The sequence below is a fragment of the Lentzea cavernae genome (assembly GCF_014653695.1).
Taxonomy (GTDB): Bacteria; Actinomycetota; Actinomycetes; order Mycobacteriales; family Pseudonocardiaceae; genus Lentzea; species Lentzea cavernae.
Window position 1 is genome coordinate 1 of the sequence record NZ_BNAR01000001.1, and the last position, 56,634, is coordinate 56,634.

At 70.7% G+C, this 56,634-nt stretch carries 53 protein-coding genes (1 of these 53 only partly in view); 22 read left to right on the forward strand and 31 right to left on the reverse strand.

Annotated features, from left to right (window positions below; all coding sequences use genetic code 11):
- Positions 1 to 57 precede the first annotated feature (57 nt).
- The 5 genes from IE307_RS47395 to IE307_RS46505 form a co-directional block, all read right to left on the reverse strand.
- Positions 58 to 1,458: a fatty acid desaturase gene (locus tag IE307_RS47395; protein ID WP_191295358.1), complete on the reverse strand. Its 1,401-nt coding sequence runs from the start codon at positions 1,456 to 1,458 to the stop codon at positions 58 to 60.
- A 64-nt stretch (positions 1,459 to 1,522) separates the two neighbouring features.
- Positions 1,523 to 1,813, reverse strand: a complete 291-nt coding sequence (locus IE307_RS00010; RefSeq protein WP_191295359.1) for a hypothetical protein — start codon at positions 1,811 to 1,813, stop codon at positions 1,523 to 1,525.
- 59 nt (positions 1,814 to 1,872) lie between these two features.
- Positions 1,873 to 3,786: a GH36-type glycosyl hydrolase domain-containing protein gene (locus IE307_RS00015; RefSeq protein WP_191295360.1), complete on the reverse strand. Its 1,914-nt coding sequence runs from the start codon at positions 3,784 to 3,786 to the stop codon at positions 1,873 to 1,875.
- A 45-nt stretch (positions 3,787 to 3,831) separates the two neighbouring features.
- On the reverse strand, positions 3,832 to 6,162 hold the full coding sequence (locus tag IE307_RS00020) for a VIT domain-containing protein (RefSeq protein WP_191295361.1): 2,331 nt from the start codon (positions 6,160 to 6,162) through the stop codon (positions 3,832 to 3,834).
- Positions 6,159 to 7,103, reverse strand: coding sequence for a MerR family transcriptional regulator (locus IE307_RS46505; RefSeq protein ID WP_229904231.1), 945 nt, complete (start codon positions 7,101 to 7,103; stop codon positions 6,159 to 6,161). Before IE307_RS46505 ends, IE307_RS00020 begins: the two co-directional genes overlap by 4 nt.
- Positions 7,104 to 7,235: 132 nt before the next feature.
- On the opposite strand from IE307_RS46505, the gene IE307_RS00030 reads away from it, so the two are divergent.
- From IE307_RS00030 to IE307_RS00045, 4 genes are all read left to right on the forward strand, one after another.
- The gene (locus tag IE307_RS00030) at positions 7,236 to 8,225 is read left to right on the forward strand and encodes a hypothetical protein (protein WP_191295362.1); all 990 of its coding nucleotides are present in this window, start codon (positions 7,236 to 7,238) and stop codon (positions 8,223 to 8,225) included.
- Positions 8,222 to 8,746: a GNAT family N-acetyltransferase gene (locus tag IE307_RS00035; protein ID WP_229904232.1), complete on the forward strand. Its 525-nt coding sequence runs from the start codon at positions 8,222 to 8,224 to the stop codon at positions 8,744 to 8,746. Before IE307_RS00030 ends, IE307_RS00035 begins: the two co-directional genes overlap by 4 nt.
- Positions 8,747 to 8,827: 81 nt before the next feature.
- Positions 8,828 to 9,958 carry a BMP family lipoprotein gene (locus tag IE307_RS00040; protein WP_191296386.1) on the forward strand — a complete coding sequence of 377 codons (1,131 nt, stop codon included), beginning with the start codon at positions 8,828 to 8,830 and terminating at the stop codon, positions 9,956 to 9,958.
- A gap of 127 nt (positions 9,959 to 10,085) precedes the next feature.
- Positions 10,086 to 11,447, forward strand: a complete 1,362-nt coding sequence (locus IE307_RS00045; protein WP_191295364.1) for an NAD(P)/FAD-dependent oxidoreductase — start codon at positions 10,086 to 10,088, stop codon at positions 11,445 to 11,447.
- Here IE307_RS00045 and IE307_RS00050 read toward each other — a convergent pair.
- Positions 11,434 to 11,859, reverse strand: coding sequence for a hypothetical protein (locus IE307_RS00050; RefSeq protein ID WP_191295365.1), 426 nt, complete (start codon positions 11,857 to 11,859; stop codon positions 11,434 to 11,436). The genes IE307_RS00045 and IE307_RS00050 overlap by 14 nt on opposite strands.
- A 105-nt stretch (positions 11,860 to 11,964) precedes the next feature.
- Complete coding sequence (locus tag IE307_RS00055; RefSeq protein WP_191295366.1) at positions 11,965 to 12,459, reverse strand: carboxymuconolactone decarboxylase family protein; 495 nt, start codon at positions 12,457 to 12,459, stop codon at positions 11,965 to 11,967.
- Between the two features lie 46 nt (positions 12,460 to 12,505).
- Between IE307_RS00055 and pdxR the strand changes: the two genes are divergently transcribed.
- From pdxR to IE307_RS00070, 3 genes are all read left to right on the forward strand, one after another.
- Positions 12,506 to 13,924: a MocR-like pyridoxine biosynthesis transcription factor PdxR gene (gene pdxR / locus IE307_RS00060; protein WP_191295367.1), complete on the forward strand. Its 1,419-nt coding sequence runs from the start codon at positions 12,506 to 12,508 to the stop codon at positions 13,922 to 13,924.
- A gap of 65 nt (positions 13,925 to 13,989) precedes the next feature.
- Positions 13,990 to 14,787: an ion transporter gene (locus IE307_RS00065; RefSeq protein ID WP_229904234.1), complete on the forward strand. Its 798-nt coding sequence runs from the start codon at positions 13,990 to 13,992 to the stop codon at positions 14,785 to 14,787.
- Positions 14,788 to 14,926: 139 nt separating this feature from the next.
- The gene (locus IE307_RS00070; protein WP_191295368.1) at positions 14,927 to 16,234 is read left to right on the forward strand and encodes a putative glycoside hydrolase; all 1,308 of its coding nucleotides are present in this window, start codon (positions 14,927 to 14,929) and stop codon (positions 16,232 to 16,234) included.
- An 11-nt stretch (positions 16,235 to 16,245) separates the two neighbouring features.
- Here IE307_RS00070 and IE307_RS00075 read toward each other — a convergent pair whose 3' ends face one another.
- Genes IE307_RS00075 through IE307_RS00085 form a run of 3 tightly spaced genes read right to left on the reverse strand, consistent with a single transcriptional unit; the run spans position 16,246 to position 19,150 of the window.
- Positions 16,246 to 17,208, reverse strand: coding sequence for a TIGR03564 family F420-dependent LLM class oxidoreductase (locus tag IE307_RS00075; RefSeq protein WP_191295369.1), 963 nt, complete (start codon positions 17,206 to 17,208; stop codon positions 16,246 to 16,248).
- 47 nt (positions 17,209 to 17,255) lie between these two features.
- Entirely contained in the window at positions 17,256 to 18,188 is a 933-nt protein-coding gene (locus IE307_RS00080; RefSeq protein ID WP_191295370.1) for a LysR family transcriptional regulator, read from the reverse strand.
- Positions 18,189 to 18,238: 50 nt separating this feature from the next.
- Positions 18,239 to 19,150: a TauD/TfdA dioxygenase family protein gene (locus IE307_RS00085; RefSeq protein WP_191295371.1), complete on the reverse strand. Its 912-nt coding sequence runs from the start codon at positions 19,148 to 19,150 to the stop codon at positions 18,239 to 18,241.
- Positions 19,151 to 19,460: 310 nt separating this feature from the next.
- Between IE307_RS00085 and IE307_RS00090 the strand changes: the two genes are divergently transcribed.
- Genes IE307_RS00090 through IE307_RS00120 form a run of 7 tightly spaced genes read left to right on the forward strand, consistent with a single transcriptional unit; the run spans position 19,461 to position 26,532 of the window.
- Complete coding sequence (locus IE307_RS00090; protein WP_191295372.1) at positions 19,461 to 20,465, forward strand: ABC transporter substrate-binding protein; 1,005 nt, start codon at positions 19,461 to 19,463, stop codon at positions 20,463 to 20,465.
- Positions 20,462 to 21,283, forward strand: coding sequence for an ABC transporter ATP-binding protein (locus tag IE307_RS00095; RefSeq protein WP_191295373.1), 822 nt, complete (start codon positions 20,462 to 20,464; stop codon positions 21,281 to 21,283). The genes IE307_RS00090 and IE307_RS00095 overlap by 4 nt, the downstream gene beginning before the upstream one ends.
- Positions 21,280 to 22,131, forward strand: a complete 852-nt coding sequence (locus tag IE307_RS00100; protein WP_191295374.1) for an ABC transporter permease — start codon at positions 21,280 to 21,282, stop codon at positions 22,129 to 22,131. Before IE307_RS00095 ends, IE307_RS00100 begins: the two co-directional genes overlap by 4 nt.
- A gap of 9 nt (positions 22,132 to 22,140) precedes the next feature.
- Entirely contained in the window at positions 22,141 to 23,694 is a 1,554-nt protein-coding gene (locus tag IE307_RS00105; protein ID WP_191295375.1) for an FAD-dependent oxidoreductase, read from the forward strand.
- Positions 23,691 to 24,044, forward strand: coding sequence for a 4Fe-4S dicluster domain-containing protein (locus IE307_RS00110; RefSeq protein ID WP_191295376.1), 354 nt, complete (start codon positions 23,691 to 23,693; stop codon positions 24,042 to 24,044). The genes IE307_RS00105 and IE307_RS00110 overlap by 4 nt, the downstream gene beginning before the upstream one ends.
- Positions 24,041 to 25,201, forward strand: a complete 1,161-nt coding sequence (locus tag IE307_RS00115) for an ROK family transcriptional regulator (RefSeq protein ID WP_229904235.1) — start codon at positions 24,041 to 24,043, stop codon at positions 25,199 to 25,201. The genes IE307_RS00110 and IE307_RS00115 overlap by 4 nt, the downstream gene beginning before the upstream one ends.
- A gap of 2 nt (positions 25,202 to 25,203) precedes the next feature.
- The gene (locus IE307_RS00120) at positions 25,204 to 26,532 is read left to right on the forward strand and encodes an LLM class flavin-dependent oxidoreductase (RefSeq protein ID WP_268250324.1); all 1,329 of its coding nucleotides are present in this window, start codon (positions 25,204 to 25,206) and stop codon (positions 26,530 to 26,532) included.
- On the opposite strand, the gene IE307_RS00125 is transcribed toward IE307_RS00120, so the two are convergent.
- Both IE307_RS00125 and IE307_RS00130 read right to left on the reverse strand, forming a co-directional pair.
- Complete coding sequence (locus IE307_RS00125) at positions 26,511 to 27,104, reverse strand: GNAT family N-acetyltransferase (protein ID WP_191295377.1); 594 nt, start codon at positions 27,102 to 27,104, stop codon at positions 26,511 to 26,513. The genes IE307_RS00120 and IE307_RS00125 overlap by 22 nt on opposite strands.
- 7 nt (positions 27,105 to 27,111) lie before the next feature.
- Positions 27,112 to 27,666: a CGNR zinc finger domain-containing protein gene (locus IE307_RS00130; RefSeq protein ID WP_191295378.1), complete on the reverse strand. Its 555-nt coding sequence runs from the start codon at positions 27,664 to 27,666 to the stop codon at positions 27,112 to 27,114.
- An 87-nt stretch (positions 27,667 to 27,753) separates the two neighbouring features.
- Here IE307_RS00130 and IE307_RS00135 point away from each other — a divergent pair, with 87 nt between their 5' ends.
- A complete protein-coding gene (locus IE307_RS00135) occupies positions 27,754 to 28,686 on the forward strand; it encodes an EamA family transporter (protein WP_191295379.1) in 933 nt (310 codons plus the stop codon).
- On the opposite strand, the gene IE307_RS00140 is transcribed toward IE307_RS00135, so the two are convergent.
- The 6 genes from IE307_RS00140 to IE307_RS00165 all read right to left on the reverse strand — a co-directional run bounded on the left by IE307_RS00140 (position 28,683) and on the right by IE307_RS00165 (position 34,793).
- Entirely contained in the window at positions 28,683 to 29,441 is a 759-nt protein-coding gene (locus IE307_RS00140) for a DeoR/GlpR family DNA-binding transcription regulator (RefSeq protein ID WP_191295380.1), read from the reverse strand. The genes IE307_RS00135 and IE307_RS00140 overlap by 4 nt on opposite strands.
- 73 nt (positions 29,442 to 29,514) lie before the next feature.
- Positions 29,515 to 30,810 (reverse strand): alpha-glucosidase/alpha-galactosidase, encoded by a 1,296-nt coding sequence (locus IE307_RS00145; protein ID WP_191295381.1) that lies wholly within the window; start codon positions 30,808 to 30,810, stop codon positions 29,515 to 29,517.
- Positions 30,811 to 30,836: 26 nt separating this feature from the next.
- Positions 30,837 to 31,754 carry an SIS domain-containing protein gene (locus IE307_RS00150; RefSeq protein WP_191295382.1) on the reverse strand — a complete coding sequence of 306 codons (918 nt, stop codon included), beginning with the start codon at positions 31,752 to 31,754 and terminating at the stop codon, positions 30,837 to 30,839.
- A 23-nt stretch (positions 31,755 to 31,777) separates the two neighbouring features.
- Positions 31,778 to 32,584, reverse strand: a complete 807-nt coding sequence (locus tag IE307_RS00155) for a carbohydrate ABC transporter permease (RefSeq protein WP_191295383.1) — start codon at positions 32,582 to 32,584, stop codon at positions 31,778 to 31,780.
- Positions 32,581 to 33,528, reverse strand: coding sequence for a carbohydrate ABC transporter permease (locus IE307_RS00160; protein ID WP_229904236.1), 948 nt, complete (start codon positions 33,526 to 33,528; stop codon positions 32,581 to 32,583). The genes IE307_RS00155 and IE307_RS00160 overlap by 4 nt, the downstream gene beginning before the upstream one ends.
- Positions 33,525 to 34,793, reverse strand: a complete 1,269-nt coding sequence (locus tag IE307_RS00165) for an ABC transporter substrate-binding protein (protein ID WP_191295384.1) — start codon at positions 34,791 to 34,793, stop codon at positions 33,525 to 33,527. Before IE307_RS00165 ends, IE307_RS00160 begins: the two co-directional genes overlap by 4 nt.
- Positions 34,794 to 34,968: 175 nt before the next feature.
- Between IE307_RS00165 and IE307_RS00170 the strand changes: the two genes are divergently transcribed.
- Positions 34,969 to 35,817 (forward strand): endo alpha-1,4 polygalactosaminidase, encoded by an 849-nt coding sequence (locus tag IE307_RS00170; RefSeq protein ID WP_191295385.1) that lies wholly within the window; start codon positions 34,969 to 34,971, stop codon positions 35,815 to 35,817.
- Here IE307_RS00170 and IE307_RS00175 read toward each other — a convergent pair.
- Positions 35,796 to 36,530, reverse strand: coding sequence for a DUF2306 domain-containing protein (locus tag IE307_RS00175; RefSeq protein WP_229904237.1), 735 nt, complete (start codon positions 36,528 to 36,530; stop codon positions 35,796 to 35,798). The genes IE307_RS00170 and IE307_RS00175 overlap by 22 nt on opposite strands.
- A 108-nt stretch (positions 36,531 to 36,638) precedes the next feature.
- On the opposite strand from IE307_RS00175, the gene IE307_RS00180 reads away from it, so the two are divergent.
- Positions 36,639 to 37,382, forward strand: coding sequence for a TetR/AcrR family transcriptional regulator (locus tag IE307_RS00180; protein WP_191295386.1), 744 nt, complete (start codon positions 36,639 to 36,641; stop codon positions 37,380 to 37,382).
- Positions 37,383 to 37,387: 5 nt separating this feature from the next.
- Here the strand turns inward: IE307_RS00180 and IE307_RS00185 are convergent, their stop codons facing one another.
- On the reverse strand, positions 37,388 to 38,401 hold the full coding sequence (locus IE307_RS00185; protein WP_191295387.1) for an NAD(P)-dependent alcohol dehydrogenase: 1,014 nt from the start codon (positions 38,399 to 38,401) through the stop codon (positions 37,388 to 37,390).
- A gap of 101 nt (positions 38,402 to 38,502) precedes the next feature.
- Here IE307_RS00185 and IE307_RS00190 point away from each other — a divergent pair, with 101 nt between their 5' ends.
- Positions 38,503 to 39,072, forward strand: coding sequence for a TetR family transcriptional regulator (locus IE307_RS00190; protein ID WP_191295388.1), 570 nt, complete (start codon positions 38,503 to 38,505; stop codon positions 39,070 to 39,072).
- 1 nt (position 39,073) lies between these two features.
- On the opposite strand, the gene IE307_RS00195 is transcribed toward IE307_RS00190, so the two are convergent.
- Positions 39,074 to 39,520: a VOC family protein gene (locus IE307_RS00195; protein WP_191295389.1), complete on the reverse strand. Its 447-nt coding sequence runs from the start codon at positions 39,518 to 39,520 to the stop codon at positions 39,074 to 39,076.
- A gap of 62 nt (positions 39,521 to 39,582) precedes the next feature.
- Between IE307_RS00195 and IE307_RS00200 the strand changes: the two genes are divergently transcribed.
- Positions 39,583 to 40,560 (forward strand): helix-turn-helix transcriptional regulator, encoded by a 978-nt coding sequence (locus IE307_RS00200; RefSeq protein WP_191295390.1) that lies wholly within the window; start codon positions 39,583 to 39,585, stop codon positions 40,558 to 40,560.
- Between the two features lie 26 nt (positions 40,561 to 40,586).
- On the opposite strand, the gene IE307_RS00205 is transcribed toward IE307_RS00200, so the two are convergent.
- The 4 genes from IE307_RS00205 to IE307_RS00220 form a co-directional block, all read right to left on the reverse strand.
- On the reverse strand, positions 40,587 to 42,251 hold the full coding sequence (locus tag IE307_RS00205; protein WP_191295391.1) for a cellulose binding domain-containing protein: 1,665 nt from the start codon (positions 42,249 to 42,251) through the stop codon (positions 40,587 to 40,589).
- Positions 42,248 to 44,512, reverse strand: coding sequence for a cellulose binding domain-containing protein (locus IE307_RS00210; protein WP_191295392.1), 2,265 nt, complete (start codon positions 44,510 to 44,512; stop codon positions 42,248 to 42,250). Before IE307_RS00210 ends, IE307_RS00205 begins: the two co-directional genes overlap by 4 nt.
- A 214-nt stretch (positions 44,513 to 44,726) precedes the next feature.
- Positions 44,727 to 46,112 carry a flavin monoamine oxidase family protein gene (locus tag IE307_RS00215; protein WP_229904238.1) on the reverse strand — a complete coding sequence of 462 codons (1,386 nt, stop codon included), beginning with the start codon at positions 46,110 to 46,112 and terminating at the stop codon, positions 44,727 to 44,729.
- Positions 46,113 to 46,182: 70 nt separating this feature from the next.
- Complete coding sequence (locus IE307_RS00220) at positions 46,183 to 46,869, reverse strand: SDR family NAD(P)-dependent oxidoreductase (protein ID WP_191295394.1); 687 nt, start codon at positions 46,867 to 46,869, stop codon at positions 46,183 to 46,185.
- Between the two features lie 91 nt (positions 46,870 to 46,960).
- Here IE307_RS00220 and IE307_RS00225 point away from each other — a divergent pair, with 91 nt between their 5' ends.
- Positions 46,961 to 47,569 (forward strand): TetR/AcrR family transcriptional regulator, encoded by a 609-nt coding sequence (locus IE307_RS00225; protein ID WP_191295395.1) that lies wholly within the window; start codon positions 46,961 to 46,963, stop codon positions 47,567 to 47,569.
- A gap of 6 nt (positions 47,570 to 47,575) precedes the next feature.
- On the opposite strand, the gene IE307_RS00230 is transcribed toward IE307_RS00225, so the two are convergent.
- Both IE307_RS00230 and IE307_RS00235 read right to left on the reverse strand, forming a co-directional pair.
- Positions 47,576 to 48,976 carry a radical SAM protein gene (locus tag IE307_RS00230; RefSeq protein ID WP_191295396.1) on the reverse strand — a complete coding sequence of 467 codons (1,401 nt, stop codon included), beginning with the start codon at positions 48,974 to 48,976 and terminating at the stop codon, positions 47,576 to 47,578.
- Positions 48,976 to 51,492: a glycosyltransferase gene (locus IE307_RS00235; protein WP_229904239.1), complete on the reverse strand. Its 2,517-nt coding sequence runs from the start codon at positions 51,490 to 51,492 to the stop codon at positions 48,976 to 48,978. The genes IE307_RS00230 and IE307_RS00235 overlap by 1 nt, the downstream gene beginning before the upstream one ends.
- 186 nt (positions 51,493 to 51,678) lie before the next feature.
- Here IE307_RS00235 and IE307_RS00240 point away from each other — a divergent pair, with 186 nt between their 5' ends.
- The gene (locus tag IE307_RS00240) at positions 51,679 to 52,590 is read left to right on the forward strand and encodes a hypothetical protein (RefSeq protein WP_191295397.1); all 912 of its coding nucleotides are present in this window, start codon (positions 51,679 to 51,681) and stop codon (positions 52,588 to 52,590) included.
- A 40-nt stretch (positions 52,591 to 52,630) separates the two neighbouring features.
- Here IE307_RS00240 and IE307_RS00245 read toward each other — a convergent pair whose 3' ends face one another.
- Positions 52,631 to 53,491, reverse strand: a complete 861-nt coding sequence (locus IE307_RS00245; protein WP_191295398.1) for a hypothetical protein — start codon at positions 53,489 to 53,491, stop codon at positions 52,631 to 52,633.
- Positions 53,492 to 53,495: 4 nt separating this feature from the next.
- Positions 53,496 to 53,888, reverse strand: coding sequence for a hypothetical protein (locus IE307_RS00250; RefSeq protein WP_191296393.1), 393 nt, complete (start codon positions 53,886 to 53,888; stop codon positions 53,496 to 53,498).
- 132 nt (positions 53,889 to 54,020) lie between these two features.
- Here IE307_RS00250 and IE307_RS00255 point away from each other — a divergent pair, with 132 nt between their 5' ends.
- A complete protein-coding gene (locus tag IE307_RS00255; protein ID WP_229904240.1) occupies positions 54,021 to 54,794 on the forward strand; it encodes an NYN domain-containing protein in 774 nt (257 codons plus the stop codon).
- A gap of 321 nt (positions 54,795 to 55,115) precedes the next feature.
- Here the strand turns inward: IE307_RS00255 and IE307_RS00260 are convergent, their stop codons facing one another.
- Entirely contained in the window at positions 55,116 to 56,138 is a 1,023-nt protein-coding gene (locus IE307_RS00260; protein WP_191295399.1) for an LLM class flavin-dependent oxidoreductase, read from the reverse strand.
- Positions 56,139 to 56,185: 47 nt separating this feature from the next.
- Positions 56,186 to 56,634: the 3' portion of a three-helix bundle dimerization domain-containing protein gene (locus tag IE307_RS00265; RefSeq protein WP_229904241.1), read on the reverse strand. 325 nt of this gene lie beyond the right edge of the window; only the last 449 of its 774 coding nucleotides appear in the window; its start codon lies off the right edge, out of view; the stop codon is at positions 56,186 to 56,188.

A 56,634-nucleotide genomic window follows, 5' to 3' on the forward strand; every position in this document is an offset into this window, starting at 1 on the left:
GAGATCATCCTGGCCTGCATCGTCCTGCACCTCAGGTGAAGATCCACAGGACACGCCCTAGGCCGACGTCACACGGCCGGGCGCGACGAAGTCGATCTTCTCGCGCACGCCGCAGTCCGGGCAGCACCACGAGTCCGGGATGGCCGACCACGGCGTTCCGGCGGGGAAGCCCTCGCGCGGGTCGCCGGTCGTCTCGTCGTAGACGTAACCGCAGCCCGGGCACATGCCTCCCGCGGTCGCGTCGCCGCGGCTGTCGTCGGTCACGGCCTCGCTCGTGCCGGTGCCGCCGTAGCGGGCGAGCACCTTCTCGCGCTTGCCCGGCTGGATGTTCGCGCGGCCGATGTCGCCGCCGAAGTGGCCCCGCACCCTCGGGTCCATCACGCGCCGCCACAGCGGTGGCACCAGGGCCAGCAGGATCATGCCCGCGTAGCCCGTCGGCAGCACCGGCGACTCGGCGAAGTCGCGCAGCGTCTGGTAGCGCCGGGTGGGGTTGGCGTGGTGGTCGCTGTGCCGCTGCAGGTGGTAGAGCAGGACGTTCGTGGCGATGTTGTTGGAGTTCCAGCTGTGGCTGGGGTCGACCCGCTCGTAGCGCCTGCGGCCGGGAGCCCCGACCATCTGCCGCAGCATCCCGTAGTGCTCCATGTAGTTCACGACTTCGAGCAGCGAAAAGCCGATCACCGCCTGGATGAGCAGGTACGGCAGGATGCCGGCGCCGAGCCACACGATCATCGCCGCCCACAGCACGGCGGACATCAGCCACGCGTTGAGCACGTCGTTGCCCAGCCGGTACGGGTGCCGGTCGCGACGGCCGTAGCGCTTGCGTTCGAGCCGCCACGCCGAGGCGATCGAACCGAAGACGGTGCGCGGCCAGAACCGGTAGAAGCTCTCTCCCACGCGGCTGCTGGCCGGGTCCTCCGGAGTCGCCACCCGCACGTGGTGGCCGCGATTGTGCTCGATGTAGAAGTGGCCGTAGAAGCTCTGCGCGAGCGCGATCTTCGACAGCCAGCGCTCGTGGCTCTCCTTCTTGTGTCCCAGTTCGTGCGCCGTGTTGATGCCGATGCCGCCGATGCACCCGATCGACACCGCGAGACCGATCTTGTCGACGACGGCCAGGTCACCGCGCGCGATCACCCAGAACGCCACCACGAAGCCGATGTACTGGATCGGCAGGTACAGGTAGGTGATCCAGCGGTAGTAGCGGTCGTTCTCCAGCCGTTCGATCACGTCGTCGGGCGGGTTGCTGCGATCGAGGCCCGCGACGAGGTCGATGGCGGGGACGATCACCAGGACCACGATCGGGCCGATCCAGAACCACACGCCCCAGCCCGTGACCGCGTGCATCCCGATCGCCAGGAACGCCAGGGACGGCACGACCAGTCCCAGCAGCCACAGGTACCGCTTGCCGTCCGTCCACTGCTCGGTTGAGCCGACGGGCACCGTTGCCTTCATGTCGCTCATGCCACGCTCCTCCGGGAGGTTGACAGAACGGTAGGACATGTAAAGCCGATTTGACAATGGGGCGCTAGTTGTAAACCCAGAGCACGCGCTCGCGCCTCCGGTGGGCGACGGCCACGACCTCGACGCTCACGGCCACCTCACCGAGCACGGCGTCGAGCGCCAGGCTGATGTCCTGGACCGCCCGCGGCGAGCTTCCGCGCCACACCACGAGTTCCGCGCGGATCTCCCCGTCCGACGACAGCTCGACGCTGTGCACGGCCGGGTGGCACAGGACGGTCTGCTCCACGAGCGAGAGCCGCTCGTCCTCGGACAGCGGCGTGCGCAACTGGACGACTCGGTGGCGGCAGCTGGACAACGGGACTCCTCGTACTGGTGCGGGTGGTGTCAGCCAAGACCGCACAAGATCCAGGAATGTCACGCCCGTTCACCGAATCGGGGTACGACGCCCCGCAGCCGCAGGTGGGCGAGCAACGGCTGGGAGTGGCTGTGCAGGTTCGCGACGGGGTAGGCCTGCATCGCGGTGCCGAAGTCGGGCAGGGCCCAGGTCTCACCGGGGCGGTCGCTGTCCGGGGCGAGGTAGCAGTCGGGGCCGGACAGCGTGCCGGTCCACACGTCCGGATAGGCGGCGGTGTGCGCGTGCAGGGTCATGCGCCGCCACTCGTCCCACGCCAGGTCGGGGTCGTACAGCGAGGCGGCCCACACCAGCGTCATGTTGACCGAGAACCAGACCTGGCCGTGCGTGCCCTCGGGAACGGGCCAGCGATGTCGTGCGCCCAGCGGTGAGCCGGCCCGGCACGTCTCGTCGATCGTGGTGAGCAACGCGCGCGCTTGGTCCGGTGTCGCGGCACCGCACAGGATCGCCCACGGCTGCACCTCCAGCCACAGGTCGTGATCACCGACGACCTTGCCGCCGGGACCGTGCGCGCGCCGGAACCAGCGGCCGTTCCACTCCCCCGCGACCAGCGAACGGAGGGCGGCAGCGCGTTCGCGTGCCTCGGAAGCCGTTGCGGCATCACCCAGACGGTCGGCGAGGCCCGCGTACAGCGGGAGCACCCAGGCGGCCATCGCCGAGTTCAGCACCGACTCGCCCCGCTCGATCATCACCTCACGGTCCACTCCGGACTCGCGGACGGCGAGGTCGTTCCAGTCCGCGTTCAGGATCCGGACGTGGCCGTGCTCCCCCGTCCCGACCTCGTCGGCGAAGAACCTGAACTGGCGCCGCAGGTTCTCGGCCAGCGGCACCGGTTCAGCGCCGTGGCACGGGTGGTACGGCACGGGGTCGTGGAACGCGGCGAGGTCGCCGGTCGTGGCGGCGTACTCGGCGGCGAGCCAGAGCGCCCACAGGTTCTGGTCGGACGGGCGGAACAGCTGGGTCCACGGCTGTTTGCGGCCGTCGAGCGCGTACGGGAGGTCGCCGTCCGGGCTTCCCCACGCGCAGGTGTTGCGCAGCACCGACAGCGCGAGGTCCGGTTCGAGGTGCACGAGCGGCAGGGCGTGCTGCAACGGATCCCTTGCGGCGCCGTTGAAACCGTGCCGGAACGAGTAGGCGGAACCCTGGTCGAGCGTGTGGCCGCCGAGCACCCCGTCGACGCACGCGCCGCCCGTCAGCAGGGCCGCGTGCCACCGGATCTCGTCCGGTGCGGCCGGGAGCCGGTTCTTGAGGCCGGCCAGGCTGGTCTCGTACACCGCCTCCGGGTCGGCGGGTCCGCCGAGCAGCCCGAACCGGAACCACGCGGTCGTCCGCTCCCCCGGCGGCACCTCCAGCACGACCTCGACGGTCAGCGGCCCGGCCGTGGTCTCGACGCGTTCGCCGCCGCAGTTCTCCAGCGCCACAACGGGTACGTCCGGTGGAACGTCCCCGCGCGTGGGGCCGAACTCGAGGTCGACCAGGCGCGGCCGCACCTCCCACTCCTCGGTCAACGACCGCCGCAGCGCCTTGTCTCCCCGGTTCAGCACGTCGACCCGGATCAGCACCCACGGCGCCTCGCCCTCCGGGCACAGCACCGTGCGTTCGACCTCGACTTCGTCGTCGTTCATCGTGACGCGGCAGAAGGTCGGGCCGAACAGCTTCACCGGGGCGGAATCCGTCGACAGGGCACCGAACCGGGCGATGCCGGTGCGTTCGGTGAGCCACCGGCAGCCGAGGTGCTCGTCCCACACGCCGAAGAGCCCGTCGCTGTCGGCCACCAGCGTGATCCGGCGGTTGCCCAGGTGCACCCAGTGCCTCGACGTCGGCGGGTCGATGACCGGATCCCACGGCCGGGGGCCTGCCCGGTACTCGAACGCGGGCAGGCCCTCTGCGGTCGTCCATCCTCCGAACGCGCTCACACGGGAAAGCGTTGCGGCAGAACCCTCACGTGGGCAATCGGCCGATCAGCGCCAGAACCTCTTGCGACGCTCGGGTTCGGCGGTCTTTCCCGTCCCGAACCCCCGCAGCACCTCCAGGGCACGGGCCCAGAGCGCGTCGACGTCCCCACCGGCCGTGATCTCGGAGATCAGGCCGTGCAGCGGGGCGTACTCGGCGCCCTGCCGTCCGGCGACGAGGGTCCCGAGCCGGCTGGCCAGGTCGTCGAGCAGGTCGCGGCGCTCCCACGTGGGCAGAGCCGCGTCCTTCTCCAGGCGGCGCACCTCCAGCGCGACGACCTCGCGCAGGTCACCCGAATCGGCGGGCGGCGGCACGGGCATCGGCCTCGGCATCGCCACGGGTGCGGACGCCCGCATCCGCTTCGGCGCCGCGCCGGGGCGCATGTCCCCGCGGGCCATGGGCGCGGCGGGAGGCGGCGGGGCGGCACCGAACGCGGCGGCCACAGAAGGAGCCCCTCCGGCGAAGCTCGCCATCGGCATCGGGAACCCCGGAGCCTGCCTCTCCCAGCCCGCGGGCTGCTCGACCGGCTGCACCACCCGGTGCACCGTGCCGTCGGAAACGATCCGTTCGTCCACCGCCACGAACGCGGTGAAGCGGCACAGCACGCCGAACCTCAACGACGTCCGCACGATCGACTCCTCCAGCGACCTGTCGCCGATCGCGTACCGGTCCTCCAGATCACGCAGCGCGGCACGGGCCCACTGCGCCCGGACGGCCGCCGACGTGTGCTCCCGCACGGCCACGGTCTCCTGCCAGTCCGACCCGTCGCGGGTCCGCCCGCGCACGGTGAACGAGTCCGGCGCCGCGCCGCTGTACCGGCCGAACGCCACGAGCGGCACGCCCGGATAGACGGCCGTCGGCTGCCGGGGCAGGTCGGAGGCAGGCGACACCACCACGTCGGTGATCACGGGCGCGCCGATGCGCCGCTGGATGTGGGTCATCGCCTCGTCGAGGCGGTCCTCGCTCTCGACCAGTTCGCACCGGCCGGCCCCGGCGGCGGCGAGCCGGCCGAGGAAGCCCGCGTTCACCGCCGTGTCGATGCCGACGGCGTGCACGCGCGTCCGGTTGATCATCGGCGCGATGTCGCGCAGCACCTGGTCCTCGTTGCCGACCTGCCCGTCCGTGACGAGCACGAGCACGGGATCGCGCTCCGACCGCGCGTCGGCCAGCAGACCCAGCCCCTGGCGCAGCGGTTCGTACAACTCGGTGCCACCCCGCGCCTGCACGGCGGCCAAGTGCTCGACGGCGCGGAAGCGGTGGCGGTCGGTGCCCGTCACGAGACCGGATCCCAACGTGTCAGGACGCTCCACCCGGTCGTCGAAGCTGATCACGGAGAACGTGTCGTCCGCGGTCAGCGTGTCGACGATGCGCGCCGCCGCCCGCCTGGCCGCGACCATCTTCCAGCCCGACATGCTGCCGGAGCGGTCGAGCAGCAGCACGACGTCGCGCGGACGCACCGGCGCCTCCGGCTCCGGCGGCAGGACCGTCAGCTGGTAGGTGCCCTCACCGCTGTCGTCCTCGTCGGGCACGCACACGACAGCGGAGCTGTTGCCCGCGTACGCCAGGCGGAGCACGAAGTCGCGGTCGACCCGCTCCCCCGGCGCGACCGTCACCGAGTTCCCCTCGGTGACCACGGTGTGCAGGCTCGACCGCACCTCACCGAGCTCCAGGCCCGCCGGGTCGATCTCCACACCGATGCCGAGGCGCACGGGGTTCGGGAAGCCCGGCAGCAACACCGGCGGCGTGATCCGGGACGCGTCCGGGACGAGGTCCGTGTCCTGCGCGTACCCGTCCCCGACCGACGGCCCCGGCAACGCACTGCCCGGCACGTACCTCGGCGCCACCACCAGCGGGAACCGGAACGTCGCCGCACCGTCCTCGAACACCAGCGGCCCCACCAGACTCAGCTCGACCTTCACCCGCTCCCCCGCCGGGATGTTGCCGACCCGCATGGTGAAGACGTCCGGCCGCTCCTCCTCCACGATCGACGCCCTCTTGCCCGCCGCGATCGCGTCGTCGTACGTCTGGCGCGCCTGGGCACGTTCCTGCAGATCGGCCTCGACCGTGCGGTCACCCGCGGTCATCTTCATGCCGGTCACGGCAGCGCGGTCCGGCAACGGGAACACGTAGGTCGCCTCGAGCGCGGTGTCGTAGGTGTTCACGAACCCCGCCGTCAGCACGACACGACCTATGAGACCCGTGACCTCCGCTCTCACGTCGAGGTGCTCCAGGGGCAGGTTGCCTCGTTCGGTGCGCAGCGCGCCGACACCCGCGTCCTCGGTCGTCCGGCCGACGCGGTCGGCTTCGGCGGCCTTCATCGGGGCGACGGAGATGGTCATGGCTGGTCCCTTTCGTCGAGCAGGCCGCGGGCGGCGAGCAGGTCGAGCAGTGGTCGGGCGGCGGTGGCGATCTCTGCGCGGTCGGCGGCGGTGGGGGTTCCCGGCACCAGGAGTACGGCGCCTCCGGGGAGGGCTACGCCGGTGAGGGCGTAGGTCCCGGGAGGGGTGGTTGGTGGGGCAGTCGGTGGGGCGGGTAGTGGAGTGGGAGGGGGTGGAGGGGCGGCTGGTAGTGGGGCGGGCTGGTCGGCGGGCGGTGCGGACGCACCCGGAGCGATTGAGGCGTCGGCAATCGCCGCGACCGGAGGTGCAGCAGGTGGAGCGACCGACGCATCGGCGAGTGGCGCGGCCGGAGCGGGAGCAGGTGGTACAGCCCGCGCGGCGACGGGTTGGGCGGGTGGCGCGGTAGCGGGCGGTACGGCCGGAGCGGCAGCGGGTGCCGCAGTCGGTGGCGCTGCCGGAGCAGCGGCGGGTGGTGCGTCGGTCGGCGATGCGGTCGGAGGGGCAGAGGCCGGTGCCCAAGCAGGCGTAGGTGCTGGATCCGTCGGAGCTGGTCCCGCCGCCGGTACCACCGGCGCCGCCCAGAACCTCGGCCGCACCGCCTCCGCCGGCGCCGCGTCACCCACCTCCAGCAGGTGCCCGGGAACACGGGCGATGGCCGCCAGCGTCGCCTCGGTGGCGCCCGCCAGCTCGGCCTGGATGTCGGCCAGCGTCCTCCCCTCCGACTGAAGTCTCTTCAGCGCCACCAGCTGGAGCAGGTGGCGGTTCTCGTACAACGCGGTGCGGCCGCGCATGGCGGACGGTCTGTCGACCAGGCCCGTTGTCGCGTACCAGCGGACGGCCCGTTTGTCGGGCACGTCGCGCACCCGGCCGTTGGGCGCGCCCGAGTACTCCGCCGTCAACGCGGCGGAGACGCGGTCCAGCAACTCGTCGAGCGTCCACACCCCCTGATAGTGACACTGCAACCGTGACAGTGTCAACGTCGGAAACCTGGTGCGGATCACTGCGGGTAGCCGGGTAGGGTCCAGCCGTCCGCGTGCCCCCTGTACACCCCCTGATGAGGACGGAGAGCACGAGTGATCACGGACGAGGCCGGCACCCTGCCCGGCCACGACGCAGCTCTGGGCCGGTTGAGGACCCAGAAGGCCCAGATCCAGTACGCGCTGGAGCACCTGCCGCGCGGGTCCTCGGTGGAGGACGTCCGCCGCTGGCTCAGCAAGCAGGGCCAGACGGTGCCGAACCGGGCCTACGCCACACCGATCGTCAACGAGTGGCGCGCCCGCAACGGGGTGACCGACACGAGCGGTCACGTGCTGCTGACGCCCGAGTTGATCGCCGAGCTCGACAAGGCGCAGAACCCCGAGACACCCGCCGAGGCCGCCGAACCCGTTGAGCCGACTAAGCCCGCCGGCGCCAAGGGCTTCTACGCGGTCGCGCTGATGAGCATCGGTGTCAGCGTCGACACGTCGTGGCGGTTCTTCGAGCAGCGCCTGGGCATCACCGACGTCGTGGAGCGGGTCGTCCTGTTCTCCGTGATGGAGGCGGCGCTGGTCGCGTGCGGCTGGGCGATGCGCGGCGGTGTGCGTCAGAACGGTCGTCCCGGTCCGGCTCGTCTGGTGGCGTGGGCGTTGACGGCGTTCGCCGCGTTCGCGGCCTTCAGCCTGTCCGGCCCGGTGGCCGGTACCGCCCGTGTCCTGCTCGGACCGGTGCTCGGTCTGGTGATGCTGCACCTCGCGCTGGGCATCGAGATCCGTGCGTCACGTCAGCGCACCACGACGTGGGCGCGCGTCGGCCGGGAGATGCGCGAGCGCCTCTTGTCGTTGCTGGGCTTGGGCGACGACGGCCGGGACGCGTTGGCGCGCACCCGTGACAAGGCGGCGTTGCGGGCCGCGAAGCTCGCCATCGCGAGCAAGTGGACGCCGCGGCGCAAGGCCCGTCTGCGCAAGGCGCTGCACGCATCGCACGTCGCGCACGACCCCGTACAGCGCGACCGGATGCTGCGTGAGCTCGGAGTGCTCCAGCACGCCGACGAACTGGCGCGGACCACCCAGCCCTCGCCGTGGTGACGCCGGTCCTGATCTCCGGCACCGGGCTCGCCGGGGAGATCGCCCAGCTGATCAACCGCGTGTACGCCGACGCGGAGAAGGGGATCTGGCTGGAGGGCGGCAGCCGGACCACCGAGGCCGAGGTGGCGGAGCTCATCGCCGCCGGGGAGATCGCGGTGGCCCGGTCGGACGGCCGCGTCGTGGGTTCCGTGCGCGTCCATCTGCTGGAGGACGGCGCGGGTGAGTTCGGGATGCTGGTCGCCGCGCCGGAGGAGCGCGGCACCGGCATCGGCACCGACCTGGTGGCGTTCGCCGAGGACTGGGGCCGGTCGCACGGCGTCGCGGAGATGCAGCTGGAGCTCCTGGTGCCGCAGGAGTGGAGCCATCCGGTCAAGGAGTTCCTGCGGAGCTGGTACACGCGCATCGGTTACCGGCTTGTGCGCACCGACAGCCTCGAGAGCGCGTACCCGCACCTGGTGCCGCGCCTGGCCTGCCCGTGCGACTTCCTGGTCTTCCGCAAGGTCCTCGATCCCAGTAGGTGAACTCTCAACCGGTTCGATCGAGGTGCGAGGTACCGTCCGCCTCCTAAGCCGAGTTAGAGGAGACGAACCGTGCGTCGTCGTATGCGTGGCACCGCCGTGGCCGCGATCGCGCTGACCAGCCTCATGGTGGTGAGCGCCTGCGCGAAGGACTCCGGTGGGGGCGCTACCACGCCCACCGGGTCCGGCAGCGCCTGCGAGTTCGCGACGCCGCCCGCCGCGGCCGCCGCCACGAGCACCAGCGCGGCCGAGGGCAAGAAGGTCGACGGCAGCGCGTTGAAGATCGGCCTGGCCTACGACATCGGCGGCCGCGGCGACGCGTCGTTCAACGACCTCGCCGCCGCCGGTTTCGACAAGGCCATCACGGACATGGGCGTGAAGAAGGAGAACACCCGCGAGCTCTCCGCCGCCCCGAACGAGGACGAGACCGCGAAGCAGACGCGCCTGCGCCAGCTCGCGTCCGAGGGCTTCAACCCGATCGTCGGCGTCGGCTTCGCCTACACCGAGTCGCTCAAGGTCGTCGCGCCGGAGTTCCCGAACGTCCAGTTCGGCCTGGTCGACTCCGCCGTCGAGGGTGTCACCAACGTGACGCCGCTGGTCTTCGCGGAGCAGGAGGGCGCGTTCCTCGCGGGCGTCGTCGCCGCGTACCAGAGCAAGAACTGCCACGTGGGCTTCGTGGGCGGCGTGGACATCCCGCTGATCCAGAAGTTCGAGGCGGGCTACAACCAGGGCGCGCGCACCGCGGCCCCCAAGGTCAAGATCGACAAGAAGTACATCACCCCGGCCGGCGACTTCACCGGGTTCCAGGACCCGCCCAAGGGCCAGGAGGCCGCGAAGGGCCTGATCGACAAGGGTGCCGACGTGCTCTACCCGGCGGCGGGCGCCTCCGGCATCGGCGTGTTCGCCGCGGTGAAGGAGGCGGGCGTGCTCGCCATCGGGTGCGACGCCGACCAGTACAACCAGCCCGCGCTCGCCGCCAACCGCGACGTCATCGTGGCGTCGAGCCTCAAGCGCGTGGACGTGGCCGTCTACGACTTCTTCCACGCGGCCGCCGGGAACGACCTCGCGTCGTTGCCGAAGGTCTTCGACCTGAAGTCGAACGGCATGGGCTACGCGACCTCGGGCGGCAAGATCGACGCCAAGCTCCAGGGCATCGTCGAGGGCTTCAAGGCCCAGATCATCGAGGGCAAGATCAAGGTCGCCGACAAGGTGTAGCGGTGTGACGTGCGACGCCTCCCGTCACACGTCAGCGCACTGCCTCGTCCAGTGGACGGAGGCCCGGTGGAACCACGCGAACGCGTGAACACCGGGCCCACCACTGGAAGAGAGGCTGGTGCGCGCGATGACCACGAAGAACCTGTTCCGGCGACGCAGGGCGGACGCCGGCCGCGACCGCGGGGCCGAACTGCCCCACGTCGTCGTGGTCGGCGCCGGGTTCGCCGGGCACACCGCGGCCAAGGGGCTGCTGCGCCGGTTGCGCGGCAAGGCCCGGATCACGGTGATCGACCAGCTGGACCACTTCCTGTACCTGCCGCTGCTGCCCGAGGTGGCGGTCGGCACCCTCGAGCCGCGCCGCATCGCGGTGCCGCTGAACCGCTCGCTGCGCGGCGCCGAACTGGTGCTCGGGACGGTGGACGCGGTCGACGTCGAGGCCAGGACCGTGTCCTGGGTGAACCCGGACGGCGGCCGCGGCACGCTGGGCTACGACCGGCTCGTGCTCGCCGCCGGCAGCGTGAACAAGCTGCTCCCCATCCCCGGTGTCACCGAGTACGCCCACGGCTTCCGCAGCATTCCGGAGGCGCTGTACCTGCGCGACCACCTGGTCCGCCAGGTCGAGCTGGCGGCCACGTCGGCCGATCCCGCGGAGCAGCGCGCCCGGCTGACGTTCGTGACCGTCGGCGCCGGGTACACGGGCACCGAGGTCGCGGCGCAGGGCGCCACGCTCACGGCGCTGATGGCGAAGTCGCGTCCCTCGTTGAAGGACGTGCCCGTCCGGTGGATGCTGCTCGACCTCGCCCCGCGGGTGCTCCCGGAGCTCGACCGGCGGCTGTCGCGCACCGCGGACCGCGTGCTGCGCAAGCGCGGCGTCGAGGTCCACACCGGACAGTCGATCGCCGAGGCGTTGCCGGGGAAGGTGAGGCTGACCACCGGGGAGGAGATTCCCACCCGCACGCTGATCTGGTGCGTCGGCGTGCGCCCGGACCCGCTGGTGGCCGACATGGGCCTGCTCACCGACCACGGGCGGCTCGTCGTGGGAACCGACCTGCGCGTGGCCGGTCACCCCGAGGTCTTCGCCTGCGGGGACGCCGCGGCGGTCCCGGACGTCACCCGCGACAACGCGCTGACCGCCATGACGGCCCAGCACGCCACCCGCCAGGGCGCGCTCGCCGCCCGGAACGTGGCCGCGTCGCTGGGACACGGCACGCCCCGCACCTACAAGCACCACGACCTCGGCTTCGTGGTGGAGCTCGGCGGCACGGACGCCGCGGCGAACCCGCTCGGCATCCCGCTGTCCGGGCTCCCCGCCACCCTGGTCACCCGCGGCTACCACCTCGTGTCGATGCCCGGCAACCGCCTGCGCGTGGCGGTGGACTGGCTGCTCGACGCCCTCACCGGCAGGCAGGCCGTCGGGCTCGGCATGGTCAGGGCGGAGCACGTCCCGCTGGACGCGACCGGCACCTCCAGCACCGTCACTCCGCGGTGACACCCGCTCGGCGCCGGGCCGGGATCACCAGGATGGCCGACACGACCACGATCAGGCTCAACGTCACCACGTTCAGCGCCTGGTCCAGCGGTTCGTACATGTGCAGCATCGTCAGGTGGTAGACGAAGTGCAGGGTGTTGAAGACCAGCAGCGCCGAACCGGCCAGCAGCACCACGGCGGGCTTCCTGGCGTTGGCGAGCGCCACCAGGCTCAGCACGGTGAACGCCAGGTACGCCGCGCCGACGTCCTTGGCGAAGTGCTCGTTGTACGGGCCGAGCTGGGGCAGCCACGTCAGCCCGAACCCGGGAAACGTGTCGTACCAGGCCTTCGGGGCGAAGTAGGCGAAGACGCCGACGTAGGCCGAGGTGAGGCCGATGAAGGCCAGGCAGATCCGGTCGAGCAGAAGTTTCATCCCACAGTCCTTCGTCGCGTCTCCGTCCGGACGGGCCCCGTCCGGACGGGTGCGGTGGCGCTCAGCGCCGCGCCACCGCGTCCTCGTCTTGCGGCACAAGCGGTTTCAGTGCGAACCGGCGCGGTAGGCGCCCGGCACCTGGCGGGTGGTCACGGCGAACCGGTTCCAGGCGTTGATCGCGGCGATCGCCCCGATCAGGTGAGCCAGTTCCTCGTCGCCGAAGTGCGGGCGGACGGCGTCCCACACGTGGTCCGGCACGAACCCGTCGGTCAGCACGGTCACCGCCTCGGTGAGCTCGATCGCCGCGACCTCGCGCGCGGTGTAGAAGTGCCGGGACTCCTCCCACGCCGACAGCTGCACGATCCGTTCCACGGACTCGCCCGCGGCGAGGGCGTCCTTGGTGTGCATGTCGACGCAGAACGCGCAGTGGTTCAGCTGGGAGGCGCGGATCTTCACCAGTTCGAGCAGCACCGGGTCGAGGGGTTTGCGGGTCGCGGAGTCGAACCGCAGCATCGCCTTGTACATCTCGGGAGCCGAACCGGCCATGTCCATCCGTGCCGCGTGCGGAGCAAGTCGTTCGTTGTCACCAGGTTGAGCCATGCGTCCACAGTAGAATCACAATGACCCAGAGGTGTGGTCCAGTTCCATGACCGACGTGAGTACCACTTCCCGGCGTGATCTCGTGCGAGGCCTCGACCTGCACCTCGACCGCCACGGCGGCGGGCTGAGGGAAGGCCTGCTGGAGGCCTTCCGCGAGGCGGTCCGGTCCGGGCGGCTGCCGTCGGGCACGCGCCTGCCGTCCAGCCGGGCGCTGGGCGCCGACATCGGGGTGTCCCGCAACACGGTCGTGCAGGTGTACGCGGAGCTGACCGCGGAGGGCTGGCTGCTCTCCCACCGGGGTTCGGGCACCGAGGTCGCTCCGCGCACCGACGCGACGCCCGCGACCGCGTCGGGCTGGCGGCACCCGCGACGGCCACCGCGGCCGTTGCACGACCTGCGCCCCGGCAGCCCGGACCTGTCGACGTTCCCCCGCACCGAGTGGCTGCGGGCGTCGCGGCGCGCGCTCCAGGCCGCCCCGGACGAGGCGCTGGGCTACGGCGACGTCCACGGGCTGCCCGAGCTCCGCGAGGCGGTCGCGACCTACCTGGCCCGCGCCCGCGGTGTCCACACCAGACCGGACAACGTGATCGTGAGCAGCGGGTCGGCCCAGGGACTCGCGCTGCTCGCCGGTGCGCTCAGGAAGCGCGGCGTGACCGCGGCGGCGGTGGAGGAGTTCGGGCTGCCGATGCAGCGGCGACTACTCGAGTCCGCCGGGATGGAGGTCGTGGCGCTGCCGCTGGACGAGGACGGCGCACAGGTCGCCGCCCTGCACGACCGGCCCGACGTCGGCGTGGTGCTGCTGACCCCGTCGCACCAGTTCCCGACCGGGGTGGCCTTGCACCCCGATCGCCGGGCGGCCGTCGTCGACTGGGCGCGGCGCACCGGCGGGCTCGTCGTCGAGGACGACTACGACGGCGAGTTCCGCTACGACCGCACCCCGGTCGGCGCGCTGCAGGGCGTGGAACCGGCCCGTGTGGCCTACCTGGGCACCACGAGCAAGTCGCTCGCCCCCGGCCTGCGGCTGGGCTGGGCGGTGGTGCCGGACCACCTCGTGGACGCCGTCGCCGCGGAGAAGGGCGAGGTGGACGTCTTCTGCGGCTTCACCGACCAGCTCGCCATGGCGGAGTTCATCCGCTCCGGCGCGTACGACCGGCACATCCGGACCATGCGCCGCCACTACCGGCGCCGCCGCGACCAGCTGGTCGCGGCGCTGGCGGCGCACTCCCCCGCCACCCGGCTCACGGGGATGGCCGCCGGCCTGCACGTGCTCGCCGAACTGCCGCACGGGGACGAAAGCGTGGTGTGCCAGGGCTCTGCCTGGCAACGGCTGGCGATCCACGGGCTCGCCGACTTCCGCCACCCCGGCGCCGCACCGGGGAGGGACGCACTGGTGATCGGCTACGCCACCCCGTCCCCCAGCGCGTGGAACGGAGCGTTGCGGGCACTCGCACAACTGCTGCCCTGACTCCAGGGCGTCGGCCGAACGGGTGAACCGCCGACCGGGAAGATCCACTCGATAGATTGATCTTCGTGCTCTCCCGTGGCCGGCTGCGCGTCCTGGTCGACTCCCCCTGGTTCACCAAGGTGATCACCGCGGTGATCCTCGTCAACGCCATCACGCTGGGTGCCGAGACGTCCCCTGAGCTGATGGCGTCGTTCGGGGACGCGCTGCACCTGATCGACCGGGTGGCGCTGGCGGTGTTCGTCGTCGAACTCGCGCTCCGGTTCGGCGCCTACGGCAGGAGCTTCTTCCGCGACCCGTGGAACTGGTTCGACACCGTGGTCGTCGCGATCACGCTGTTGCCGGCGGCGTCCGGCTCGTTCTCGGTGCTGCGCGCCCTGCGGGTCCTGCGGGTGCTGCGGCTCGTGTCCGTGGTGCCGAGCATGCGGCGGGTCGTGTCGGCGCTGCTCACCGCGTTGCCGGGCATGGCCTCCATCACCGCGTTGCTGGCGTTGGTGCTGTACGTGTCGGCGGTCATCGCCACGAAGCTGTTCAGCACCGTCGCGCCGGAGTACTTCGGGGACCTCGGCGACTCGTTGTTCACGCTGTTCCAGGTGATGACCGGCGAGGCGTGGTCGGAGGTCGCCCGGCAGGTCATGCAGGAGAAGCCGTTCGCGTGGGTGTTCTTCGTCGGCTACCTCGCCGTCACGACGTTCACGGTGCTCAACCTGTTCATCGCGGTGGCGGTGAGCGCGATGCAGAACCAGATGAGCGAGGAGCACGCGGAGCACGACCGCGAGGAAATGGCGGCCACGATGGAGATCCTCGCCGAGGTCCGCAAACTCCGCGCCGACGTGGAGGAACTGCGCGGCAGAGCCTCGGTCTGAGCGGGACGAGAAGTCCTACTCACGGTGGGCGTTGCGCCGTGACGCCGCACCGCAAGAGGTGGTTTACGGCGCAAGCACCGTTTCTCGATCTCGGGATGGGTAGCCGAAGACAGGTCACCCCGGGACGAGGAGGAACGGAATGCTGGAGAAGGCAGGCAAAGTACGGAACCTCCTCGTGCCGCTGACGGTTCTGCTGGCCAGCGTCGTCCCACCTGTGGTGGACGTCGGCGACCTCACGCCCGTGATCGACGTCGGCGGGCTAGCGCCCGTGATCGACGTGGGCGGGCTGCCGCCACTGGCGGTTCCGGGCGAACTCGTGCCCGTGGGGCGCGCCAAGTCCTTCTGGTTGCACCTCAACAGCACGCCGGTGTCCGACGAGACCATCGCAGTCGAGGCCAAGCGCCGCGCCCACGTCGTGCTCAACGCCTGGGAGGGCGACCTCCTGCGCAAGCTCAAGACCGCGAACCCGGCCGTCAAGGTCTACGTCTACAAGGACCTGTCCTCCACACGCTCCTACGCGTGCAAGAACGGCAAGGACGACGAACACCTGCCCGCGGGACTGGGCTACTGCGCGGTCAGGAAGAGCAACCCGGAGTGGTTCCTGAAGGGAGCCGACGGACGGGAACTGGAGTACGGCGGCTACGAGGGCCACTCGCAGATGGACGTCGGAAACCCCGAGTACCGCAAGGCGTGGGTGGACAGCGTCGTCAAGACCTCGAAGGCCACCGGGTTCGACGGCGTGTTCCTCGACAACGCGCTCTACAAGTGCGATGCCTACCACGCGGGCAAGTGCCCGGCGAAGTACCCGGACGACAGGTCGTTCCAGAACGCCTACAAGGGAATGCTCGCCGAGGTCCAGCGCGGGTTCGCGGCCGCGGGCCTGCTTTCGGTGGGAAACCTGACCAACGCGCGGCTGCACGCGGGCGGCTGGGAGGCGTACGTCGCCCACCTCGACGGCGCGTTCGACGAGTGGTGGCTGACGTTCTCCAGCGACCGGCGGCTCGAGGACTACGCGGAGGGCTGGAGCCGACAGGTCGCCCAGATCGCCCTCAACGAGGCGCACGACAAGATGATCTGGGTGCAGCCGCACTTCGACGTGGGTGACACCACGGCGTTCCGGTACGCGCTGGCCAGTCTCTTCATGACCACCACCGGAGACACCGCGATCGCCGAGATCGCGAAGACCGACGGCTACGCGGACCCGACGGCCTGGCACCCCGAGTACGACTGGCACCTCGGTTACCCCGCCGGCTCCTACCGGAAGGTCGCGGACAAGGTGTACCGCAGGGACTTCACCTGCGGAGTGGCGCTGGTCAACGCGAACCCGACCGGCAGCCCCGCGGTGCAGGTCCCGCTGCACCGCACCTACACCGACCACGACGGCAAGGCGGTCACCTCGGTCAGCCTGCGCGGCACCACGGGTGCGCTGCTGCGCGCGAAGTGCTGACTCCAGGCCGCCTACGACACCGACGTGGCCGAACGGCTGCGAGCGAGAGCGCCCGCCAGCCTGCGGGTCCTGCTCTGAGTGGCCGCGTCCAGGTCGTGGTGCGCGGTGAGCACGACCTCCGTGGCGCCTGCCTCGACGTACTCCCGCACCCCGGCGGCCACGGTGTCCTCGTCACCGATCAGCGCGAGGTCCACGGGGTTCTCCGTGCCGTTGAGCGCGAGGACGCGCCGGTAGGACTCGAACCGGGTGTAGAAGGCGAGGCCGCCGGCCATCGTGCGGCGGGCCTCCTCGCTCGTGGTGACGGCCGCGGGGACCAGGGCGACGATGCGCGGCGCGGGCCGTCCGGCCTCGGCGGCCGCGGCGGTGATGGCGGGGACGACGTGCTCGGCCAGGGCGCGTGGGCCTGCCAGGTACGGAACGGTGCCGTCGGCCAGTTCTCCCGCAATCCGCAACGCCTTCGGGGCCATGGCGGCGACGAGGACCGGGGTGTGCGTCGCGCCGGGGACGTGGGTCGGCAGCATCGAGCGGGCGGTGATCAGCTCGCCCTCGTGCTGGACCGGCTCGCCGCGGAGCAGCGGTCCCAGCGCGGTGAGGAACTCGCGCAGCCGCGCCACGGGTCGTTCCCACGGCAGGCCGAACGCCTGCTCGACGATCGGCGGCGCCCCCAGGGCGACGGCGAGGTGGAACCGGCCCCCGGTGGCCGCCTGGGCCGTCTGGGCCTGGCTCGCCACCAGCAACGGGTGCCTCGCGAACACCGGCACCGCCGAGACCCCGACGTCGATGCCGGGCACGCGGGCGCCGACGAGACCGGCCAGGCCGATCGCGTCGTAGTCCAGGCGCTGGCCCGTCCACACCGCGTCGACGCCGGCCTCGGCCGCCTCGCGCGCCTCGTCCACGGCGGACTCGACCAGGTTGTGCCCTCCGGTGCCCGCCAGGGTGACGCCGTACCGGACGGCCAGTGAAGTGATCGACATGCCTCCATGTCACCGGCTGCGGGCGCCGGCCGTGGCGGTGATGCCCGTCAACCGGCCTTCTGATGCCTCCGGGGCATCACCCGGGCCAGGCGCTTGCCCGTGCCGGGGCAGTGCGCCCGCGTCACGTCGAGGAAGGCGCCCAACGCGGGTGAGATGTCGGCGCCGCGGAACGACATGGTGAGATCGGGCAGCCGCAGCGGTGGGTCGACCTCGACCATCACGGTCTCCGGTCTGCCCAGCCGCCGCACGCTCGACGGCACCAGGCCGACCCCGATCCCGCAGGCCGCCAGCCCGATCACGGTGTGCACGTCACGGGCGTGCGTGATGCCGCCCGCGGCCTTGACCAACGCGGCCAGCACGCGCGTCGCGGCGGGTTCGTCGGCGGCGGGCGCGGCGATCAGCGACTGGCCGCGCAGCTGTTCGGGTGAGATCGCGGGCTGCCCGGCGAACGGGTGCCCGCGATGGCACACGGCGATGAGGTGGTCACCCGCGACCGGCACCGCGGTCAGCCGCTCCGCCCCCTCTCCCGTCGGCGCTCCCCTGGTGATCGCCAGGTCGATGTCCCCCGCGAGCAGTGCCGCGCCGCTCTGGGCGGTCGACAGCTCACGGCACTCCAGGACCACGCCGGGGTGCGCGGACCGGAACCGGGCCAGCAGCGACGGCAGCAGTTCGATCAGCGCCTCGCCCACGAAGCCCAGCCGCAACGACCCCGCCTGCCCGCGCGCCGCCCGCCGGGCCTCGGTGGCCCCGGCCTCCACCTGCTCCAGCACCCGCCGGGCGTGCACGACGTAGACCGCTCCCGCGGCCGTCGGCACCACCCCGCGCGCCGTCCGTTCGAACAGCGCCGCGCCGAGTTCTCGTTCGACCGCGCCCACCTGCCGCGACAGGGAGGGCTGGGTCATGCCGAGAGCCTGGGCCGCACGCCGGAAGTGGCGGTGCTCGGCCACCGCCACCACGTACCGCAGTTGCCTCAGTTCCACCGTTTCAGCCAACCACCTCGATGCCCTCGGGGCATCAGGAGGCCAAGGCGCTAGAGCGCGGAGAAGTGGGCCGCGTCGCCGACGATCGTCGTGCTGGCCACGCCTTCGACGCTCACCGGCACGTCGCCGGCGATCGTGATCCGGTGCAGGCGGCGGCGCTGGTCGTCGTAGTCCGCGACACCGTAGTGCTGCGTCGCCCGGTTGTCCCACACCGCCACGTCGCCGTCGGACCACTGCCACCGCACGGTGTTCTCCAGGTGCGTCACCCGGTTCTGCAGCAGCTCGAAGACCGCCCGCGACTCCGCGGAGCTCAGTCCCACGATCCGCTTCACGAAGTGCCCCAGCAGCAACGCGCGTTCGCCGGTCTCCGGGTGCACGCGCACCACCGGGTGCTCGGTCTCGTAGCGCGACGACTCGAACTCCTCGCGGTACGCCTCCTCCTTCACGTCCACTCCCCCGATGCGGGTCGAGTCGACGTGGCCCGCGTAGTCGTAGAGGTTGGTGTGCACGGCCCAAAGCCGGTCCACGAGCGCCTTCAACGCCGCGGGCAGCTCGTCGTAGGCACGCGCCGTGTTGGCCCACACCGTGTTCCCGCCGTACGGGGGCAGCTCGATCGCGCGCAGGATGCTGATGGCCGGCACGCGGTCGACGAACGTGACGTCGGTGTGCCAGCTGTTCGCCTTGCCCTGCTCGGAGTCGATCGCGAGCACGTTGGCGTGCTCCTCGCCCTTCACCGTGGGGTGCGCGAGGGTCGGCTGCCCGAGCAGGCGGGCGAACGCGAGCTGCCCGGCGTCGTCGAGCTGCTGCTGGCCGGAGAAGAACACCACCTTGTTCGCCAGCAACGCGGCCCGGACCTCGGCGACGACCTCCTCGGGCAGATCACCACCGAGCCGGACGCCGTCGATCCGCGCACCGATGCCCGCACCCAGCTTGTGGACGGTGACGGAGAGCTGTGCGGTCATCGCGAACTTCCTTTCGTGGAGGGCGAACCTGCTCTCCACGGTGCTGACTCCGGCGCCGCCGGCGCAACTTTGCGCGCGGAGAAATTAAGTCTTCCCACGTGGTGGAAAGGTCTGAGCGGCGGAGTTTCTTCCAGCGTGAAAAATAGGCGGGGGCGTCCAGGAGTCCTCCATGATGTGGGACGGCCGTTCCGGCCGTTGACCAGCGCTCGAGCCGGGTGTGACGCTTCTGGCCGTCAGCGACGCCGCTCGCAGAACCCTCTCACTCCATTGAGGACGGTCTGCCCGTTTCCGCTCCAGCGAAGGAACTGCTGTGACCACCACACGACGGAACTTCCTCGGCCTCACCCTCCTGGGTCTGACAACCGCGACCGTCGGCTGTTCGACCGCTGCGGGCGCGGGTGTGGAGACCAAGACGTTGCGCTACCAGGGCTGGGCGGGTGACGTGACACTGCCGGAGCTCGCCGCGGACCTCGGCCACCTCGGCGACCTGAAGCTGGAATGGGTCGGCAACACGATCAGCGGGCCGCAGGACATCCAGTCCGCCGCCACCGGTCAGGTCGACTTCGGCGGCGCGTTCAACGGCGCCGTCGTGAAGCTCAAGGCCGCCGGCGCGCCGATCCGGTCGGTGATCGGCTACTACGGCTCCGACGAGCACGCCTACGCCGGCTTCTACACCCTGGAGGACAGTCCGATCAGGACGGCCCGCGACCTGCTCGGCAAGAAGGTCGGCATGAACACCCTCGGCGCGCACCACGAGGCCATGCTCGGCATCTACCTCAAACGCGCGGGCCTGAGCCCCGACGAGATCAAGAAGGTCGAGCCGATCGTGGTCCCGCCGGTGAACACCGAGCAGTCGGTGCGGCAGAAGCAGATCGAGGTCGGCGTGCTCGGCGGCATCCTGCGCGACAAGGCGCTCGAGAAGGGCGGCGTCCGCAAGCTGTTCTCCGACTTCGACCTCCTCGGCCCGTTCACGGCGGGCACCTACGTGTTCACCGAGAAGTTCCTGCGCGACAACCCCGGCACGACCCGCACGTTCGTCAGCGGTGTCGCGAAGGCGATCGAGTGGAGCCGCACCACCCCGCGCGAGCAGGTGGTCGCCCGCAAGGTCGAGATCCTCACCAGGCGCAACCGCAACGAGGACCCGGCCGCGCTGAAGTACTGGAAGTCGACCGGAGTCGCCCAGAAGGGCGGCAAGATCCTCGACGAGGAGCTCTCCATCTGGGTCGACTGGCTCGCCGAACGCGGCGAGATCACGAAGGACCAGGTCAAGCTCACCGACCTCTACACCAACGACTACAACGAGCTCGCCCGATGAGCGCGCACATCGCCTTCCGCGGCGTCTCCAAGCGGTTCGAGGTCAAGGTCAGGGGCTCGCGGCAGCACACCGAGTTCACCGCGGTCGACGGGATCGACCTCGACGTCGGGCGCGGCGAGTTCGTCGTGCTGGTCGGCCCGAGCGGGTGCGGCAAGTCCACCCTGCTCGACCTGCTCGGCGGCCTCACCGCGCCGAGCGAGGGCGAGATCCTGCTCGACGGCCGGCCGATCACCGGGCCCGGTCTCGACCGCGGCACCGTCTTCCAGCAGTACGCGCTGCTGCCGTGGCGCACGGCGCAGGGCAACGTCGAGTTCGGGCTGGAGGCGACCGGGGTTCCCCGCCGCCGGCGTGCGGAACGGGCGCGCGAGTTCCTGGACCTGGTGGGGCTCACCGGGTTCGAGGACCGGCACCCCCACCAGCTCTCCGGCGGCATGCGCCAGCGCGTCGCCATCGCCCGCAGCCTCGCCTACGACCCGCAGGTGCTGCTGATGGACGAGCCGTTCGCCGCGCTGGACGCGCAGACCCGCGAGTCGTTGCAGGACGAGCTGCTGCGCATCTGGCAGCGCACCGGCAAGACCGTCGTCTTCATCACGCACTCGATCGACGAGGCCGTGCACCTCGGTCAGCGGGTGGTCGTGCTGACCTCGCGACCGGGTCGGGTGAAGGAGGTCGTGCCGATCGACCTCGGCGACCGCACGCGGCAGGACGACCTGCGTTCGAGCACCGAGTTCGCCCGCTACCGGCACCGCATCTGGGACCTGCTGCACGACGAGGTCTCCCGCGCCCAGCTCCAGGAGAAGGAGGTGGTGGGGGCATGACCGCGTTGCTGGAGACCCCGCCGCAGGCAGAAGACCGCCGCACATCGGCACCGTCGCGTCCACAGAGGACGCTCGCGCGGATCCTCGACGCGCTGCTGACCGGCGCCGGCAAGGTCGTCGCGATCGCCGTGCTGCTCGCGGTGTGGGAGGTCGCGCCCAAGCTCGGGCTCGTGGACTCCACGTTCCTGCCGCCGTTCTCGACCGTGCTGGAGTCCTGGTGGGACCTCGCGCTGAGCGGCAAGCTGCTCGACAACACCTGGGCGAGCCTCGTGAGGTCGTTGTCGGGCTTCGGGCTCGCGGTCGCCGCCGCTGTCCCGCTCGGTCTGCTCATCGGCTGGTACAAGCCGGTGGCGACGCTGCTCAGCCCGCTGCTGGAGGTGTTCCGCAACACCGCCGCGCTCGCGTTGCTGCCGGTGTTCGTGCTGCTGCTGGGCATCGGGGAGACGTCGAAGATCGCGATCGTCTTCTACGCCTGCACGTGGCCGATCCTGCTCAACACGATCAGCGCCGTGCGGACCGTCGACCCGACCCTCCTGCGGCTCGCGCGGTCGATGGACCTGTCGGGGTTCCGCCTGTTCCAGAAGGTGATCCTGCCGTCCTCGGTGCCCACGGTGTTCACCGGCATCCGGCTGGCGGGAGCGTTGTCGATCCTGGTGCTGGTGGCGGCGGAGATGGTCGGTGCCAAGGCGGGGCTCGGCTACCTGATCAACGCCTCGCAGTACAACTTCGCCATCCCGCAGATGTACGCGGGGATCATCACGCTCTCCGCCATCGGTGTGCTGTTCAACCAGGTGCTGGTCGCCCTGGAGCGCCGCTTCACGTCCTGGCGCGTCCCCGTCGGAGCATGAGGAGTCGTCATGACGCTCACAGCTGATGTGCTCGTGGCCGGTGGTGGACCCGCCGCCACCTGGGCCGCTCTGAAGGCCGCCGAGGAAGGCGCGTCCGTCGTGCTGGCGGACAAGGGGTACTGCGGGACGAGCGGCGCGACCGCGTCCGTCGGCACCGGGGTCTGGTACGTGCCGCCGGAGGAGAAGGCGCGGGAGGCGGCCATGGCGAGCCGCGAGGCGCTGGGCGGCCACCTCGCCGACCGCCGGTGGATGGCGAGGGTCCTCGACGAGACCTACGAGCGGGTCAACGAACTGGCCGAGGCCGGCCGCTACCCGTTCCCCACCGGACCGGACGGGACTCCGCTGCGCAACGGGCTGCAGGGCCCGGAGTACATGCGGCGCCAGCGGATCCGCGTGAAGCGGGCCGGCGTCACGATCCTCGACCACAGCCCCGTCACCGAACTCCTGACCGCGGCGGACGGCTCGGTGGCGGGCGCCGCCGGGTACCGGCGGCAGGCGGGCCGGTCGTTCGAGGTGCGCGCGGGCGCGGTCGTGCTCGCCACGGGCGGGTGCGCGTTCCTGAGCAAGGCGTTCGGCTGCAACGTGAACACCGGTGACGGTGCCCTGCTCGCGGCGGAGACCGGCGCCGAGCTGTCGGGAATGGAGTTCTCCAACGCTTACGGCATCGCACCCGAGCACACGTCGGTGACCAAGACCGCGTTCTACAACTACGCCACGTTCTACCGGGCCGGCGGCGAGGTGCTGGAGGGCGCGGCCAGTCAGGGCGGCCGTTCGGTGATCGCTCGGACCTTGTTGTCGGAGAAGGTGTTCTGCAAGCTGGATCAGGCCGACGACGCGGCGCAACGGGCGATGCGGCTGGCGCAGCCCAACTTCTTCCTCCCCTTCGACCGGCTCGGGATCAACCCGTTCACCGACCCGTTCTCGGTGACGCTGCTGGCCGAGGGCACCGTCCGCGGCACCGGCGGCATCCGGATCGTCGACGACGGTTGTGCCACCACGGTTCCCGGCCTCTACGCCGCCGGTGACGCCGCCACGCGCGAGCTGATCTGCGGCGGGTTCACCGGTGGTGGCAGCCACAACGCGGCGTGGGCCATCTCGTCCGGCTCGTGGGCGGGACGCTCCGCGGCGCGGTTCGCCCGTGCAGTGGGGCGCGGGCGTCAGGTGAGCGCGGCGGGTGGCGCCGGACTGCGTCCGACCGGCACCTCCGCGAACGTCGACGTCGTCGAGGTCATCCGGACCGTGCAGGCCGAGGTGCTGCCGTACGACAAGAACTACCTGCGGCACGGCGACGTGCTGCGGACGGCCCTGAAGGAGCTCGACGCCGCCTGGGACTCGGTCAGGTCCGGGCTGCACGCCGAGGGCGCCGGCCTCGTGCCCGCCCGGCAAGCGGCGGCGATGGTCGCGCATGCGCGGTGGATGTACACGTCCGCGTTGGCACGCGACGAAAGCCGTGGCATGGCCAGGCGGCTCGACCGCCCCGGCCTCGACCCCGCCCAGCACCACCGGATCACCTCCGGCGGGCTGGACGAGGTGTGGGCTCGGCCCGAGGAGGTGACGGCGTGATCGAGCTGGTATCGGCCGAGGGGTGCATCACCTGCGACAAGTGCATCGAGGTGTGCCCCACCAACGTGTTCGACCGCGCCGCGGACGGGCTTCCGGTCGTCAGCAGGCAGTCCGACTGCCAGACGTGCTTCCAGTGCGAGGCGAACTGCCCGGCGGACGCGTTGTTCGTCGCCCCGCAGACCCACCCGCTGCCCGAGGGATCGCCCGAGCACGACGAGGAGCACCTGCGGCGGACCGGTCTGCTCGGCAGCTACCGCAGGGAGATCGGCTGGGGCCGCGGCCGCACGCCGGGAGCGTCGCGGGCGATCGGTCCCGCGCTGTCCCCGACCGGCCCGCCGCTGATCTCGTGAGCACGCCCGCGTCCGCGGTGCTCGGCACCGTGCTGCGGGACGGGCCCGTGCCCCGCGGAGCCATCGCCCGCACGTCCGGTCTGAGCCCGGCCGCGGTGACCCGCGCGTGCGCCGCGCTCACCGAACGGGGCCTGCTCGTCGAGGTCCCGCAGGCCGTGCCGTACCAGGGGGTCGGCCGGCCGCAGGTGCCGGTGGACGTCGACACGGGACGGCACGTCGTCGCCGGGATCCACGTCGCCCACCTGTTCTGCACGCTGGCGCTGCTCGACCTGCGCGGCCGGGTGCTGGTGCGGCGGGTGGTCCCGCACGGCAACCCGGACGACCCGCACGAGGTGCTCACCACGGCGGGCGACGAGCTGCTCCGGCTGCACGCCGAGCAGGTGCCGGGGCACATCCCGCTGGGGCTCGGCGTGGCCGCGGGCGGCTGGGTCGACCCCGGCAGCGGCGTGATCGTCCGGCACGCCTCACTGGGCTGGCGCGACGCCGAGGTGCGGTCGCTGCTCACCGCGCGCACCGGGCTGCCCGTGCGCGTCGACAGCCACGCCAGGGCACTGGCCAGGGCCGAGCAGCTCTTCGGCGCCGCGAGCGGTCGCGAGTCGTTGCTGCACCTGTTCGTCGGCAACGTCGTGGACGCCGCCATCGTGACCGCCGGGGCGACGCACCGCGGCCCGCGTTCGGCGGCGGGAGACGTGGCGCACCTGGCACTCGGCGACCCCGCGATCCGGTGCGAGTGCGGCAAGAGGGGCTGTCTGGAGGCGACCGCGTGCGACCTGGCCTGGGCACGGCGCGCCGTCACCGCCGGGGTGATCGAGCGGCCCTACATCTTCGACCTCGTCGACGCGGCCGTCGCCGGATCCGCTCCCGCGCTGGCGTTCCTGGTCGAACGGGCCCGCGTCGTCGGCAGGGCGGCGGCGGTGCTGTTCGACTTCCTCGACCCCGAGGTCCTCGTCGTCACCGAGCTCGGCACCAACCGGCTGCCCGAGTGCGCCGCGGCGCTGCGCGACGAGGTGACGGCGATGTCCCGCGCGTCCGGTGACGTCGTGCTGGCGAGCAGCTTCGGCGAGGACGTCCTCGCCGTGGCCGCGGGCGCCGTGCAGCTCGACGCCCTCTACGCCGACCCGTTGAACACCCGAAACCCCGTCTGGCAGGGAGTCTGAAGTTGTCCGCACGCGAGCTCCACCTCAACGCGTTCCTGATGGGCGTCGGCCACCACGAGGCCGCCTGGCGCCACCCCCGCACCGACCCCGGCGCGCTGGACGACGTCGCCCACTTCCAGAACCTCGCGCGCATCGCCGAGCGCGGCACGTTCGACTCGGTGTTCCTCGCCGACAGCGTGCAGGTCTGGGGCGACGTCAGGCACACCGCCGCAGGACGGTTCGAACCGCTGACGCTGCTCACCGCGCTCGCGCAGGCGACCGACCACATCGGACTGATCGCCACCGCGTCGACCGGCTTCAGCGAGCCGTACAACCTCGCCCGCCAGTTCTCCTCGCTCGACCACATCAGCGGTGGCCGCGCCGGCTGGAACATCGTCACCACGGCGCAGGACCGGTCGGCGCAGAACTTCGGCCGCGAGGTCAACACCGGCCACGCCGAGCGCTACCAGCGCGCCGCCGAGTTCCTCGACGTCGTCACCTCCCTGTGGGACTCGTGGGAGGACGACGCCCTGGTCGTCGACCAGGAGGCCGGTGTCTTCGCCGACGACGCCAAGGTCCACGAGATCGGTCACCGCGGCCGGTTCTTCTCGGTGCGCGGCCCGCTCAACGCCGTGCGCAGCCCCCAGGGGCACCCGCTGCTCGTGCAGGCCGGTTCGAGCGAGGACGGCAAGGCGTTCGCCGCCGCCTGGGCCGAAGCCGTGTTCACCGCGCAGCAGACCCACGACGAGGCCACGGCGTTCTACGCGGATCTCAAGCGCCGCGCGGAGGCCGTGGGCCGCCCGGCGGACGGCATCAAGGTGCTGCCCGGCATCGTCCCGATTCTCGGCGGCACGGAGGCCGAGGCCCGCTCGCTGGCCGCGGAACTGGACTCGCTGATCGTCCCGGCACGCGCCGTGCGGCAGCTGACCGACCTGATCGGCGTCGACCTGGCCGGCCACCCCCTCGACGAGCGCCTGCCGCCACTCCCGCCGGTCAGCCACGTCAACGGCGCGAAGAGCCGGTTCGAACTGGTGCGGGACCTGGCCGAGCGCGAGCGGCTGACCCTGCGCCAGCTGCTCGGCAGGCTCGGCGGTGGCCGCGGCCACCAGGTCGTCGCCGGCACCCCGGAGCAGATCGCCGACCACGTCGAGTTGTGGTTCACCACGGGAGCGGCGGACGGCTTCAACGTGATGGCGCCGCTGCTGCCGTCCGGGCTCGAGGACTTCGTCGACCACGTCGTGCCGCTGCTGCGGGCGCGCGGCCTGTTCCGCACCGAGTACGGCGGCCGGACGTTGCGCGAGCACTACGGACTGCCCCGGCCGGTCAGCCGCTACTCGGCGATCACCGTGTGAGAACGGCGAACGCGGGCGTGCTGGTGCATGTCGTGCCAGCCGTCCGCGTGCCGCGCCGATCCCCGCGACGTGCCCTCGACGGCGAACCCGAGCCTGGCCGCGACCCGGCACGACGCCGTGTTGGCCGTCGAGTGCTCCAGCGAAACCCGGTGCAGGCCAAGGGTCTCGAACGCCCACTCCGTCAGGACCTGTGCCGCGCGTGCGGCGATTCCGGCACCGCGAGCCTCGGGCAGCACCCAGTACGACAGGGCGGCCGAGCCCTCGAACAGCGAGACGTGGCGCAGTCCGGCCTGACCGATCGGCTGGTCGTCACGGCTGATCGCCCAGCTGGCGTCCGTCTCGTCCTGCCAGCGCGCCGCCCAGCTCCCGATCCAGTCGAGGGCCTCCTCGCGGGTGTCCATGCGGCGCACGTGCCACCGCTGGACGTCGGGGCAGTCGAAAGCCGCCATCACGACCTCGGCGTCGGTGTCCCGCCACGGCCTCAACACCAGGCCGTCGCCGACGCTCAGGCTCGGCTGGTCGAGGGCGTTCAGGGAACCGGCGGGCAGGGAGGGCTCGACGAGGAGGGGCACCCGCCGATCATCTCCCGTCCGCGCGCCGTTCGCGGAACGCGATCATGTTCATCCGGTTGCCGCACCGGACGCTGCAGAACCGCTTGAGGCCGTTGCGGGACAGGTCGAGCAGGAGCCCCTCGCAGTCGTCGGCCGCGCAGACCCGCAGGCGGTCCATCTCGTTCATGCGGATCACGTCGATGAGGGCCAGCGCGGCCTCCACGCGCATGCGCTCGGCGAGTGGAGAACCGGGTTCCGTGGCGTGCATGTGCCAGTCGAGGTCGCCGTGCCTCACGAGGTGCGGCAACGCCTTCGCGTCGCGCAGCATCTTGTTGACGGCCTCCACGGCGTCGTCGCGAGCGAACGACCACACGTGCCTGAGCAGCGCACGGGTGCGATGGACGTCGCGCAGTTCGGCCTCGTCGCCGTCGACGCGGCCCGTGTAGTGGAACCGGCCGAGCAGGGCCTGGAGCTGACCGACCGTGGCCAGCTCGTCGTCGCCGCCGCGGGAGGCCGACGGGTCGGTGTTGCACAACGCCACGAGGAAGGTGAGCGACTCCTCCGTGTCAGGGGCAAAACGCAAATTGACTCCTTACCGAGACCGGCCTAGCGTCAGGGTCATCAGCAAGGTTAGGCCATGACACCGTTTGGAGCCGGGAGGCGCGCGAGCATGGGGATTCCCTCGAAGTCGACCGGCCTGATCGCCGCGGCGGTCTCGTTCATCTCGTTCGGCACCTCCGGCGCGTTCGTCAAACCGCTGCTGGAGGCCGGCTGGTCCCCCGCCGCCGCCGTCACGGCCCGCGCGCTGACCGCCGGGCTGGTCCTGCTCCCGTTCGTCGTCGTCCTGATGCGCGGCCGGTGGGGGTTGCTGCGGCAGGCCCGGTGGCCCGTCCTGGGCATGGGGCTGGTGGGCGTGGCGATCACGCAGGTCCTCTACTTCGCCGCCATCCAGCGGATCCCGGTGGCGACGGCGCTGCTGATCGAGTTCCTCGCACCGCTGATCCTGGTCGGGTTCACCTGGGCGGTCAGCAGGCGCACACCCGCGCCCGTCGTCCTGATCGGCTCGGTGCTCGCCGTGGGCGGTCTGGTGCTCGTGATCGGGCCCGGCGCGATCCAGGCCGTCGACCCGCTCGGCCTCGCGGCGGCCTTCGGCGCCGCCATCGGCTGCTCCGTGTACTTCGTGATCGCCGCCCGCCCCAACAACGGGCTGCCCCCGGTCGCGCTCGCGGGTGCGGGGCTGCTGCTGGCCGCGCCCGTGCTGGCCGTCGTGGGGGCGACCGGCCTGCTGCCGTTCACCGCGACCTTCGGCGACGTGCCGCTGTTCGGCACTCCGACGGCCTGGTGGGTGCCGCTGCTCGTGGTCGCGGTCGTCGGCACGGCTCTCGCTTACGCCAGTGGCATCACGGCTTCCGGGATCCTGGGGTCGCGGCTGGCGTCGTTCATCGCACTGCTGGAGGTCGTCTCGGCCTCGCTGTTCGCCTGGCTGCTGCTGGGCGAGGGGCTCTCACCGCTGCAGTTGTTCGGCGGGCTGCTGATCCTGGCCGGCATCGCCTCGGTGAAGGCGGAACGGCAGAAGGTGGAACCGGTGCCCGTGCCTGCTTAGGCGACGACGACCTCGACGCCTGCCGCCCGCAGCTTCTCCAACTCCTCGACGGGCGCGGACGAGTCGGTGATCAGGACGTGCACCTCGGCGGTGCCGGCGATGCGCGAGAACGCGCGCTTGCCCACCTTGGAGCCGTCGGCCAGCACCACGACGCGGTCGGCCGTGCGCAGCAGGCAGTTGTCGGTGTGCGCCTCGACCTCGTCGTGGGTGGCGATGCCGCTGCGCGCGTCGATGCCGTCGACGCCGAGGAAGACCAGGTCCAGGCTGATGCCGGCGAGCGCGCGGTCGGCGATCGGGCCCACCAGCTCGTAGCTCTCGGGGCGGACGCCGCCGCCGGTGACCACCAGGTCGATCATGGGGCGCGCGCAGAGGTCCGACGCGATGTTGAGCGCGTTCGTCACGACCTTGAGGGGCCTGCTGACGGCGAGCAGGCGGGCCAGTTCGGTGGTGGTCGTGCCGCCGTTGAGGCCGACCGAGTGGACCGACTCCGTGACGAGCCTGGCGGCCGCCTCGGCGATCTGGCGCTTCTCCTCGCGGCGGCCGACCCGGTAGCGCAGCGGCAGTTCGTAGATGACCTCGACCGCCACCGCGCCGCCGTGGGTGCGCTTGAGCAGCTTCTGCTCTTCCAGTGACTGCAGGTCGCGCCGGATCGAGGCGACGGACGTGCCCAGGTCCTCCGCGAGCCCGGTGACGCTCACCGAGCCCGCGTCCGCGAGCCGGCCCAGGATCGCGGCGAGGCGCTGCTCTTGACGCATCCGATCACTATAGCGCACGAATGATGCTCGCTTTGGTGCTTATTGCCCTCTATTCACGCAAGTTGCGTGCTCGTTATCGCGTTCGCAACGCAGCGGGCAGCAGGTCGCCGTGTGCGGTCGTCATCGCCGCGACGAGGTCGTCGATCTGTCCGACCGTGAGGGCGGCGGCGGTCGCCGGGTCGCACAGCGCGGCGTGCCGGACGTGGGCCGGGTCGCCCTCGACCGCCGCGGCCACGGTCAGCTCGACCACGTTGAGGAAGCTCCGGTTGACCGCCGCGAGCTGCCGGGGCAGGGCGCCGACGCGGTGCGGGTGGACGCCGAGCCGGTCGAGGGTCGCGGGCACCTCCACGGCGGCCCCCTCGGGCAGGTTGGAGATGAGGCCGTGGTTCGCGACGTTCACCTGGATCGTGCGCTGACGGCCGGTGACGAGGCTGTGGATCACCTGCGGCGCGTACTCGACCGCGTCGTCGGCCAGCTGCGGCAACGACTCCCCCGCGGCCAGCGAGTCACGGGTCTTCTCGTACGTGGCCACGTTCCCGGCGCTGATCGTCGCGTAGTCGCGGACCGGGATCCGCAGTCGCTCCACTTCGGACTCGTGCCGCAGGTACCACGGCACGTACTCGGAGGAGTGCTCGCTCGTCTCCGTCGGGTAGAAGCCGAGCCTGCGGTACAGGTCGACGCGCACCCGGCGGGCCAGCTCGGGATCCGCCGCGATGGCGGCGTCCAGGGCCGGGTACAGGTCGCGGCCCTCGTGCTGCCACCGCAGGATCCACGCCTGGTGGTTCACGCCCGCCGACAGGAAGTCGACCTCCTCGTGCGGAACCCCGACCAGCGCGCTCAGGTCGTGGATCGTCCAGTGCACCGAGTGGCACAGGCCTACGGCCTTCAGCCGCGGCGCGACGGTCGCCAGGTACTGGATGTTCATCGCCATCGGGTTGGTGTAGTTCAGCAACCACGCGTCCGGGCACACCGCGAGCATGTCCGCGGCGAGCTGTTCGAGGAACGGGAACGTGCGCAGGCCGCGGAAGATCCCGCCGATGCCGAGCGTGTCCCCGATGGTCTGCCGCAGCCCGAACGACTCCGGCACGTCGAAGTCCCGCAACGTCGCTTCGTGGCCGCCGATCGCGACCATGTTGACGACGACGTCCGCGCCCTCCAGCGCCTCCCGGCGCGTCAGCGAGGTTCGGATGCGGGCGCCGCTGTCCCCCGTGGCGAGACGGGCCAGTCCGGCCGCGACCTCCAGCCGTTCAGGATCGATGTCGTGCAACGAGATCGAGCACCCGGACAGTTCCGGGAACGACAGGACGTCGCGGAGCAGCTGGCGGGTGAACTCGACGGAACCCGCACCCACGAACGCGATGGTGAACATTGATCAGCCTTTCCGATGTCGGACGTCTACGGGCGCGGGGTGCCGTCGAGGATCACGGACCGGGTCAGGTTGCGCGGGGTGTCGGGGTCGAGGCCCCGCAGCAGCGCCACCTCGACGGCGAGCCGGTGCACCGCGACGAGCTCGGCGAGCGGGTCGCGTTCGCGGGCGATCCACCGGCCGCCCACGCCGGCGACGTCCAGGGCGAGGCCGTCCGGTGCGGCGCCGAACACCCAGACCAGCGAACCCTCGTCGGTGATCGCGATCGGCCCGTGCCGGTACTCGGCGGCCGGGTAGGACTCGGCCCAGCTCAGCGACGCCTCGCGCATCTTCAGCGCGGCCTCGGCGGCCAGGCCGGTGGTCCAGGGCACGCCGCCGAGGAACGTGAACTGCTCGCGCTGCACCAGGTCCGCCGGCAGCGGTTCGGCGAGAGCCTGTTCCGCGTCGAGGATCGCGCGCTCCAGCTGTTCGCCGAGGTGGGCGCGGAACAACACCAGGGCGGTCGTGGCGAACCGCGTCTGGACGACCGAGCGTTCGTCGGCGAACTCCAGCGCGACCACGTGGTCGGCCAGTTCGGTCACCGGGGTGCCGGGCGTGCCGACGACGGCCGTCACCGGCGCTTCCAGCCGCCGCACCACGTCGATCACCTCGGTGGTGGTGCCGGACCGGGTCAGCGCCACGACCCGGTCGTACGTGCGGCCGAACGGAAACTCCGACGCGGCGAACGCGTCGGTCTCGCCGTGGCCCGCGTCCTCCCGCAGCCGGGCGTAGGCCTGGGCCATGAAGAACGACGTGCCGCAGCCGACCACCGCGACGCGTTCGCCGTGCTGGGGAAGGGCCGCGACGACCTCGGGTGCGGTGGCGAGCGCGACGGCCTGGCGCCAGCAGTCGGGTTGTGACGCGATCTCCGCGGTGGTGTGCAGCTGTGCGGCGGACCTGGTGTGCATGGCGGACTCCTCCGGTCGATCGGTCACTTGATGCCCGCCGCGGCCACCGACCGGACGAAGAACCGCTGGGCGAAGAAGAAGACGAGCAGGACGGGCAGCTGGCTGAGCACCGTGCTGGCCATGAGCTTCGGCCAGTTCGTGGTGTGCGCGCCCTGGAAGCTCTGCAGTCCCAGTTGGACGGTCATCACGCCCGGGCTCTGGACCGCGATGAGCGGCCACAGGAAGTCGTTCCACGTCTGCAGGAACGTCAGCACGGCGAGGGTCGCGAGAGTGGGACGCATCAGGGGCAGCAGCACCTGGAACAGCGTGCGCAGCCTGCTCGCGCCGTCGATCCGCGCGGCCTCCTCCAGCTCCCTGGGCAGCGTCGTGAAGAACTGCCGCATCAGGAACACGCCGAACGCGGTGGCCAGGTTGGGCGCGATCAACGCGCCGAGCGTGTCGACGAGTCCCAGCGACCGCATCATGATCAGCAGCGGCAGCATGACGATCTGGAACGGCACCATCAGCGTCGCGAGCATGAGCACGAAGGCGACCTTGCTCCCGATGAACCGGATGCGCGCGAAGGCGTACCCGGCCAGCGAGCAGAGCAGCAGGTTGCCCACGACGCACACGACGGACACCACGAGGCTGTTGCCGAGCCACGAACCGAGCGGCGCGTCCCGCATCGCCGCGAGGTAGTTCTCCCACTCGATGCCGCTGGGCAGGCCGGGCGGGAACCTCCGCGACTCGGCCTGGGTGGAGATCGACACCAGCAGCATCCAGACCAGCGGCGTCACCATGACGACCGAGAGCGGCAGGAGGATCAGGTGCAGCGCGCTGGGCCTTCTCATCGAACCTCGTAGTGGGACGTGCGGCGGTTGAACCGCAGCTGGGCCAGGGTGAACACGCCGATCACCAGGAACACCGCGCAGCCGATCGCCGCCGCGTACCCGCCGTCGAAGCTCACGAACGCCTCGTTGTAGAGGTGGTAGACGAGCACGGTGGTCGCACGGAGGGGCCCGCCCTTGGTGGTCACGTAGACCGCGTCGAAGAGCTGCAGGCCGTTGATCGTGAGCCACACCAGCAGGAAACCCGTGGCCGGCGCGACCAGGGGCAGTTCGACGTGCCAGAACGACCGGGCGCGGCCGCAGCCGTCCAGGGAGGACGCCTCGATCAGGTCCTTCGGCACGTTCTGCAGCGCGGCGAGGTAGATGATGACGGCGAAGCCGAGCCAGCCCCACACCGTCATCGCCACCACGGCGAACAACGCCTGGTCCGGATCGGAGAAGAACCCCTGCTTGGGCAGGCCCACCGCGTCCAGCGCGGCGTTGACCAGCCCGAACTGCGGGTTCGCGAGCCAGCTGAACATGATGCCGGTCGCGACCGTCGAGGTCACCAGGGGCACGGACACGGCGAGCCGGTAGAACACGACGCCGCGGATCTGCTGGTTGAGCATCACGGCGATCGGCAACGCGAGCGCTAGCGTGATCGGCACGAACAGCGCGACGTAGACGAGCGTGCGCACGGCCGCGTCCCAGAACAACGGGTCGGCGACGAGCTTGGCGTAGTTGTCGCCGCCCGCGAACGTCCCCGGCGAGGTGAGGTCGGTGTGCTGGAAGGACAGCACGAACGACCACACCACCGGGACGAGCCCGAACACCCCGATGAGGACGACCGCGGGCGCGGCGAACCCCCACCCGGCGGCGTGGTCGGCGAGCTTGCGCCGATCCACCGGCCTGCGCCCGCCCGCGGACTGGGGCCGGGAACGCGGGCGTGCCTGGAGATCCGCCGTCACGAGGCCGCCAACTCCTGGTCGACCTCTCCGCTCGCCTGGTCGAGCGCTGCCTGCGGCTCGGCCTGGCCGAGCAGGACGGACTGCACGGCGGTGCCGAGGATCTGCGAGATCTTGGGGTACTGCGGGATGTTCGGACGCGCCTTGGTGACGTTCTTCGCGAGGTTGTCGACGAACACCTTCGTGCCGGGGTACTTGGCCTCGAACTCGGCGTAGCCCGCGAGGTCCACTTCGGACTGGCGGATCGGCAGGTGGCCGGTCTCCATCGCGAACTCGAGGTGGATCTCGGCGGACAGCAGCCACTTCAGGAACGGCAGCGCGTTCTTGCGGCCGTTCTCGCCGAACACGACGAACGTGTCCGGCCCCGCGATCGTGGCGTGGGTGACCTTGCCGGGCAGGATCTGCACACCGTAGGACACGTCCTCGTTGATGGAGCCGAGGTCCCACGGCCCGGTCCAGAGCATGCCGATGCGGCCGGAGTTGAAGAGGTTCAGGTACTGCTGGTCACCAGCATCGAGGTACACCGACTTGTCCGTGACGGCCATGTCGCGCAACAACCCCATGGCCTGGCGGCCCGCATCGGAGTTGAACGCCGCCTTCTTGCCGTCCGCGGACAGCAGGTCTCCGCCTGCCTGCCAGAGCAGGGCGAGGAAGCGCCAGACCGTGTCCTCGGTGCCGTCGTTGACGTACGCCCAGCCGAAGCGGCCGTCACCGGTGAGCTTCTGCGCGGCGGAGCGGAAGTCGTCCCACGTCCACTGCTCGGTCGGAGGTGCGATCTTGGCATCCTCGAACAGCTTCTTGTTGTAGACGAGGGAGAGGTTGTCGACGAGGGCGGGAACGCCGTAGATCTTGCCGTTCACCGTCGCGGCCTCCCGGCCAGCCGGGAACAGGTCGTCCCAGTCGAAGGCCGAGTCGCCGCGCACGAGGTCGGTGAGGTCCTGGGTCTGCGGCCGGTCGGTGAGGCCGGTGATCGAGGAGCCGTACTGGTAGGCGACCTCGGGCGGGTTGCCGGAGGCGAACGACGCGAGGGTCTTCTGCAGCGCGTTGTCGTTGCCCCCGTTGAAGACCGCTTCGACCTGCTGCTCGGGGTGCGTCGAGTTCCAGCGCGCGACGAGCTTGTCGAGCGCGGCGGCCTCCTTGTCGGTGTAGCCGTGCCACACCTTGACCTTGCCGTCCCCGCCGGAGCCCGATCCGCAGGCGGCCGTCATGACGAGCGTGGCGCCCATCATCAGCACCGTGCGGCGACTCAGCCCTCTGCCGTGCGCCATGTCGACTCCCTCGCGTGGTGGGTCCGGCTGTGTGGTCGCGAACACTAAGCGCGAATCGCTCAAACAAGCAAGCATTCTGACCGAATGAGATTGTTTGCTGGCTCCCCCGAGGCCTTCTCGCTACAGTCGCTCAGACCCGATCACCACTTCTGATCGATCAAGGAGACAGGCGCCTATGACCTCCCCTGCACGCGCCCTCACCGGCACCGCCCTCGCCGCACTGGCGTTCGCGGCCTGCGTGGCCGGCCCCCTGACCTCGGCCGGCGCGACCGAAGGCATCTCCGCGGCGGCGGTGGAGCTGCCTCCGGCCGGTGCCGTGCTCGACTACCAGCTCGGCGCGGCGTACACGCCTCCCCGGGGCGTGAACCTCGTGACCCGCGACGCCACCGCGTCACCGGCGCCTGGCATCTACAACATCTGCTACGTCAACGGTTTCCAGACGCAGCCGGGTGACCGCGGCGTGTGGCTGAACCAGCGCGGGCACCTGATCCTCAAGGACTCGCGCGGCAACCCGATCATCGACCCGAACTGGCCGGACGAGTTCCTGCTCGACACCTCGACGTCGGCCAAGCGCACCGAGCTCGCCGGCATCATCGGCGCGACGATCGACACGTGCGCGAACAAGGGCTTCAAGGCCGTCGAGGTCGACAACCTCGACTCCTACCTGCGGTCCAAGGGCAAGCTGAGCGTGAACAACAACCTGGCCTACGCCAAGCTGCTGGCCGACCGCACCCACAACCGGGGTCTCGCGATCGGCCAGAAGAACTCGGCCGAGCAGGCCGCGCGCGGACGCTCCGAGGTCGGCTTCGACTTCGCGGTCTCGGAGGAGTGCCACCGCTGGGAGGAGTGCTCGTCCTACTCCGACGTGTACGGCTCACGCACGATGGACATCGAGTACACCGATGACCTGCGCGGCACGTTCGAGGACGTCTGCAACGACCCGGACACCCCGGCCACCACGACGTTGCGCGACCGCTACCTCGTCGGGCCGGGCCAGTCGGGTTACGCGTTCGACCACTGCTGAACGACGGCCGGCTCGGGGGCGCTTCGCTCCCGGGCCGGCCGCCGGCCCTTGCGCCGTTCCAGGATCCAGTCCGTGAGCAACAGCAGGAGCAACGGGCTGAGCCAGACACCGATGCTCGTCGCGGTGTTCCGCATCAGCTCCTCGTTGCCGCCGAACGCGGAGTCGACCTGGGGCGTCAGCACGATCATCACCGGGACGTTGATGACCCGGCTCAGCGCGATCGACATCGCGAGCGCGAAGCTGCGGGACATCCACCTGCGGTGCTCGTCGTAGCGCCGCAGCAGCGCCGTCCGCAGTCCGTGGACCGTGACGACCAGCCACAGCGCCGATCCCACGAGGTTCGCCACCAGCACCGACGGCCCCGCCGAGGTGTGCCAGCCGATGTACAGGCCGAGCACCCCGGCCGGCAGCGCACCGGCGTAGACGTAGATCCGGCCGGTGATCCGGTGCCCTGCCCGATGACGCGCGCGGAACGCGGGCCACACCTGGAAGCAGGCGGTCGCCATCGCGACGGTGCCGAACAGGACGTGCGCGACGAGCAGCGGGTAGTAGAGGTCGTTGCCCCGCGGCGGCTCCAGCCGGGAGTGGGCGGGGTCGAACGTCAGGTAGGGCGGCACGGAGAACGCCAGGAAGGCCGCGACCACCAGCATCAGCGGCACGATCCAGGGCCGCCGCCACCAGGCGGTCTTGGGCAGAGGGGTGGTGGTGGTCATGACGATCCGTTCGTGGAGGGGCCAGCGAGAAACTACGTACACCATACATAGAAACGTATGACGTACATAGTTTTAGGATGGCACCTGACACCTCGAACGGGACGGCGCATGACGACACGTGACAGCAAGGGCCCTGACCTGCAGAGCAGCCTCACGCTGCTGTGGGCGGGCCGCACTCCCGGCAAGCGCGGTCCCCGGTCCCGGCTCAGCGTGGAGCTGATCGCGCAGGCCGCGGTCCGGGTGGCGGACGCCGACGGGCTGGAGGCGCTGTCCATGCAGCGGGTCGCCACCGAGCTCGGCTACTCGACGATGTCGCTCTACAACCACGTCCCCAGCAAGGACCTGCTGCTGGAGGTGGCGGCCGACGTCGGCGCGGGCGCTCCCCCGGAGCTCGACGCCGCCGCGGACCACCGGCACCAGGTCCGGCAGTGGGTCGGCGCGCTGTGGGCCGGTTTCCACACCCGCCCCTGGATCCTGCGCGTGCCCCTGGAACACGCGCCCGTCGGCCCCCACCAGCTCGCTTGGCTCGACCGCCTGCTGGGCCCCCTGCTGGCGGCAGGCCTCGTCGGCGGCGAGGCGAGGGCGGCGGCCCTGCACCTGACCGCGCTCGTCCGCGGGACCGCGCAGATCAGCATGAACCTGACCGCGGAGAACGGGGACGCCGGTCTCACCCACGCCGTCGCGGAGCTGCTCGACCCGGAGGTCTACCCGGCGCTGACCGCCGTGCACGCCGCGGAGGTCGCCGGTGCCGGGCACGCGGACGACGACGCCCTGCCGTTCGAGCTCGGCTTCGGGGTGGACCGGTTCCTCGACGGCGTCGAGGGCTGGGTGGCCGCGAAGCCCGGCCGGTAGCCGCGTCACTCGAACTCGACGACGGCCCGGTACCGCGAGCTCCCCTCGCGGACGCGGCCGAGCGCCTTCTCGAACTCCGCCACCGGGAACGTCTCGACCTCGGCCCGGATGTCGTGCCGTGCGGCGAAGTCCAGCATCTGCCGGGTGTGCGCGGCGGACCCGACGATGCCGCCCGCGACGTGCTTGGCGGCGGGTACCAGGCTCATCGGCGAGAACGCGATGGGCTGGTCCGGCACGCCGACGACGCACAGCTTCCCCTGCGGGCGCAGGAGGCCGGCGTAGTCGTCCCAGGGCAGGTTCGCGGAGACCGTGGACAGGACGAAGTCGAACGAGCCCGCCGCCGCCCGCAGCGCGCCCTCCTCACCGGAGGCGATGAACCCGGTCGCGCCGAAGCGTTCCGCGTCGGCCCTCTTGGTGGCCGTGGTCGAGATGGCGGTGACGTCGCAGCCCCACGCGGCCAGGAACTGGAGGGCGAGGTGGCCCAGGCCGCCGATCCCGACGACCGCGACGCGGTGCGTGGGCAGCACACCGTTGACCAGGAGCGGCGAGAAGACGGTGGTGCCCGCGCACAGCAGCGGGGCCGCCTGCGCCGACGGGATCGCGTCGGGGATCGGGTGCACGTGCCGCCAGTCGCTCGCCCGCACGTGATCGGCGAACGCGCCGCGGTCGCCGCGCAGCACGGTGTCGTCCCTGGCCGGGCAGAGGTTGGTCCGACCGCTGACGCACCACTCGCAGTGGAAGCAGGAGCCGGCGATGGCGCCGACGCCCACGCGCTGCCCCGCCGACAACCCCACGACCGCGTCGCCGACCGCGTGCACGACGCCGATCGCCTCGTGGCCCGCGACCAGCGGGTAGCGCGAGACGCCGAACTCGTCGTCGATCAGGCTGACGTCGGTGTGGCAGATGCCGCCGTGCGTCACCCGCACGTCGACCTCGTTCGCCCCCAACGGCCCGCTGTCGTACTCGTACGGCCGCAGCGACGCTCCGGCTTCGTGTGCCGCGTATGCCCGAACCTGCACGTCAACCACGTCCCTTGACTAAAAGAAACTAGTTAGTTACTCCTCCAGGTAATCAGGTGTTGACCGATCGCGCAAACCAACGGGTTAGTTACCATGTGCGGATGAACGACGGCAAAGCCACACGGCAGCGTCTGCTGGACGCGGCGGCGGAAGAGTTCGCGACGCACGGCATCGCGGGCGCCAGGGTCGACCGGATCTCCGCCAACGCCAAGGCGAACAAAGCGCAGCTCTACGCCTACTTCGGCGACAAGGACCGCCTGTTCGACACGGTGTTCCAGAGCCACGCCGACGCGCTCGTCACCGCCGTGCCGTTCACCGCCGACGACCTGCCCGGCTACGCCGTCGCCCTCTACGACTCCTGTCTGACCAGGCCGAACCTGGTGCGCCTGGCGACCTGGGCCAGGCTGGAGAGGATTCCGGCGGGTGTGCTGGTCACCTCGATGCCCGAGGAGACCGGGCAGAAGCTGGCGGCCATCGCGGACGAGCAGCGGGCCGGGCGCATCGACCCGTCGCTGGAACCGGGTGACGTGCTCGCCATGGTGTCCATGCTCGCCCTCACCTGGTCGCCCGCCAGCCTCTTCTTCACAGCGACCACGTCCGACGACGACGCGGACCACGAACGCCGGCGCGGCGCACTCGCCGACACGGTGCGCCGCGCCTTCAGGCCCTGACTCAGGCCTGGACGATCCAGGTCACGCCGAACCGGTCGGCGAGCATGCCGAACCCGGCCGCGAACTGGGAGGGGCCGAACTCCTCGATCACCGACGCACCGGCGGACAGGCCGTCCCAGATCGGCTTGACCTCGTCGACGGACTCGCCGCCGATCGACAGGAAGAACGGCTCCTTCGTGATCGTGGTGCCGTTCTCGCGGCGGGTGGTGGGCTCGCCGGTCGCGATCGGCTCCTCGGATCCGGGCACGTCGTAGGCGAGGACGCGGAAGCCGTTCTCGGCCACGACCTCGCCGAACACGACGTTCTTGGCGCCGGGCACCTCGGCGGGCATGCCGAAGTCGGCGTAGGTGACGACGTTGATCTGCCCGCCGAACACGGAGCGGTAGAACTCGAGCGCCTCCCGGGCCTGGCCGCGGAAGTTCAGGTGGGCAACTGCGTTGAGTGACATGAGAGGAACTTTGTCAGCAGTAGCGGACAGGGAACGTCCGCTACTTGTGCCAAGCTGAAAACATGCCGATCGCGAGTTCCACCACCACGTCGGGCCGCCTGCTGTCGTTGCTGTCCCTGCTGCAGGTCCGGCGCGACTGGCCCGGCCTGACGCTGGCCGAGCGGCTGGGCGTCAGCGAACGCACGGTGCGGCGCGACGTCGACCGGCTGCGCGAGCTCGGCTACCTCGTGCACGCGGTCAAGGGACCCGACGGCGGCTACCGGCTCGAAGCGGGCAGCCAGATGCCTCCACTGCTGTTCGACGAGGACCAGGCGGTCGCGCTCGCCGTGGCACTGAAGATCGCCGTCGGTACGGGCGCGGGCATCGAGGAGGCCGCCGCGCGGGCGCTCACGACGGTGCGGCAGGTCATGCCGTCACGGCTGCGGCAGCGCATCGACTCGCTGGAGATCGAGCCGGCCGGACGGGGCACGCAGGTCGACACCGAGGTGCTGCTCGCGCTCAGCGGCGCCGTCCGCGCGTGCGAGGAGCTGCGGTTCGACTACGCCTCCCCCGGCCGGACCGAGTCCGCCGGACCGCCGCGCCGCGTGCAGCCGCACCACCTCGTGGTCCGGTCGGGGCGTTGGTACCTCGTCGGGTGGAGTGCGGAACGCGAGGACTGGCGGACCTATCGCGCCGACCGGATGACGTTGCGCGTCCCCAACGGGCCGCGGTTCACGCCCCGCCAAGTGCCCGGTGGTGACGTCGCGGACTTCCTGGCCGCGCGGTTCAAGGGTTCGGACACCAACGCGTGGCCGTGTCGTGGCGAGGTGGTCCTCGACCTGCCGCTGGCCGAGGTGGCGCCGTTCGTCGGCGGTGACACCGCGTCGGAGGCCGGGACCGGCCGGACCCGGCTGCTGACCGGCGCGTGGTCGTGGGCCGCGCTCGCCGCGAACCTCCTGCGCTTCGACTGCGAGGTCGAGGTGGTGGGACCTCGGGAGCTGCGGGACGCGTTCGCCGCACTGTCCGCGCGCGCCGCCCGTGCGGCCGCGCCCGGCGACTGACGCCGGGCGCGGTCCACTTAGGAGCATTACGGGGTGACGGGTGCGTTGGTGAGGCCCTTCACCGCCCCGGTCACGGTGTTCGACGCGTACACGACGTTGGGCAGCGCCGAGCACTTCGACACCGAGGTGACGTTGATGGCGTACTGGCCCACACCGCCGAGGTCGGAACGGTTGCCGCGCCACGTGTTGCCGCACCCGTTGGGCAGGGCCGGGGTGGTGCTGGTGTTGTGGGTCTCGTAGCCGTGCGCGAAGGTGCCGGGGCTGCGGAACGTGCCGGTGTTGTCCTCGATCAGGTAGCCGATGCCCTTGACGTCGACCCACGAGTCGGCCGAGTTCTGGCCGGTGATGCCCTGGCCGTCGAAGGTGTTGCCGCGGATCACGCCGTCGTAGGTGCCCTCCTTGACGTCGATCGCCTCGGCCGCGACGTTCGGGCCGATCTTGTTGTTGAGCACCTGGATCCGGTCGCTGCGGTCGATGCCGCCGTTGTTGCCGTGGCAGGCCCAGTTGGAGTTGGCGGAGCCGAGGTACACGCCCTCGCCGTAACCCTGCTGCACCAGGCCGGTGTCGGTGATCGTGGAGTTGCGGATCACGCCGTCGGCGGAGGAACGCCGGAAGTGGACGGCCTCCTCGTCGAGGTGGTGCACCGAGACCGAGTCGATCGTGGTGTGGTGCGAGTTGTCGAGGACGATGCCCTTCTTCGACTCCTGCACGGTGAACCCGGTGAGGTTCCAGTGCGGGGAGCCGAAGACCCACAGGCCGTAGCCCGAGTCCCAGCCCGCCGCAGGCGCGGGGCAGGACGGGGCCTCGCCGGACGGGCCGTCGTTGATGATCACGGCGCTGCGCGGGCCGGTCAGGGTGATGGGCTGCGACGCGGTGCCCGCGCGGCCGTTGACGACGAACGAGCCGCGGTAGGTGCCCGCCGCGAGCCTGATCGTCTGGCCGGGGGTCGCCGCGGCCAGTGCGGCCTGCAGCTGTGCCGCGGTCGAGACGTCGACGGTGGTGCCGCCGCCGCTGCCCGGACTGGTGGTGGCGCTCACCGCCGTGCTCGCCGCCGACGTGTTGCCCGCCGCGTCCTTGGCGCGCACGGAGAACGAGTAGGCGGTGGCCGGCGACAGGCCGCTGATCGTGGCCGACGTTCCGGTCGTGGTCGTGCTGACCGCGCCGCCCCGCAACACCTCGTAACCGGTGACGCCGACGTTGTCGGTGGAGGCCGTCCACGCGAGCGACACCGAGCTCGACGTCACCCCCGTGGACCGCAGACCGGCGGGCACGGTGGGTGCCTGCGTGTCGGTGGGCGGGGTCGTGCCGCCGCACGACGCGCCGTTGATCGTGCAGTTCACGGGCAGGCTGCCACCGGAGGCGTTGAAGCCGAACTTCGTGCTGGCGCCTGGTTTGACGGCACCGTTGAAGCCCGCGTTGGTGAACTTGTAGTGCTGGCCGGTGTTCGTCCGCACCGAACTCCAGGAGCTGGTGATCGTGGTGCCTGACGGGAGGTCGAACTCGATCGTCCAGGACGTGCTCGCGGTGTCACCGGAGTTGGTGATCGTCACGTCCGCGCCGTAGCCGCCGTTCCACACGGAGGTCTGGGTGACCGCCGCCTTCAGCACGGGTGCCGCTTGCGCGGGCGCGCTGCTCAGCAGTGCCGCGAGGGTCGCGGCGCCCACGGCGAGCGCGAGTGCTCGGGTGCTCATCGGTTGCCTCCGCAGGGGTTGCCGTTCAGCGTGCAGCCGGTGGGGAGGCCGACGCCCGAGGCGTTGAAGCCGAACTTGGTGCTGGCGCCCGGTTTGACGGCACCGTTGAAACCCGCGTTCGTGAACCTGTAGTGCTGGCCGGTGTTCGTCCGCACCGAACTCCACGAGCTGCTGACCTTGGTGCCTGCCGGCAGGTCGAACTCGACCGTCCAGGACGTCGTCGCGGTCGCACAGCCGTTCGTGAGCGTCACATCGGCGCCGTAGCCGCCGTTCCACACCGAGGTCTGGGTGACCTCGGCGGTGAGGCACGAGCCCGCCGGCGGAGTGGTGGTGGTCGTGGTCGACGTGGTGGTGCTGGTCGGCGGGGTTCCGTCGGCGGAGCGGAGGAACAGCGACGCGGCCGGGTCCGTCTTCGTGGCGTCCACGCCGTGGCCGCCGGTGAAGTCGCGCTGCTCGTTGGTGGCCCAGTCGGTGATGGGCGTGCCGCCGATGTCGAGGTGCTGGTAGGCGCTGCCGTTCCAGCCGAACTGGTAGATCCGCGAGCGGTCGGCATAGAAGTCGGTGAACGGGCCGCCGGTCGCCGTCTGCTTGGTCATGGTGTTGTTGAAGAAGACGTTGCGGGGACCGGACGCCCCGGACCACTTGACGGCCTTCTTTCCCGCGCCCCACCAGATCGGGAACCAGTTGGAGTTGTCGGGCCCGCCGCCGCCCTCCTCACCGCAGTTGGCACGGCAGTTTGCGGAGCGGTGCGCGTAGGGCACGCGCACGGTGTTCAGCTCGAACAGGTTGTTGCGCTCCCAGCCGCCGTGCAGGTTCAGGTCGGAGTCGAAGTCGTTGCCGATCACGACGTTGCCCGAGGCCGACCACTGGAACGTGAAGTGCCGCAGGTTGCGCGAGGTGTTGCCCGCGTAGAGCGAGTCCCAGACGCGTGAGCCGCGGAAGTAACCGTTGCCGCCCTTGCCCTTGTTCCACGAACCGTCGAGCACGTTGTCGACGATCTGCAGGTTCTTGGCCTCCTCGGTGACGATCGGGTGCGAGCCCGTCATCTCCGCGCGGATCCCCTTGACCCAGGAGTTGGCCGCCCACTTGAAGACGATGCCGTGCATCTCGGCGGCCGGAGCCATGTTGCCGTAGTTGTTGATCGAGTCGGCCTGGTTGAGACCGGGCATGGCCTGCGTGAAGCCGAAGTCCTCGAAGCCGACGCCCTCGACGGGGTCGACCAGCGGCGACACCTTGGAGTCGTACGGCGTGCCGTCGATCGGAGCGGAACCGTCCGAGGTCGAGTTGACCGGGACGTCGAACTCCAGTGGCTTGTCGAGCGTCACGACGTTGCCCGAGACCGAGGTGACGGTGAAGATCTGCTGCCGCATGTGCATGTTCAGCAGCGGAAAACCGGCGCCGGTCGCCTGCTGCTGCTCGTAGAACTTGACCGAGTTCGCGGCGCGCACGTTCACGAACGAGCCGGCCTTGATCCTGGTCGCCGACTGCACGCTGATAGTGCGGTCACCGGCCTTCGCGGCCACGGCCACCTTCGCGCCGACCTTCCAGTGCACGTTGACCGTGCCCTCGAAGATGTCCTTGCGGTTCTCCGGGGCCGCCGCGTGGTCGCTCGCGTAGCTCGGGTCGACGCCTCGTGACTGCACGCGGAACAGGCCGCGGCCCGGCCACAGCCAGCCGCCCTTGCCCGCGCCCGAGGTCATGCCGTCCTCGTCCCAGTCCGAACCGTCCGGGGTGAGGGAGTCGTAGAGGGTGTTCGCGTCCGGCCGGAACGTGATCTTCGTGGCGTCCTTGCCCGCACCGCGGATGATCAGGTGGTCGGCGTCCACGTGCAGTTCCCGCGACACGGCCAGCTCACCGGCGGGCAGCGTGATCAGGCTGAGCTTCGTGTGACTGGCCGTCGGCGAGCAGGTCGCCTTGATCGAGTCGATGGCCGCCTGCAGCCCGGCCGAGTCGTCCTGGCCGTCGCCCGGCTTCACCCCGTGCTGGCTCGCGAGCTCCGCGGCGGTGATCTGGCAGGCCGCGCTGGGGTTGACCTCCCCGGCGCCGGGGAGGTTCTCACCGCCCCGGTACCCGGCCCTGCTCCAGTCGTACAACCCGCTGACGGGCGCCCGGCGGTTGCCCGCCGACGTGTCCAGACCGGTGAGCGCACCCGCGCCGGGCGCCGCACCGGCCGCGTTCACCAGCACGGCGATGCCCGCCGCGGCGAGTGCGCCCGCGGTGCCGAGCACGACGGCTCGTCGCAGGCTTTGACTTCGGGACACGTTTGCCTCCAAGGAACAGTCCGGTCCACGGTTGTGGGGCGGCTCACACCGTGGAGACGAATTGTGAATAGTTCCTCAGTCGGCGTCAACGATTCGCATGCAATTCGCGAAAACGTTCGAGTACGTGAAAATCAGATATGTGAATTAGGGAAGTGCGACCGTTTGCAGAACTCCATTCACGCTTTTCCGCACTTGGAACAGTCGGCCATTGAGGTCAGCTCTCTTCGCTGTTCTTGAAGGCGATCACGACCTCGTCGGCGGCACGTTCGCCGGACACGATCGCGCCCTCGACGTAGCCGTTCCAGACCGACGAGGTCTCGGCCCCCGCCCAGTGCAGGGTGCCGGTCGGCGCGCGCCAGCCGTGCTCGCCGTGTTCCGCCCAACCGCCGGGAGTCACGTAACAACCGTGGCCGCCGATGGTCCAGCCGTCCTCGGACCACGCCATCTCGGCGTAGTCGATCGGCATCCGCGCTCGCGGACCGGCCACCTCGTTCAGCGCGGCGAGCACGTCGGCGCGCCGGACCGAGTCGGGTGCCGTGACCCAGCCGTCGACGCGGTCTCCGTGCAGGACCGCGACGAGCACACCGCGCGAGCCGTCCTCCGGCGAGTTGTCGAACACCGCGCCCACCGGGCCGCGGCTCGAGAACGCGGCGATGCCCGAGCGTTCCTTCTTGCGCCAGAACGGTTCCTCGTAGACCGCGTGCACCTTCGCGACCCGGCCCATCGGCGTGTAGCCCGACCAGCCGCGCCGCGCGGGCGGGAGCGCCGGCTCGAAGGCGATCTTCTCCAGGGCGGCCGAGGGCACGGTGACGATCGCCCGCCGCGCCCGCACGACTCCCCCGCCGGTGACGGCCTCGACGCCGTCGGGGGTGTGCCGGATCGTCAGGACCGGTTCACCGAGCCGCACGACTCCGGGCAACGACTCCGCGAGCGCCACGGCGACCGCGTCCCCTCCGCCGGTGAGCCGGGAGCCCTGCGCGAACCCGACGGTCTCCGCGACCTTCTCGAAACCGCCCGCGGAAGCCAGGCAGAACAGGACGTGGAAGAACGAGATCTCCCTGGGCTCGCAGCACCACAGGCTCTGCACGGCGAGCGCGAGCCGGCGGTGCGCGTCCTCGTCGTGCGTCTGCGCGAGGAAGAAGTCCTCGGCGGACTGCGCGTCGAACTCCGCGAACTCCGGGGTGCGCCACGGCTCTTCCACGTCGACGGTGCGCGCGAGCTCGTCGAGCACCGCGGTGACGCGCCCGTACTCGGCGATGCCGGGACCGGTGTTCGGCAGGACGCCGGAGTGGTCGGTGCGGGTGCCGTCGTGCCAGATCTCCACGTGCTTGCCCGTGTCCCACGTCGGGAACGTCGTGCGGCCGAACCGCGCGGCGAGCTCGTGGAACCGTTGCTGCGACGGGCCGATCCACTGCGCGCCGTGGTCGACGCGCACCCCGGACGGCAGGTCCTCGCTGAACGCCCTGCCGCCCACGCGGTCCGCGGCCTCCAGGACGACGACGCCGAGCCCGGCTGCCGAGAGCCGGGACGCGGCGGCCAGCCCCGCGTAGCCGGCACCGACGATCACGACGTCGGTCGAACGTTCTTCCGCTGCAGTCACCCGCACACGATGGGCAGCGGGGACCCGCCAGTCAAGCTCGCCGGCCGAATCCCGGTCCGCGGGCGGGAACTCACCAGGGCAGTTCCCCGGTTTCGTCCTGCAGCGTCCCGGTCGGGCCGTCCTGCCCGAGCGTCGCGAACCGCACGACGACCTCGGCGCTGTCCTCGACGGGCCGCCCGATCCCGAAGGCTGCGGTCATGTCGGTGGCCGTCGCGCCGGGCTCGATCGCGTTGAACTTGATGCCGGGATTCGCCTTGGCGTACTGGACCGTCAGCATGGTCGCCGCGGCCTTGGAGGCCGCGTAGAGGGCGAGCGGCAGGGTGTACTCGGGCCGTTCGGGGTTGGTGACCGCCCAGAACGACCCCAGGCTGCTCGAGATGGTGACGACGTTCGGGTTCTCCGACTTGCGCAGCAGGGGAAGCGCGGCCTCGGTGACGCGGACGACGCCCACGGCGTTGGTGTCGAAGGCGTTCAGGGCCGTGGGGCCGTCGACGGTCCCGGCGGCGAGCACGCCCGCGTTGTTCACCAGCACGTCGAGGTGCCCCACTTCGGCTTCGATGGTCGCCAGCGCCTTCGCCACCGAAGCGTCGTCGGTCACGTCGAGCTGCACGAACCGCGCGCCGAGCTCCGCCGCCGCCTTCTCCCCCCGTTCGACGTCCCGCGCGCCGACGTAGACGACGTGCCCCAGCTCCAGCAGTTGCCGGGCCGTCTCGTAGCCGATGCCCTTGTTGGCCCCGGTGATCAGCGTGGTGGTCATGGACCCGCCCCTCAGTTTTAGAACGATCACTTCAGAACTCGACCGTAGCACGTTCTGCAGCGATCGCTTCAGAAGGGCGTAGACTGACGACGTGAAGGCCACACCGCGCCGGACGACCGGCCGTCCCAGGGGGTTCGACGCCGACGAGGCGCTCGGCCGTGCCCTGCGGGTCTTCTGGGAGCACGGCTACGAGGGGTCCAGCCTGGCCAACCTCACCGACGCGATGGGCATCTCCACGGCCAGCATGTACGCGACGTTCGGCAACAAGGAACAGCTGTTCCGCAAGGCGCTGGAGCGCTACGACAACAGCATGAGCGCCTACGCGCAGGTGGCTCTGGCGGAGCCGACCGCGCTCGACGTGGCCAGGTCGATGCTGGGCGGTGTCATCTGCTCCACCACCGACCCGGGGCTGCCGCGCGGGTGCCTCGGCGTGCAGGGCGCCCTGGCCACGGGCGAGGGCGGGCGCGAGGTGCGCGACCTGCTCGCGCAGTGGCGTGCCAACGGTTTCGAGCGCCTGCACGAACGGTTTCAGCGCGCCGCGGACGAGGGTGATCTGCCCGCGGGCGCCGATCCCGCCGTGCTGGCCCGCTACCTCCACACCCTGATGTCGGGCATCGCCGTGGAGGCCGCCACCGGTGTCAGCGCGGAGGAGCTGCGGGGAACCGCCGACGCCGCCCTGCGCACCTGGCCGCTGCTCTGAGGCCGGTCACAGCTCCGTGTTGATGATCGCTTCCACCAGCACCTCGCCGTCGCCGGTCAGCGACACTCCCCCGGCGTCGACCGACACGAGACCGCGTTCGGCGAGGGATCCGAACTTCTCCCGCCACGGGCTGTCCTGCAACGAGCGGCCGTAACGGGCCCGGTGCAGGTCCTCGCGCACCGGCTGCAGGGTCGACAGCGCCATCTTGACGGCCCTCGCCTCCCGCGCGGTGGCGTCGAACCCGGTGGCCGACCCGAGCGGCACCCTGCCCTCCTCGACGGCCTGGGCGTAGTGCTTCCAGTTCACGTCGGTGATCGCCTCGGACACCCGGCAGCTCGAACTGCCGCCCAGTCCGATCGCGACCTCGGCCTCCTGCTTGTCCTGGTCCACCATGATGGACTTCCACTTCTCCGGACCGAGGCCGTCGCGGGCGAAGTACATCGTGGGGTGCTCGGTGTACCCGGCGGCGCGCAGGCCGTCGGTCAGCACCTCGCGCATCAGGTACTGCTCCTGCAGGGTCGGCCAGAAGTGCCCGTCGCGCACCAGCTTCTCGCGGTACTGCGGCAGCTGCCACGGCGCCGGCTGCTCCCCCGCCACCCCGGTCCTGGTCTCGGCGTAGGACTTCAGGTGCAGCTTGGTGCACACCACGGCGGTGACCTCGTTCTCCAGCACCACGTCGAGGTCGCGCCTGACGCTGTCGACGGTCTGGTCGAGAAGGCCGTACATCAGGTCGATGCTGATCCACTCGAACCCGGCCGCCTGGGCGTTGCGCACGAAGTCGACGCACATCTGCGACGAGTGCTCACGGCCGCACTCGCGCAGCACGTCGTCGTCGAACGACTGCACACCGCTGGACAGCTTGGTGCAGCCCAGTTCCCGCAGGGTCTCGAGCTTCGCCGGGGTGAACGTGCTCGGGTCGCCCTCGAAGCGGATCGTCGTGTCCTCGGTGAACCCGAAGTTCTCGCGGTAGAAGTCGAGGAGCCGGCGGATGTCCCTCTCCGGCAGCAACGACGGGGTGCCACCGAAGACGTTGAACTCGCCGACCGGGGCGTTCGCCAGCTCCGGTACGCGGTCCAGCCACAGCCGCGCCTCGCGGATGTTCCAGTCCACCCACTGCGACAGCTTCTCCTCGTTGCGCCCGCCCTTGACCAGCACGACCGGGTACTGGCAGAAGCGGCACTTGTAGGCGCACGTGGGGATGTAGGACCAGAGGTGGATCGGAGCGGTGGTGGTGAGCTGGTCGCTCAGGTCGTCGAGGAAGTCGCCGACGCCGTACCCCTCCACGTTGCCCGGGAACACGTGCGCCCCGAACGGGTCCTCGGTGACGTAGTCGAGCAGGTGGGCGTTCGCGGGGTCCTGCAGAGCGGCCCACACCCTCGGTTCTTCGTGCGTCAGAACACGAGTCATCAGAACACGCCTCCATTGCCGAAGTAGTTGTGCGCCTCTCCCGACTCGCGGTCCTCGCAGTAGTACTTGACGAACTCGGCGAACCTGTCCTCCGGCACCGCGTCGAAGCACTCCGGCAACGGCGGCGGGAACCCGATGTCCTCGCCGACCGCGGCGCGCAGGCGGGCGAAGATCTCGTCGCGGAACTCGAGGTACAGCCGGTACGTCGGCGTCTTGTAGGAGTGGATCGGGACGAAGTCCACGACGCTCATCTCGGCCTTGATCTCCGCGATGCGCGTGCCGAGCCTGGCCGCCAGGTCCTCGCCGAAGAACTCGGCGACGGCGTCCTCGTCCAGGAACGACGGGGTGAGCAGGACGGGCAGGATCGTGTTCTTCGGCGTGAAGTCCTTGATGGAGAACTCCCAGGCCTGCAGGGCCTCGGCCTCCGTGAGGTCGGCGGTCTGCGGCGTCTCCGGCGCCTCCGGCCTGATGTCGCGCATGACGATGATGCCGTCGCTGCCGTACGCGCGGCCGGAGATGACCTCGTCGATCGCGTGGTTGACGCGGCGCGGGTTGATCTCGACCTTCGAATTCGGCGCGTAGGCGATGTCGTGGCCGGACCCGCGGACCCGGATGCCGAAGTCCCAGTCGTCGGACAGGTGGTTCACGAACCGCCCGCCCTGCAGCTGGTAGAAGATCTCGATGCCGCCCACGGACTCGTAGGCCTCGCGCTCGACGGCGAAGCCCTTGCCGTCGGGGAAGCCGCCGAACAACGAGAACGTCACCGCGCGGCACCGCAACGTGCGCTGGATGGCGTCCCAGAGCCGTGGCCTGCCGACGAAGTGCTCTTCGTTGTAGTAGTAGTCGCACACCCCGATCGCGGCCTTGTCCTCGTCCATCACCGCCAGCAGCTCGGTGATCCACCGCCCGTCCACCCGGCAGTCCGCGTCGGCCGACAGCAGGTAGAAGCGCTCGCCCGGGTCCTTGCGGTGGCGGCTGCGGCGCACCGCGAACTCCATGCCCGCTCTGCGCGCGCACGCCACGCCCTGCTCTCGTTCGCTGATCACGTGGACGGCGACCGGCGAGCTCTCGGCGAACGTGCGCGCGATCTCGACCGTGTCGTCCGTGGAGTTGTTGTCCACCAGGACGATCTCGTAGGTGCCGGGATCGACGTCCTCCTGGTCGCGCAGCGACGCCAGCACGGCCTCGATGTTCGCGGCCTCGTTCAGCACCGGCAGCACGACGCTGACGCGGACGTCCGCCCCCATCGCCGGCGGGAACAACGTGCTCACCAGATCGTCCGCGACCTCACGGGTCTGCGTGCCGAGCTGCCGGTTGTGCGCCACCACTTCCGCCCGCCTCTCCGCGTTCGTCATCAGTTCGTGCACCTGCCGCGCGAACTCCGGCGTCGGCAGGTCGTGGTCGAGGATCTCGAGCACCGGCGCCTCGAAGCCCGCGTACACCGTGTCGTACAGGGCGTAGCGGCTCGCGATGTACGGCACTCCGGCCGCGATCGCCTCACCGATGGGGTTGCCGTAACTCTCGTAGTCGTACGACGTCAGGAACGACACGACGTCGGCGTGCGCGAGCAGGTCCCGCACCGAGAATCCCGGCCCGGCCGACTCGCACGGCTCCAGCACACCGCCGAACACCACATCGACGTCGAGCTCGTCCGCCAGCGCCCGCAGCCTCGCCGTCTCGGCCGGGTCCTCCTCGGTGTCGCCCGCGACGAACAGGCACGTGTCCGGGAGCAGGGCCAGCAGGTGCAGGTCCCGGTCGATGCGCTTCTGCGGGATGATCCGGGTGCACCGGGCGACGAGCCCGACGTCCGGCGCGATGCCGAAGTGCCGGCGGAAGTCCGGCCGGCCGGGGCGGCTCGGCGGGGTGAAGGTGTTCGGCAGCACGTCCAGGTTGCGCAGGTGCGGCATCCACTCCAGCGTCCGCCGCTTCGCCTCCTCGTGCAGCGCGAAGTAGTGGACGTGCGGCGAGTTCACCATCGGAGGCGTTGCGGGATAAGGGAAGCTGCCGTACTTGACCGGCTCGCTCTGCCACATCAGGTCGTGGTCGCGCCACAGCACGTACCGGCCGAGGTCGTGTCTCGCGCCGTAGGTGGCGATGGCCTGGTAGAGCGCCTTCGTGTACGCGACGTTCTCCGGCAACGTGCCGTTCTCGACCATGACGAGCTCGACACCGCGGTCCTCCCACGTCCGCACCATCGCGTCGGCGAGCTCCGCGGTGACGCGATCGGTGTCGGGCGGCTCGTCGCGGCGCACGGAGTCCAGCGTCGCCGCCACGAATTCCCGGTCGTACCCGGCGATGTCCGCCACGCCGTCCACGCGGTCGAGCGTGACCCATTCCGGCACGCGTTCGTGCCGGTAACCGTGGAAGAAACGGCCTTTGTCGGCCTTGATGTCGTACCCGAGGTCGAGATGTACGCGATAACCGCGGTCGGTGAAGGATTTGGCGGTTTTGAGGAATTCGACCACCACGCCGGACATGGCCGTGGCATCGAAAGACACACCCCAAAGCACCGGCATGGGCTGCTCCGTTTCGAGTGATGTCACTCTCATCCGAACCTAGCATGAAAGCGCTTCCCCGCCAGGTCGCGTCTCAATCGGCTCGCTTCGGGGACCTCTCCGGAAATCAATCCCGCTCAACGGGTTTGGCGAGTCGCGCGGCGGGTAAGTGATCAAGGGATTGTGGATCACCCGTCGGAGGCGTTCATGTTGTTGCCCACCGCCCGCGGACCGCTGAGCGCCGGCATCATCGCCGTCCTCCTCGGCGTCGACCAGGGCAGGCCACCGTCACCGCCGGCGGCCGCCGAACCCGATCGCCTCGTCACCGACGCGGACTTCCAGCTGGCGCTGTGGATCTCGCTCGAGATGCTCGACGGCGGCTTCGACGGCGTGGCGCCGGACCGTCCCGAACAGCCCGGGGTCCTGAACTGGCAGACGGTGCTGAGCGAGCACTGGATGGCCGCGCTGCGCGCCATGACCGCGTCCGCGGTCCGCGAGGCGGGCGGCGACACGGCCTCACCCGCACGGGTCGGCGACCACCTCATCAGCCTGATGAGGGCGGGCCACACCGCGCTCTACTCGTTCATCGAGAACAGGGCGACCGCCGCCCAGATCCGCGAGCTCGTCACCGCGAAGTCCCTCTTCGCCCGCCAGGCGGACCGGCACACCGTCGTCGAACGCGTGCCCGCCGTCGCCATCGCCGCGCACAACACGATGCGCGTGCTGGGCCTCGGCCACGCGGAGTCCGCCACCGCCGCCGGCCACCAGGCCGCCTCGGCCGCGATCTCCCTGCTGTCGGACCGCAGACTCGCCCGCGGGCTGCAGCGGCTGGGACTCCCGTCCCGCCCGCCCGAGCAGGTCCAGGAGACCGCCGAACAGCGGTGGAGCCGGTTGCTGACCGTGTGCCGCGAGCACCTGTCCGCCAATCCCGCCCGGACGCAGGACCTCCTGCACGCGGCGGCCGCGGCCGTCGAGCTGGAGGCGCGGTTGTGCGCGCACCTGCTGCGGTGCTGGACCCAAGCCGCACCGGTGCTCGAACCGCAGCGGCCGGTCGCGGTGACGGTCATCGGCGGGGACCGCGTGCTCACCCCGCCCTCGGCGAGGCTCGGAACGCCCTAGTGCGGTGACCACCAACCCTCACCGGGTTGTGGTCACCGCACTAGCTCAGTGGCGGAACGAGCCGGTGGATCACCGGAAGCACCACCGACCGCGGCGGGTCCCAGACCTGCCGGTCCTCGTACCGCCACGCATAGGTGAGCGCACCGTCCCGCACGCACCCGAGCAGCCCGGGCTCCGCGAGCTCCCCCGCCGACCACTCGTACAACCGCTGCATCCTCGGCACGATCATCCCGAAGTCCACGAGACGCGCGAACCCGTGCTCCTGCGCGAGGTAGTGCGGAACGTGGTCGTGCAGCGGGTACTCGTCCGGCAGCACCCGCGAGAGCTGCAGGAAGATCCCCGTCATGCCCAGCCTGGGATCGCCGAGCACCGGCGCCAGACCGCTCAGCCGGCCCAGCGAGAACCGGGGCGCGGCCACCAGGGCGTGCGTGTAGAGCACCCGGCACAGGATGACGTTCATGAAGAACCGCTCGGGCTCGTTCTCCGCCTCGGCCAGGCCGCGGTGCTCCAGGTAGGCGGCGACCACGCTCCCGTTGTGCGCGCGGTACCAGGCCCGTGCCGTCGGATCGCGGGCGAACGCCAGCCACAGCGCGGCCGTGTGCGACGAGGGCGGGCCACCCAGCCCGCCGCTCAACGCCACCGCCTCGCACCCGTCGCGCAGGATGCGCTCGTTCACCGCGCGCCACCACGGGCTGCCGGGACGCGCGTGCGAGTCCGGTCGCAGCACACCCCGCCGCAGCTGCCAGCGCATGAACGACCGCGCCGCCCTCCGGAACGGCAGGTGCCGGGGCGCCTGGCCGAACGGCCCGTGGTAGCAGCGTTCCATCAGCGCCAGGCGCCCGGCGGGGTCGTCACGAACGGCCGCCACCAGCTGATCGGCCCAGGCCGCGGCCTCGGTCACGGCGCTAGAAGTGGTCGGCGCTCGTCAGCTCGTGCTCGATGGCGTCCGCGCGGCCGACCAGCAGCTGCAGCGGACGCTCGAACTCCTCGCGCACGCTCAGCTCCTCCAGCGGCGCTATATGCTTGAGCAGCGCGACACCGTCCACGACGGCCGCCCCGCCGACCTGCGACTGGCCGGCCAGCTCGAGGAAGCGCAGCAGGTCGACGTCGCCGGCGCGCCCGACCGGGGAGGACAGCTCCACCCACGCCGCGCCGCCGTCGTCCGTGATGTGGTGCACCGAGACCTGCTGCGTGCGCGTGCCGTTGGTCTCGAGGCGGAAGCGCAGCCAGACGTCCGACTCCTCCAGCACCTCGTACCGCAGCCGAACATAGTTGATCACTTCGACCCAGGACGTCACGCCCGGTTCCGCCTCTCTCACGGCCTTTTTCCACCACCACCGTAATGCGCGAACAGGGCCTTCGTGTTGCTTTGGCGGATCGTGTCTGACGGCGAAAAGGTCACGACGCACCGACCGTCGTACGATCCGCCCATGGTCATGAACGGGCAACCGGCCACCGAGAGCGCCGCGAAACTCGCGGTCCTCATCGACGCGGACAACGCGCAGCCGTCGATCACCGAGGCGCTGCTGGCCGAGATCGCGAAGTACGGCACCGCTCACGTCAAGCGCGCCTACGGCGACTGGACCGGCACGAGCCTGAAGGGCTGGAAGGACCACCTGCTGGCGCAGTCGATCCAGCCCATCCAGCAGTTCGCGTACACCACCGGCAAGAACGCGACCGACGCCGCGATGGTCATCGACGCCATGGACCTGCTGTACTCCGACCGCTTCGACGGGTTCTGCATCGTCTCGAGCGACTCCGACTTCACCCGCCTCGCCGCCCGCCTGCGCGAGTCCGGCCTCACCGTCTACGGCTTCGGCGAGCGCAAGACGCCCAAACCGTTCGTCGCGGCGTGCGACAAGTTCATCTACGTCGAGAACCTTGCCCACCCCGAGGCCGAAACCCCGGCCGAGGCCCCGCTCGGACGTAAGCCCTCGACCACCGGAGCCCAGCTCAAGGGCGACACGACCCTGGTCAACCTGCTGCGCAACGCCGTCGAGGCGGCCTCCGACGACGACGGGTGGGCCTCGCTCTCCGCGGTCGGCAGCATCATCACCAAGCAGCGTCCCGAGTTCGACTCCCGTACGTATGGCTACTCGAAGCTCAGCGACCTGATCACGGCGACGAAGCTGTTCGAGGTCGATCGTCGTGCTCCTGGCGGGGGTAAGCAGTCGGCGCTCTACGTCCGGGACCGGCGTCGGTGATCTGTTTTGGTCAACACTGAAGCGATGGAGATGACTGGCGAAGCTTGGGGTGGGTTCTGATCAAAATGGGCTCGCCCCGCGTTGTGGAGGCTTCGCCAGGCCACGCGCCGGTCCATTCGCCCGCGCCGCCGTACGGCGGCATCGTCGAACTACCCGCCAATCCGTTCGCCCGCACAGGCCGTCGCCACTCCTGCGATTTTGGGGATCGCGGCAGGCCCACCCCGCAGCCACCAGCACTCAACTTCGACCAACACTGAAGCAATAGCGAACGCCAGCACGAAGCGTCGCGAGGGCAGAACCCCGCGACGCCCCACAGGCGAGTCAGCGCCAGCCGAGCCCCGGCGCGACGTGCTGGAGGATGTTCTCCAGAACGTGCACGTTGAAGTCGACGCCGAGCTGGTTGGGCACCGTCAGCAGCAGCGTGTCGGCTTCCGCGATGGCCTCGTCCTCCGCCAGCTGCTCGACCAGCACGTCGGGTTCGGCGGCGTAGGAGCGGCCGAAGATCGCCTGGGTCGGGCCGTCGATGAAGCCGACGGAGTCGGTGCTCTTGCCGTCGCGGCCGAAGTACATGCGGTCGACGTCGGTGGTGAGCGCGAAGATGCTGCGCGAGACCGAGACCCGCGGCTCGTGCTTCCAGCCCGCCTCGGCCCAGGCCTTGCGGAACGCCCTGATCTGGTCGGCCTGCTGCACGTGGAACGGTGCGCCGCCCTCGTCGAACTTCAGGGTCGAGCTCATCAGGTTCATGCCCTGCTTCGCCGCCCAGACGGAGGTGGCGTTGGAGGCGGCGCCCCACCAGATCCGTTCGCGCAGGCCCGGCGCGTGGGGTTCGACGCGCAGCAGGCCGGGAGGGTTGGGGAACATCGGGCGGGGAGCGGGCTCGGCGAAGCCGCCGCCTTCGAGCACCTTCAGGAACAGTTCGGTGTGCATGCGGGCCATGTCGGCGTCGGTCTGGCCCTCGGCGGGCTGGTAGCCGAAGTGGCGCCAGCCGTCGACGACCTGCTCGGGTGATCCCCGGGAGATGCCGAGCTGCAGCCTTCCGCCGGCGATGAGGTCGGCGGCGCCGGCGTCCTCGACCATGTACATCGGGTTCTCGTAGCGCATGTCGATCACACCGGTGCCGATCTCGATGCGGTCGGTCTTCGCGCCGATCGCGGCGAGCAGCGGGAACGGCGACGCGAGCTGCCGTGCGAAGTGGTGCACGCGGAAGTAGGCGCCGTCCGCGCCCAGTTCCTCCGCGGCTACGGCGAGGTCGATCGACTGCAGCAACGTGTCGGCCGCCGACCTCGTCTGCGAGTGCGGGCTGTCCGTCCAGTGCCCGAACGACAGAAAACCGATCTTCTTCATGCCACCAAGATAGTTCAACTTTCAAGTAACCGCTTCTGCAGCGTGCGTCACTTGCGGCGGAGCAACCGGTGCGTGCGCCGGACGGCGGCCAGGCGTTCGTCGCCGTTGATCGCGAGCGCGCGCACCACCGGGTCTTCCGGACCGCGCCGCTGCCGGATCTCGGCCAGCCTGCCGTGCACGGTCGTCGGCTGACCGTCCGGACCGGTGCTCATGTCGCAGTACCAGAGCGCGTCCCGCAGCCGGCCGCGCTGGTCGGTGAACTCGGCGAGGCCGTCGGCGTGCCCGACCAGGCGAGCGACGGCCGCCGCGCCGGAGTGGTGCGCGACCAGGCCGCAGATCCGTTCGGACATGCCCGCCCGCCGCAGGTAGCGCGCTCCGTCGAGCGAGTGCAGGCCGGTGTCGGTCACCTCGGAGGCGTAGCCGATGTCGTGCACCCACGCCGCCGCGACGAGCAGTTCGCGTTCGTCCTCCGGCAGGACGCGCGCCACGTGTTCGG

Coding starts and splice junctions, on each gene's coding strand:
- IE307_RS47395 (WP_191295358.1), bottom strand. CDS start 1,458: ATGAGCGACATGAAGGCAACGGTGCCCGTCGGCTCAACCGAGCAGTGG.
- IE307_RS00020 (WP_191295361.1), bottom strand. CDS start 6,162: ATGACCATCTCCGTCGCCCCGATGAAGGCCGCCGAAGCCGACCGCGTC.
- IE307_RS00040 (WP_191296386.1), top strand. CDS start 8,828: ATGCGTGGCACCGCCGTGGCCGCGATCGCGCTGACCAGCCTCATGGTG.
- IE307_RS00045 (WP_191295364.1), top strand. CDS start 10,086: ATGACCACGAAGAACCTGTTCCGGCGACGCAGGGCGGACGCCGGCCGC.
- IE307_RS00050 (WP_191295365.1), bottom strand. CDS start 11,859: ATGAAACTTCTGCTCGACCGGATCTGCCTGGCCTTCATCGGCCTCACC.
- IE307_RS00055 (WP_191295366.1), bottom strand. CDS start 12,459: ATGGCTCAACCTGGTGACAACGAACGACTTGCTCCGCACGCGGCACGG.
- pdxR (WP_191295367.1), top strand. CDS start 12,506: ATGACCGACGTGAGTACCACTTCCCGGCGTGATCTCGTGCGAGGCCTC.
- IE307_RS00070 (WP_191295368.1), top strand. CDS start 14,927: ATGCTGGAGAAGGCAGGCAAAGTACGGAACCTCCTCGTGCCGCTGACG.
- IE307_RS00075 (WP_191295369.1), bottom strand. CDS start 17,208: ATGTCGATCACTTCACTGGCCGTCCGGTACGGCGTCACCCTGGCGGGC.
- IE307_RS00085 (WP_191295371.1), bottom strand. CDS start 19,150: ATGACCGCACAGCTCTCCGTCACCGTCCACAAGCTGGGTGCGGGCATC.
- IE307_RS00095 (WP_191295373.1), top strand. CDS start 20,462: ATGAGCGCGCACATCGCCTTCCGCGGCGTCTCCAAGCGGTTCGAGGTC.
- IE307_RS00100 (WP_191295374.1), top strand. CDS start 21,280: ATGACCGCGTTGCTGGAGACCCCGCCGCAGGCAGAAGACCGCCGCACA.
- IE307_RS00105 (WP_191295375.1), top strand. CDS start 22,141: ATGACGCTCACAGCTGATGTGCTCGTGGCCGGTGGTGGACCCGCCGCC.
- IE307_RS00135 (WP_191295379.1), top strand. CDS start 27,754: ATGGGGATTCCCTCGAAGTCGACCGGCCTGATCGCCGCGGCGGTCTCG.
- IE307_RS00140 (WP_191295380.1), bottom strand. CDS start 29,441: ATGCGTCAAGAGCAGCGCCTCGCCGCGATCCTGGGCCGGCTCGCGGAC.
- IE307_RS00145 (WP_191295381.1), bottom strand. CDS start 30,810: ATGTTCACCATCGCGTTCGTGGGTGCGGGTTCCGTCGAGTTCACCCGC.
- IE307_RS00150 (WP_191295382.1), bottom strand. CDS start 31,754: ATGCACACCAGGTCCGCCGCACAGCTGCACACCACCGCGGAGATCGCG.
- IE307_RS00155 (WP_191295383.1), bottom strand. CDS start 32,584: ATGAGAAGGCCCAGCGCGCTGCACCTGATCCTCCTGCCGCTCTCGGTC.
- IE307_RS00165 (WP_191295384.1), bottom strand. CDS start 34,793: ATGGCGCACGGCAGAGGGCTGAGTCGCCGCACGGTGCTGATGATGGGC.
- IE307_RS00170 (WP_191295385.1), top strand. CDS start 34,969: ATGACCTCCCCTGCACGCGCCCTCACCGGCACCGCCCTCGCCGCACTG.
- IE307_RS00175 (WP_229904237.1), bottom strand. CDS start 36,530: ATGACCACCACCACCCCTCTGCCCAAGACCGCCTGGTGGCGGCGGCCC.
- IE307_RS00180 (WP_191295386.1), top strand. CDS start 36,639: ATGACGACACGTGACAGCAAGGGCCCTGACCTGCAGAGCAGCCTCACG.
- IE307_RS00190 (WP_191295388.1), top strand. CDS start 38,503: ATGAACGACGGCAAAGCCACACGGCAGCGTCTGCTGGACGCGGCGGCG.
- IE307_RS00195 (WP_191295389.1), bottom strand. CDS start 39,520: ATGTCACTCAACGCAGTTGCCCACCTGAACTTCCGCGGCCAGGCCCGG.
- IE307_RS00200 (WP_191295390.1), top strand. CDS start 39,583: ATGCCGATCGCGAGTTCCACCACCACGTCGGGCCGCCTGCTGTCGTTG.
- IE307_RS00205 (WP_191295391.1), bottom strand. CDS start 42,251: ATGAGCACCCGAGCACTCGCGCTCGCCGTGGGCGCCGCGACCCTCGCG.
- IE307_RS00220 (WP_191295394.1), bottom strand. CDS start 46,869: ATGACCACCACGCTGATCACCGGGGCCAACAAGGGCATCGGCTACGAG.
- IE307_RS00230 (WP_191295396.1), bottom strand. CDS start 48,976: ATGACTCGTGTTCTGACGCACGAAGAACCGAGGGTGTGGGCCGCTCTG.
- IE307_RS00235 (WP_229904239.1), bottom strand. CDS start 51,492: ATGCCGGTGCTTTGGGGTGTGTCTTTCGATGCCACGGCCATGTCCGGC.
- IE307_RS00240 (WP_191295397.1), top strand. CDS start 51,679: ATGTTGTTGCCCACCGCCCGCGGACCGCTGAGCGCCGGCATCATCGCC.
- IE307_RS00255 (WP_229904240.1), top strand. CDS start 54,021: ATGGTCATGAACGGGCAACCGGCCACCGAGAGCGCCGCGAAACTCGCG.
- IE307_RS00260 (WP_191295399.1), bottom strand. CDS start 56,138: ATGAAGAAGATCGGTTTTCTGTCGTTCGGGCACTGGACGGACAGCCCG.